Origin of the sequence: Actinomadura sp. 3N508 (assembly GCF_044326375.1) — a bacterium.
GTDB lineage: Bacteria > Actinomycetota > Actinomycetes > Streptosporangiales > Streptosporangiaceae > Spirillospora.
Genome location: NZ_JBIRAX010000006.1, coordinates 227728 through 282625, shown reverse-complemented (window position 1 = coordinate 282625; position 54898 = coordinate 227728). Strand labels below are relative to the sequence as shown.

53 protein-coding genes (2 of these 53 running past the window's edge) are annotated in these 54898 nt (G+C 73.5%); 25 read left to right on the top strand and 28 right to left on the bottom strand.

Annotated features, from left to right (window positions below; all coding sequences use genetic code 11):
• Nucleotides 1-1530, top strand: partial view of a phosphomethylpyrimidine synthase ThiC gene (thiC, locus tag ACH34S_RS23050; RefSeq protein WP_395954824.1) — the 3' portion only. The gene continues 201 nt to the left of window position 1, outside the view; the window shows 1530 of its 1731 coding nt (coding positions 202-1731); its start codon lies beyond the left edge, outside the window; its stop codon occupies nucleotides 1528-1530.
• A gap of 189 nt (nucleotides 1531-1719) precedes the next feature.
• A complete protein-coding gene (locus tag ACH34S_RS23045) occupies nucleotides 1720-2337 on the top strand; it encodes a TetR/AcrR family transcriptional regulator (protein WP_395954823.1) in 618 nt (205 codons plus the stop codon).
• Between the two features lie 20 nt (nucleotides 2338-2357).
• On the opposite strand, the gene ACH34S_RS23040 is transcribed toward ACH34S_RS23045, so the two are convergent.
• Complete coding sequence (locus ACH34S_RS23040) at nucleotides 2358-3194, bottom strand: metallophosphoesterase family protein (RefSeq protein ID WP_395954822.1); 837 nt, start codon at nucleotides 3192-3194, stop codon at nucleotides 2358-2360.
• A gap of 52 nt (nucleotides 3195-3246) precedes the next feature.
• Complete coding sequence (locus ACH34S_RS23035) at nucleotides 3247-3813, bottom strand: helix-turn-helix domain-containing protein (protein WP_395954821.1); 567 nt, start codon at nucleotides 3811-3813, stop codon at nucleotides 3247-3249.
• A gap of 79 nt (nucleotides 3814-3892) precedes the next feature.
• Between ACH34S_RS23035 and ACH34S_RS23030 the strand changes: the two genes are divergently transcribed.
• Complete coding sequence (locus ACH34S_RS23030; RefSeq protein WP_395954820.1) at nucleotides 3893-5308, top strand: alpha/beta hydrolase family protein; 1416 nt, start codon at nucleotides 3893-3895, stop codon at nucleotides 5306-5308.
• Nucleotides 5309-5368: 60 nt separating this feature from the next.
• Here ACH34S_RS23030 and ACH34S_RS23025 read toward each other — a convergent pair whose 3' ends face one another.
• A complete protein-coding gene (locus ACH34S_RS23025; protein ID WP_395954819.1) occupies nucleotides 5369-5872 on the bottom strand; it encodes a DUF1772 domain-containing protein in 504 nt (167 codons plus the stop codon).
• A gap of 31 nt (nucleotides 5873-5903) precedes the next feature.
• The gene (locus tag ACH34S_RS23020; RefSeq protein WP_395954818.1) at nucleotides 5904-6752 is read right to left on the bottom strand and encodes an NAD(P)H-binding protein; all 849 of its coding nucleotides are present in this window, start codon (nucleotides 6750-6752) and stop codon (nucleotides 5904-5906) included.
• A gap of 82 nt (nucleotides 6753-6834) precedes the next feature.
• Here ACH34S_RS23020 and ACH34S_RS23015 point away from each other — a divergent pair, with 82 nt between their 5' ends.
• Nucleotides 6835-7776, top strand: a complete 942-nt coding sequence (locus ACH34S_RS23015; RefSeq protein ID WP_395954817.1) for a cupin domain-containing protein — start codon at nucleotides 6835-6837, stop codon at nucleotides 7774-7776.
• Between the two features lie 12 nt (nucleotides 7777-7788).
• Here the strand turns inward: ACH34S_RS23015 and ACH34S_RS23010 are convergent, their stop codons facing one another.
• Together ACH34S_RS23010 and ACH34S_RS23005 are read right to left on the bottom strand one after the other, a co-directional pair.
• A complete protein-coding gene (locus ACH34S_RS23010; protein ID WP_395954816.1) occupies nucleotides 7789-8934 on the bottom strand; it encodes a carbohydrate kinase family protein in 1146 nt (381 codons plus the stop codon).
• 87 nt (nucleotides 8935-9021) lie between these two features.
• Nucleotides 9022-10353: a hypothetical protein gene (locus tag ACH34S_RS23005; protein ID WP_395954815.1), complete on the bottom strand. Its 1332-nt coding sequence runs from the start codon at nucleotides 10351-10353 to the stop codon at nucleotides 9022-9024.
• 126 nt (nucleotides 10354-10479) lie between these two features.
• On the opposite strand from ACH34S_RS23005, the gene ACH34S_RS23000 reads away from it, so the two are divergent.
• From ACH34S_RS23000 to ACH34S_RS22975, 6 genes are all read left to right on the top strand, one after another.
• A complete protein-coding gene (locus ACH34S_RS23000; RefSeq protein WP_395954813.1) occupies nucleotides 10480-11211 on the top strand; it encodes a GntR family transcriptional regulator in 732 nt (243 codons plus the stop codon).
• A gap of 121 nt (nucleotides 11212-11332) precedes the next feature.
• Nucleotides 11333-12760, top strand: a complete 1428-nt coding sequence (locus tag ACH34S_RS22995; protein WP_395954811.1) for a PTS ascorbate transporter subunit IIC — start codon at nucleotides 11333-11335, stop codon at nucleotides 12758-12760.
• A 29-nt stretch (nucleotides 12761-12789) separates the two neighbouring features.
• Nucleotides 12790-13092, top strand: a complete 303-nt coding sequence (locus ACH34S_RS22990; protein ID WP_395954810.1) for a PTS sugar transporter subunit IIB — start codon at nucleotides 12790-12792, stop codon at nucleotides 13090-13092.
• Nucleotides 13089-13526 carry a PTS sugar transporter subunit IIA gene (locus ACH34S_RS22985; RefSeq protein WP_395954809.1) on the top strand — a complete coding sequence of 146 codons (438 nt, stop codon included), beginning with the start codon at nucleotides 13089-13091 and terminating at the stop codon, nucleotides 13524-13526. The genes ACH34S_RS22990 and ACH34S_RS22985 overlap by 4 nt, the downstream gene beginning before the upstream one ends.
• Entirely contained in the window at nucleotides 13519-14283 is a 765-nt protein-coding gene (locus ACH34S_RS22980) for a sugar isomerase domain-containing protein (protein WP_395954808.1), read from the top strand. Before ACH34S_RS22985 ends, ACH34S_RS22980 begins: the two co-directional genes overlap by 8 nt.
• 32 nt (nucleotides 14284-14315) lie before the next feature.
• Entirely contained in the window at nucleotides 14316-14540 is a 225-nt protein-coding gene (locus ACH34S_RS22975; protein WP_395954807.1) for an EF-hand domain-containing protein, read from the top strand.
• 19 nt (nucleotides 14541-14559) lie between these two features.
• Here ACH34S_RS22975 and pgi read toward each other — a convergent pair whose 3' ends face one another.
• Nucleotides 14560-16194: a glucose-6-phosphate isomerase gene (gene pgi / locus ACH34S_RS22970; RefSeq protein WP_395954806.1), complete on the bottom strand. Its 1635-nt coding sequence runs from the start codon at nucleotides 16192-16194 to the stop codon at nucleotides 14560-14562.
• Nucleotides 16195-16339: 145 nt separating this feature from the next.
• A complete protein-coding gene (locus tag ACH34S_RS22965; protein WP_395954805.1) occupies nucleotides 16340-17629 on the bottom strand; it encodes an MFS transporter in 1290 nt (429 codons plus the stop codon).
• A gap of 233 nt (nucleotides 17630-17862) precedes the next feature.
• Between ACH34S_RS22965 and ACH34S_RS22960 the strand changes: the two genes are divergently transcribed.
• Nucleotides 17863-18906 (top strand): lactonase family protein, encoded by a 1044-nt coding sequence (locus tag ACH34S_RS22960; RefSeq protein ID WP_395954804.1) that lies wholly within the window; start codon nucleotides 17863-17865, stop codon nucleotides 18904-18906.
• A gap of 52 nt (nucleotides 18907-18958) precedes the next feature.
• Nucleotides 18959-20338 carry an NADP-dependent succinic semialdehyde dehydrogenase gene (locus tag ACH34S_RS22955; RefSeq protein WP_395954803.1) on the top strand — a complete coding sequence of 460 codons (1380 nt, stop codon included), beginning with the start codon at nucleotides 18959-18961 and terminating at the stop codon, nucleotides 20336-20338.
• 3 nt (nucleotides 20339-20341) lie between these two features.
• On the opposite strand, the gene ACH34S_RS22950 is transcribed toward ACH34S_RS22955, so the two are convergent.
• The 8 genes from ACH34S_RS22950 to ACH34S_RS22915 all read right to left on the bottom strand — a co-directional run bounded on the left by ACH34S_RS22950 (nucleotide 20342) and on the right by ACH34S_RS22915 (nucleotide 28179).
• The gene (locus tag ACH34S_RS22950) at nucleotides 20342-21742 is read right to left on the bottom strand and encodes an aldehyde dehydrogenase (NADP(+)) (RefSeq protein ID WP_395954802.1); all 1401 of its coding nucleotides are present in this window, start codon (nucleotides 21740-21742) and stop codon (nucleotides 20342-20344) included.
• Nucleotides 21742-22743: a proline racemase family protein gene (locus ACH34S_RS22945; RefSeq protein WP_395954801.1), complete on the bottom strand. Its 1002-nt coding sequence runs from the start codon at nucleotides 22741-22743 to the stop codon at nucleotides 21742-21744. Before ACH34S_RS22945 ends, ACH34S_RS22950 begins: the two co-directional genes overlap by 1 nt.
• Complete coding sequence (locus tag ACH34S_RS22940) at nucleotides 22743-23678, bottom strand: dihydrodipicolinate synthase family protein (protein ID WP_395954800.1); 936 nt, start codon at nucleotides 23676-23678, stop codon at nucleotides 22743-22745. Before ACH34S_RS22940 ends, ACH34S_RS22945 begins: the two co-directional genes overlap by 1 nt.
• A complete protein-coding gene (locus ACH34S_RS22935; RefSeq protein WP_395954799.1) occupies nucleotides 23675-25045 on the bottom strand; it encodes an NAD(P)/FAD-dependent oxidoreductase in 1371 nt (456 codons plus the stop codon). Before ACH34S_RS22935 ends, ACH34S_RS22940 begins: the two co-directional genes overlap by 4 nt.
• Nucleotides 25042-25308 (bottom strand): (2Fe-2S)-binding protein, encoded by a 267-nt coding sequence (locus ACH34S_RS22930; RefSeq protein ID WP_395954798.1) that lies wholly within the window; start codon nucleotides 25306-25308, stop codon nucleotides 25042-25044. Before ACH34S_RS22930 ends, ACH34S_RS22935 begins: the two co-directional genes overlap by 4 nt.
• On the bottom strand, nucleotides 25305-26465 hold the full coding sequence (locus tag ACH34S_RS22925; protein WP_395954797.1) for an NAD(P)/FAD-dependent oxidoreductase: 1161 nt from the start codon (nucleotides 26463-26465) through the stop codon (nucleotides 25305-25307). The genes ACH34S_RS22930 and ACH34S_RS22925 overlap by 4 nt, the downstream gene beginning before the upstream one ends.
• Nucleotides 26466-26529: 64 nt before the next feature.
• Nucleotides 26530-27138 carry a helix-turn-helix domain-containing protein gene (locus tag ACH34S_RS22920; protein ID WP_395954796.1) on the bottom strand — a complete coding sequence of 203 codons (609 nt, stop codon included), beginning with the start codon at nucleotides 27136-27138 and terminating at the stop codon, nucleotides 26530-26532.
• A 63-nt stretch (nucleotides 27139-27201) separates the two neighbouring features.
• Entirely contained in the window at nucleotides 27202-28179 is a 978-nt protein-coding gene (locus ACH34S_RS22915) for an ornithine cyclodeaminase family protein (protein WP_395954795.1), read from the bottom strand.
• 159 nt (nucleotides 28180-28338) lie between these two features.
• Here ACH34S_RS22915 and ACH34S_RS22910 point away from each other — a divergent pair, with 159 nt between their 5' ends.
• The 4 genes from ACH34S_RS22910 to ACH34S_RS22895 are packed head-to-tail and all read left to right on the top strand — an operon-like array spanning nucleotide 28339 to nucleotide 32946.
• Nucleotides 28339-29547: a branched-chain amino acid ABC transporter substrate-binding protein gene (locus ACH34S_RS22910; protein WP_395954794.1), complete on the top strand. Its 1209-nt coding sequence runs from the start codon at nucleotides 28339-28341 to the stop codon at nucleotides 29545-29547.
• Nucleotides 29544-30443, top strand: a complete 900-nt coding sequence (locus tag ACH34S_RS22905; RefSeq protein WP_395954793.1) for a branched-chain amino acid ABC transporter permease — start codon at nucleotides 29544-29546, stop codon at nucleotides 30441-30443. The genes ACH34S_RS22910 and ACH34S_RS22905 overlap by 4 nt, the downstream gene beginning before the upstream one ends.
• Nucleotides 30440-32215: an ATP-binding cassette domain-containing protein gene (locus ACH34S_RS22900; RefSeq protein ID WP_395954792.1), complete on the top strand. Its 1776-nt coding sequence runs from the start codon at nucleotides 30440-30442 to the stop codon at nucleotides 32213-32215. The genes ACH34S_RS22905 and ACH34S_RS22900 overlap by 4 nt, the downstream gene beginning before the upstream one ends.
• Entirely contained in the window at nucleotides 32212-32946 is a 735-nt protein-coding gene (locus tag ACH34S_RS22895) for an ABC transporter ATP-binding protein (RefSeq protein ID WP_395954791.1), read from the top strand. Before ACH34S_RS22900 ends, ACH34S_RS22895 begins: the two co-directional genes overlap by 4 nt.
• On the opposite strand, the gene ACH34S_RS22890 is transcribed toward ACH34S_RS22895, so the two are convergent.
• Nucleotides 32930-35056, bottom strand: coding sequence for a thiamine pyrophosphate-dependent enzyme (locus ACH34S_RS22890; protein ID WP_395954790.1), 2127 nt, complete (start codon nucleotides 35054-35056; stop codon nucleotides 32930-32932). The genes ACH34S_RS22895 and ACH34S_RS22890 overlap by 17 nt on opposite strands.
• 213 nt (nucleotides 35057-35269) lie before the next feature.
• On the opposite strand from ACH34S_RS22890, the gene ACH34S_RS22885 reads away from it, so the two are divergent.
• The 3 genes from ACH34S_RS22885 to ACH34S_RS22875 are packed head-to-tail and all read left to right on the top strand — an operon-like array spanning nucleotide 35270 to nucleotide 39115.
• The gene (locus ACH34S_RS22885; RefSeq protein WP_395954789.1) at nucleotides 35270-36808 is read left to right on the top strand and encodes an aldehyde dehydrogenase family protein; all 1539 of its coding nucleotides are present in this window, start codon (nucleotides 35270-35272) and stop codon (nucleotides 36806-36808) included.
• Nucleotides 36809-36828: 20 nt separating this feature from the next.
• The gene (locus ACH34S_RS22880; RefSeq protein ID WP_395954788.1) at nucleotides 36829-37974 is read left to right on the top strand and encodes an NAD(P)/FAD-dependent oxidoreductase; all 1146 of its coding nucleotides are present in this window, start codon (nucleotides 36829-36831) and stop codon (nucleotides 37972-37974) included.
• Nucleotides 37967-39115, top strand: coding sequence for a Glu/Leu/Phe/Val dehydrogenase (locus ACH34S_RS22875; RefSeq protein WP_395954787.1), 1149 nt, complete (start codon nucleotides 37967-37969; stop codon nucleotides 39113-39115). Before ACH34S_RS22880 ends, ACH34S_RS22875 begins: the two co-directional genes overlap by 8 nt.
• Here ACH34S_RS22875 and ACH34S_RS22870 read toward each other — a convergent pair.
• A complete protein-coding gene (locus tag ACH34S_RS22870) occupies nucleotides 39093-40019 on the bottom strand; it encodes a LysR family transcriptional regulator (protein WP_395954786.1) in 927 nt (308 codons plus the stop codon). The two genes, ACH34S_RS22875 and ACH34S_RS22870, sit on opposite strands and share 23 nt — an antisense overlap.
• Before the next feature lie 64 nt (nucleotides 40020-40083).
• Nucleotides 40084-42120: a phenylacetic acid degradation bifunctional protein PaaZ gene (gene paaZ / locus ACH34S_RS22865; protein WP_395955080.1), complete on the bottom strand. Its 2037-nt coding sequence runs from the start codon at nucleotides 42118-42120 to the stop codon at nucleotides 40084-40086.
• Between the two features lie 74 nt (nucleotides 42121-42194).
• Between paaZ and mgrA the strand changes: the two genes are divergently transcribed.
• The 3 genes from mgrA to ACH34S_RS22850 all read left to right on the top strand — a co-directional run bounded on the left by mgrA (nucleotide 42195) and on the right by ACH34S_RS22850 (nucleotide 43880).
• Complete coding sequence (gene mgrA, locus ACH34S_RS22860; RefSeq protein WP_395954785.1) at nucleotides 42195-43220, top strand: L-glyceraldehyde 3-phosphate reductase; 1026 nt, start codon at nucleotides 42195-42197, stop codon at nucleotides 43218-43220.
• Nucleotides 43221-43267: 47 nt separating this feature from the next.
• Nucleotides 43268-43537 (top strand): DUF6343 family protein, encoded by a 270-nt coding sequence (locus ACH34S_RS22855; protein WP_395954784.1) that lies wholly within the window; start codon nucleotides 43268-43270, stop codon nucleotides 43535-43537.
• A gap of 163 nt (nucleotides 43538-43700) precedes the next feature.
• A complete protein-coding gene (locus ACH34S_RS22850) occupies nucleotides 43701-43880 on the top strand; it encodes a hypothetical protein (RefSeq protein ID WP_395954783.1) in 180 nt (59 codons plus the stop codon).
• Between the two features lie 10 nt (nucleotides 43881-43890).
• On the opposite strand, the gene ACH34S_RS22845 is transcribed toward ACH34S_RS22850, so the two are convergent.
• From ACH34S_RS22845 to ACH34S_RS22835, 3 genes are all read right to left on the bottom strand, one after another.
• Entirely contained in the window at nucleotides 43891-44292 is a 402-nt protein-coding gene (locus ACH34S_RS22845) for a DUF2267 domain-containing protein (protein ID WP_395954782.1), read from the bottom strand.
• A gap of 260 nt (nucleotides 44293-44552) precedes the next feature.
• Nucleotides 44553-44915 (bottom strand): fluoride efflux transporter CrcB, encoded by a 363-nt coding sequence (gene crcB / locus ACH34S_RS22840; RefSeq protein ID WP_395954781.1) that lies wholly within the window; start codon nucleotides 44913-44915, stop codon nucleotides 44553-44555.
• Nucleotides 44912-45406 carry a fluoride efflux transporter FluC gene (locus tag ACH34S_RS22835; RefSeq protein WP_395954780.1) on the bottom strand — a complete coding sequence of 165 codons (495 nt, stop codon included), beginning with the start codon at nucleotides 45404-45406 and terminating at the stop codon, nucleotides 44912-44914. Before ACH34S_RS22835 ends, crcB begins: the two co-directional genes overlap by 4 nt.
• Nucleotides 45407-45557: 151 nt before the next feature.
• On the opposite strand from ACH34S_RS22835, the gene ACH34S_RS22830 reads away from it, so the two are divergent.
• Complete coding sequence (locus tag ACH34S_RS22830) at nucleotides 45558-46352, top strand: SigB/SigF/SigG family RNA polymerase sigma factor (protein WP_395954779.1); 795 nt, start codon at nucleotides 45558-45560, stop codon at nucleotides 46350-46352.
• Nucleotides 46353-46367: 15 nt separating this feature from the next.
• Here ACH34S_RS22830 and ACH34S_RS22825 read toward each other — a convergent pair whose 3' ends face one another.
• The 5 genes from ACH34S_RS22825 to ACH34S_RS22805 form a co-directional block, all read right to left on the bottom strand.
• Nucleotides 46368-47216, bottom strand: coding sequence for a serine protease (locus ACH34S_RS22825; RefSeq protein WP_395954778.1), 849 nt, complete (start codon nucleotides 47214-47216; stop codon nucleotides 46368-46370).
• Between the two features lie 67 nt (nucleotides 47217-47283).
• Complete coding sequence (gene glpK / locus ACH34S_RS22820; protein WP_395954777.1) at nucleotides 47284-48801, bottom strand: glycerol kinase GlpK; 1518 nt, start codon at nucleotides 48799-48801, stop codon at nucleotides 47284-47286.
• A 41-nt stretch (nucleotides 48802-48842) separates the two neighbouring features.
• Entirely contained in the window at nucleotides 48843-49691 is an 849-nt protein-coding gene (locus ACH34S_RS22815; RefSeq protein ID WP_395954776.1) for an MIP/aquaporin family protein, read from the bottom strand.
• Between the two features lie 178 nt (nucleotides 49692-49869).
• Nucleotides 49870-51552 carry a thiamine pyrophosphate-binding protein gene (locus ACH34S_RS22810; RefSeq protein WP_395954775.1) on the bottom strand — a complete coding sequence of 561 codons (1683 nt, stop codon included), beginning with the start codon at nucleotides 51550-51552 and terminating at the stop codon, nucleotides 49870-49872.
• On the bottom strand, nucleotides 51549-52322 hold the full coding sequence (locus tag ACH34S_RS22805; protein ID WP_395954774.1) for a cyclase family protein: 774 nt from the start codon (nucleotides 52320-52322) through the stop codon (nucleotides 51549-51551). The genes ACH34S_RS22810 and ACH34S_RS22805 overlap by 4 nt, the downstream gene beginning before the upstream one ends.
• 216 nt (nucleotides 52323-52538) lie before the next feature.
• Between ACH34S_RS22805 and ACH34S_RS22800 the strand changes: the two genes are divergently transcribed.
• Nucleotides 52539-53678: a serine hydrolase domain-containing protein gene (locus ACH34S_RS22800; RefSeq protein WP_395954773.1), complete on the top strand. Its 1140-nt coding sequence runs from the start codon at nucleotides 52539-52541 to the stop codon at nucleotides 53676-53678.
• Between the two features lie 12 nt (nucleotides 53679-53690).
• On the opposite strand, the gene ACH34S_RS22795 is transcribed toward ACH34S_RS22800, so the two are convergent.
• Nucleotides 53691-54134 (bottom strand): nuclear transport factor 2 family protein, encoded by a 444-nt coding sequence (locus ACH34S_RS22795; RefSeq protein WP_395954772.1) that lies wholly within the window; start codon nucleotides 54132-54134, stop codon nucleotides 53691-53693.
• 138 nt (nucleotides 54135-54272) lie between these two features.
• Between ACH34S_RS22795 and ACH34S_RS22790 the strand changes: the two genes are divergently transcribed.
• A protein-coding gene (locus ACH34S_RS22790; protein WP_395954771.1) for a siderophore-interacting protein crosses the window boundary here: on the top strand, nucleotides 54273-54898 show its 5' portion. Its footprint extends 220 nt past the window's final position; the window shows 626 of its 846 coding nt (coding positions 1-626); the start codon lies at nucleotides 54273-54275; its stop codon lies off the right edge, out of view.

Sequence of the window (54898 nt, the reverse complement as noted above, 5' to 3'; positions counted from 1 at the left end):
GGGCGCGGCGACACCGCCCCGTACGAGGGCCGGGCCGTCCGCCCCGAGGACGGCGGCCGCAGAGATGGGGCGCGGCCGCCGCGGGACGGATTCCCGCCGCGCCGGCCGCGCCGCGCGACCGGCGGCGCGGTGACGCAGCGCGCGTACGCGCGGCGCGGGGAGATCACGCCGGAGATGGAGTTCGCGGCGCTGCGCGAGGGGGTGGCGCCGGAGTTCGTCCGGGACGAGCTGGCCGCCGGGCGCGCCGTGCTGCCCGCCAACGTCAACCACCCCGAGATCGAGCCGATGGTCATCGGCCGGAACTTCCTGGTGAAGGTGAACGCGAACATCGGGAACTCGGCGGTGGCCTCGTCCATCGAGGACGAGGTCGAGAAGATGACGTGGGCGACCCGCTGGGGCGCCGACACGATCATGGACCTGTCGACGGGCCGGGACATCCACACCACCCGCGAGTGGATCCTGCGGAACTCGCCGGTGCCGGTCGGGACCGTCCCGCTGTACCAGGCGGTGGAGAAGGTCGGCGGCGACCCCGCCGAGCTGACCTTCGACGTCTTCCGCGACACGGTGATCGAGCAGGCCGAGCAGGGCGTGGACTACATGACCGTCCACGCCGGGGTGCTGCTGTCGTACGTGCCGCTGACGGCGCGGCGCAAGACCGGGATCGTGTCGCGCGGCGGGTCGATCATGGCGGCGTGGTGCCTGGCGCACCACGAGGAGAACTTCCTCTACACGCGGTTCCGGGAGCTGTGCGAGATCTTCGCCGCCTACGACATCACCTGGTCGCTCGGGGACGGCCTGCGCCCCGGCTCGATCGCCGACGCCAACGACGAGGCGCAGTTCGCCGAGCTGCGCACCCAGGGCGAGCTGACGAGGATCGCCGCGGAGTTCGGCAACCAGGTGATGAACGAGGGCCCCGGGCACGTCCCGATGCACAAGATCAAGGAGAACGTCGACCTGCAGCAGGAGTGGTGCGACGGGGCGCCGTTCTACACGCTCGGGCCGCTGACCACCGACATCGCGCCGGGCTACGACCACATCACCTCCGCGATCGGCGCGGCGATGATCGGCTGGTACGGCACCGCGATGCTCTGCTACGTCACGCCGAAGGAGCATCTCGGGCTGCCGGACCGCGACGACGTCAAGGCCGGCGTGATCGCCTACAAGATCGCCGCGCACGCCGCCGACCTGGCGAAGGGCCATCCGGGCGCGCAGGCGTGGGACGACGCGCTGTCGGACGCGCGGTTCGACTTCCGGTGGGAGGACCAGTTCAACCTGTCCCTCGACCCGGACACCGCGCGCGCCTACCACGACGCCACGCTCCCGGCCGCCCCGGCGAAGACGGCGCACTTCTGCTCGATGTGCGGGCCGCACTTCTGCTCGATGAAGATCACCCGGGACGTCCGCCGCTACGCCGACGAGCACGGCCTGGCCGAGGAGGACGCCCTCGCGGCGGGGATGCGCGAGAAGGCCGACGAGTTCCGCGCGGGCGGCGGGCGCGTCTACCTGCCCCTCTCCCCCGGCGGCGCCTGACGCGAGCTTCGGTGATTGCTGGTGAGGAGGCCCGCCGCGGACACGGCCGCGGCGGGCCTTCCCGCGTCCCGGCGAGGTCGCCGCCCCGCCGGCGGAGGTACGCGGCTACTATCAGGGGACCGTTCCAAAGCCGCGGATCCCCGGATCGCCGCCGGCCCGTTGACCCGCCGGGAAGGATCGACGACTCAGGTGACCAGCGACGACATGCCGAAGCCCGGCCAGGTCCGGGCGATCCGCGCCGACGTCCGCCGCAACCGCGCCCGGCTGCTCGCCGCCGCCGCGGAGATGTTCGAGCGGGACGGCGCCGGCGCCTCACTGGAGGGCGTCGCGCGGCTGGCGGGGGTCGGCATCGGGACGCTGTACCGCCACTTCCCGACCCGCCAGGACCTCCTGGAGGCGCTGCTCGCCGACGTCTACGACGGCCTGGCCGCGACGGGCCGCGAGCTGCTGGTCTCCCCCGCGCCCGGCGAGGCGCTGACGGCATGGCTGCGCGCGTTCATCGCGCGGATCACGGTGTTCCCCGGCATGGCGGCCTCGGCCGTGGTGTCGCTGCAGGACGAGCGGCCCGGACCGGCGGCCGCGTCCGGACCGGCCGTGGCGTGCCGCGCGATGCGCGACGCGGGCCAGGCGCTGTTCGCCCGCGCGCAGGACGCCGGCGACGTGCCCGCCGGCGCGGTGTTCACCGACGCGCTCCGGCTCGCGGGCGCTATCGCCGTGGTCACCGAGCGGGAACCGGCGGCGGCCGACCGGCTGCTGGCCCTCGCCGCCACCGGCCTGATCCCCGGCAAGGGCGCCCACGGCGGCTGAGCCCGCCGCGCCGTCGGCGGTCAGGTGGTCTCCGGCACGGGCAGGATCCGGCGGGGCCCCCGGGGCGCGTCGCCGCGCTTGCGCCATTCGCGCGGGTAGCCGACCGACACCTCGATGTGCGGGACGTCGCCGGTCCAGATCGTCCGGGGGATGTGGAGGTGGCCGTACACCACCGACACCGCGCCGAACCGGGTGTGCCAGTCTGCGGTCCGCTCCGTCCCGCACCACTGGGCGAACTCCGGGTACCACAGGACGCGGGTCGGCTCGCGGACGAGCGGCCAGTGGTTGACCAGCACCGTCCGCGTCCCGGGTTCGAGCGCCGCGAGGCGCTTCTCGGTGTAGGCGAGGCGCGCGTCGCACCAGGCGTCGCGCGTGGGGTGCGGGTCGGGGTGCAGGTAGACCTCGTCGGTGCACACGACGCCCGCCTCGTGCGCGATCCTCAGGGCCTCCTCCTTGGTGGACGCCCCCTCCGGCCGGAACGTGTAGTCGTACAGGAGGAACAGCGGCGCGATCGTCACGGGGCCGTCCTCGCCGTCCCACACGGGGTACGGGTCCTCGGGGGTCAGCACGCCGATGCTCCGGCACATGTCGACGAGCGCGCGGTAGCGGGCCTCGCCGCGCAGCCGCACCGGGTCGTTCTTGACGGTCCAGAGTTCGTGGTTGCCGGGCGTCCAGATGACGGTGGCGTAGCGTTCGCGCAGCGTTTTCAGCGTCCACTCGACGTCGGAGACGTACTCGGCGACGTCGCCCGCCACGATGAGCCAGTCGTCGCCGGACGCGGGCCGCAGCCCCTCGACGAACGCGCGGTTCTCGGGGAATCCGACGTGCAGGTCGCTGATGGCGTGGACGGCGCTCATCCAGAGATCGTAAGCCCGTGCCGCCGGGCCGCGTTCCGCGCGGGGTGCGGTGTCACTCCTCGTCGGCGGGGAGCGTGAAGAGCCGGACGTGCACCGGGCGGGCGCCGGGCGGCGCGTCCTCGCGGCTGTGGCCGTGCTCGTGCAGGAGCCGGATGTAGGCCTCGAAGAACTCCGCGAGGCCCTCCTCGGTCATGTGCGCGAAGCCGCGCGACAGCAGCGCCCAGGCGCGGTCGCGCGCGTACTCGGCGGGCAGCCGGGCGAACAGCTCCATGTCCTCGGCGTGCCCGACGCGCATCAGCTCCTCCAGGACGGCGCGGTCCTCGGGGGCGACCGTCTCCGGGGCGGGCAGCCGCAGGTCGCGCGGGGTGGCGGCGGGCCGCCACCAGCGCTCCCGCCCGGCGGAGCGCTCCGGGATCTCCTCGATGAACCCGTACTTCTCCAGCTGCCGCAGGTGGTAGCTGGTCGTGCCGGTGTTGGCGCCGAGCACCTCGCCGATCGTGGTGGACGTCGCCGGGCCGTGCGCGCGCAGCCGGTGCAGGATCCGGCGGCGCAGCGGATGGCTGAGCGCCTTGATCCGTCCCGGGTCGTCCAGGATCACGGGCTCGGTGTCGTCCTTCATGAGGAGCAGTCTAGTACTACAGACGGATCTTTGCAGAGAACTCTTTGCAGAGTTTTCTCTGCGGTCTACCGTGCTCGGCATGACGAGAGCAATCACGGTCGCGTTGACACTCCTCGCCGGCGTCCTGCTGGGCGCCGTCCCGGCCTCGGCGTCCGGCCCGATCCCGGCGCCGCCCGGCCTGACCTCCGCCGACGTGAGCTTCAACGGGTTCGGTGGCCTCACGCTGCACGGCACGGTGCTGGCGCCGGCGAAGGCCGCCCGGCCCGTGCCGGGCGTCGTGCTGGTCACCGGGTCCGGCGCGGGCGTGCCGCGCGAGCACCTGCTGACGGAGGCGACGGAGTTCGCGCGGCGGGGCCTCGCCGTCCTGATCTACGACAAGAGATCCGTGGGCTACAGCGATTTCCGCCGGTCCTATTCCGAGCTCGCGGACGACGCGCTCGCGGCGGTGGGCGCGCTGCGCGCCCGTCCCGGCGTCGATCCGGCGAAGGTCGGGCTGTGGGGGCTCAGCGAGGGCGGCTGGGTGGCGCCGCTCGCCGCGTCCCGGTCCGCGGACGTGGCGTTCGTGATCGTGGTCGGCGGCAACGCCATGACGCCGATGCGGCAGCAGGTCTGGAACGAGACGTCCGCGCTGCGCCGCGCGGGCGTGTCCGGGTCGCTGATCGAGCACGGCAAGCACAACTTCGCCCGGCTCGGCGCGGACGCGGGCCTGTTCGCCGAGGCGTTCTTCGACGCGCAGGGCGTCCTGGCCCGGGTCCGGCAGCCGCTGCTCGGCGTCTGGGGCGCACGCGACCTCCAGACCCCGCCCGAGGACAACCCGCCGCTGTTCGCGCGGGCGCTCCGCCGCGGCGGCAACCCCCGCTACACCTTCCGCTTCTTCGCCGACGCCGACCACGCCGCGCACGTCACCCCGGACGGCGGCGTCACCCGCGGCGAGGCGCTCGCCCCCGGCTACGCAGATCTCGTCGGCTCCTGGGTACGCGACGTGACGAGCGGGCGGCCGCCGGCCGCCGGCACCGCGACCCCGCCGAAGCAGGACTACGCGAGCGTGGAGATCTCACCGTCGCCATGGTGGGCGTCGTGGCAGATGCAGGTCGCGGCGTTCGCGCTGTTCGTCGTCGCGTTCACCGGCTATCCGCTGGTGGCCCTGGTGCGGCGGCTCCGCGGACGGACGGTGCGGCCGGTGAGCCGGTGGGCGCGGCTGCTCGCGACGGCCGGGCTGACCTCGGTGATCGGCCTGCTCGTCTACATCTTCTACCTCATGGCCGCCGGACGGTCGCCGGACCCGGGGCCGGTCCTGGCGGGCCGGCCGCTGCCGTGGCTGGTGCTGCAGGCGCTCGCCGTCGCGGCCGTCGGCGCGGGGATCGTGACGGCGGTGGCGTGGCGGCGGGCCGCCGCGACCGTCCCGGCGGGCGAGCGCGCCCGGCTGGGGCTGCTGGTCACGGCGGGCTTGGTGTTCGTCCCCTGGGCGGTCTACTGGGGGCTGCTCCTCCCCTGAACGAGAACGCGGCCCCGCTCCGGACGGAGCGCGGGCCGCGTTTCCTCGGCGCGATCGGTGTCAGCCGTTCCTGCCCCAGAGGTAGACGCCGAGGCTCATCGCGAGGACGCTCGCCCAGCTGAACAGGGCGCGGAGGGTGTTCCAGGCCGTCCAGCGGCGGGAGTGGGCCGACCAGATCTTCGCCGCCTCGGACTCGTCCTCCGGGACCGTGACCGCGTCCAGCGCGTTGTTCAGCGGGATGTTCACCGCGAAGCTCGGGACGAGCGCGCCGGCGAAGTACACCCCGCCGGCGACGAAGAACAGGACGGCCGCCGAGTCCTGGTCGAGCGTCAGCAGCAGCACCCCGGCAACGATCGCCAGCACCGGGACCAGCAGGAACATCGCGATGAACACCGGGTTCTGGATCTTCCTGTTCATGCCCTGCATGGCGTCGATCGCCGAAGCCGGGCGCACGGCGTTCAGGCCCGGCATCACGCCGGTGGAGAAGCCGAAGAACGTCCCGGCCATTCCGGCGGCCATGATGATGGAAAGGGTCACCGAGACGGCGGCCAGTGCGGATGTCATCGTCATGCTCCATTTCTTCTCAGCGGTGGGGTCAGGTGGACCAGATGCCGCTGGCCGCGGTGTCCCGGGCGTAGTCGGCGAAGTCCTTCGGCTCGCGGCCCAGCGCGCGCTTCACCCCGTCCGCGGGCTGCGAGTTGCGGCCGTCCAGGATGGTGCCGAACAGGTAGCTCAGGAACTCGACGAGGTCCTCGGGCAGGCCCTGCTGCCTGAGCACGGCGGTGTAGTCGTCCACGGGGACGGAGATGAACGCGACGTCGCGCCGGGCGGCCCGGCCGATCTCGGCGACGGCCTCGGCGAAGGTCAGCGCGCGCGGGCCCGACAGCACGTAGACCTCGCCCGCGTGCCCGGCCTCGGTGAGGGCCGCGACGGCGACGTCCGCGATGTCGTCGCAGTCCACGAACGGCTCCGGGACGTCACCGGCCGGGAGGACGACCTCGCCCTCGCGGACGGGGTCGAGCAGGTAGTCCTCGCTGAAGTTCTGCGCGAACCAGTTCGCCCGCAGGACCGTCCAGGCGAGGCCGGACTCCTGGACGATCCGCTCGCATTCCTCGGCCTCCTCCTCGCCCCGCCCCGACAGCAGGACCACGTGCCGGACGCCGGCGTCCACCGCCGCGGCCGTGAACGCGCGGACGGCGTCGACCGCGCCGGGCGCGGCGAGGTCGGGGTAGTACGACAGGTAGACCTTCTCGACGTCCCGCAGGACGGGGGCCCAGGTGGTCTCGTCCGTCCACTCGAAGGCCGGGGTCGCCGACCGCGAGCCCATGCGGACCGGGACCTCCAGCGCCTCCAGCCGCTCGACGACGCGGCGGCCCGTCTTGCCGGTCCCGCCGAGGACGAGGGTGAGGCCGTTCTCGCTGATGTTCTGCGCGTTGTTCGTCATGCCTTTAAGTCAACAGCCGGGCGGTCCCGGCCACCATCGTTGAGAAGCTCGCCCGCATACGCGAGCGTCTACGCTGAATCCCATGGACGCGCTCACCGACCTCCTCGACGGCCCGCGTGCCCGCGGAGCGTTCATGCTCCGCGCGTCGCTGAACCCGCCCTGGTCGATCCGGATCCAGGACGAGGCGCCGATCTCGCTGATGTCCATGGTGCGCGACGACGCGTGGCTGATCCCGGACGACGGCGACCCCCAGCGTGTCTCCCCCGGCGACATGGTGATCTTCCGGGGCCCCGACCCGTACACGGTGAGCGACGACCCGGTGACCAAGCCGCAGATCGTCATCCACCCGGGGCAGCACTGCACCACCCCCGACGGGACGCCCATGTCCGAGGCGATGGACCTCGGCGTCCGCGCCTGGGGCAACGCCCCCGACGGCTCGACGGTCATGCTGATAGGCGCGTACCAGATGCGCGGCGCGGTCACCCAGCGGCTGCTGTCCGCGCTGCCGCCGATCGCGATCGTGCGCGGCGACACGTGGCGGTCGCCGCTCATCGACGTGCTCGGCGAGGAGATCGGCAAGGACGAGCCCGGCCAGGACGTCGTCCTCGACCGGCTCCTCGACCTGCTGCTCATCGCGACGCTGCGCGCCTGGTTCTCCCGCCCGGACGCCGAGAAGCCCGGCTGGTACCGCGCGCACGGCGACGCGGTCGTGGGCCCGGCGTTGCGGCTCCTGCACGACGACCTGTCCCACCCGTGGACGGTCGCCGACCTGGCGGCCAAGGTCGGCGTTTCGCGTGCGGCGCTGGCGCAGCGGTTCGCGAAGCAGATCGGCGAGCCGCCCATGTCGTACCTGACCGGCGTCCGCCTCGCCCAGGCCGCCGACCTGCTGCGCGAGAGCGACGCGACGCTGGAGGCGGTGGCGCGCCAGGTCGGCTACGGCAACGCGTTCGCGCTGAGCACCGCCTTCAAACGCGAGCACGGCGTCAGCCCCCAGGAGTACCGCACCGGCCTCGCGACCGCCTGAAGCTCCCAGCTCCTACCGCGGTTTGCGGAGGGTGGGCTCGGCGCGGACGACCGTCTCCACCGTTTCGTCGGCGGCGGCCGGGATGAACGGGATGACGAACGCGTAGTCGGCCAGGACGGAGTCGGGGACGTCGCCTGACTCGCCGAACGCGGCGATCTCGCCCCAGCAGGGCGAGCCGAGCGAGCCGCTGCGGTGCCGTACCGACAGCCCGGCGCACAGGTTGGCGAACCGGAGCCGCTCGGCGAGGGAGAGCCCCGCGAGGGTGGCGAACACGAACCCGGCGGCGAACACGTCGCCCGCGCCGGTCGGGTCGAGCGCCTCGACCGGCAGGGCGCTGACCTCGGCCCGCTCCCCCGTCGCCGAGTCGACGGCGATGGCGCCGTCGCCGCCGCGCTTGACCACCACGACCCGGACGCGCCCGGCGAGGGCCTCGGCGGCGTCGGCGGGGGTGTCCGTGCGCGTGTAGGCCATGGCCTCGGCGGCGTTCGGGAGGAACACGTCCACGTGGTCGAGGCGGTCGAGGACCTCGGCGGACCAGGCGCCGGTCTGGTCCCAGCCGAGGTCGCCGAAGACGAGCGTGCCGCGCTCGCGCATCGCGGCGGCCCACGGCGGCAGCGGCCGGTCGACGTCGACGAAGCACGCCCGCGCCGAGGGCGGCGGCGCCTCCGGCGGGCCGCCGGGCGGAGCCGGGACGGGACGCGCGTAGGTCACCATGCTGCGGTCGGAGTCGTAGGCCATCGACACCGTGACCGGCGAGGACCAGCCCGGCACCCGCCGGGACAGGCCGAGGTCGACGCCCTCCTGCTCGGCGAGCGTCCGCCACAGGTAGGCGCCGAACATGTCGTCGCCGAACTCGGCGGCCAGCCCGACGCGCAGGCCGAGCCGGCTCATCGCGATGGCGATGTTGGCGACGCCGCCGGGCGCGGAGCCGAGCCCGTCGGTGACGATCTCGGTGCCGGGCGGCGGCAGCCCCGGCAGCCCGGTGAAGATCATGTCCATGAAGACCCGGCCGGACAGGAACACGTCCAGCGCCAGGGGCGCGCCGGACTCGCCGCCGTGCAGCCGCTCGCCCGCCGGCTCCCGCTCGGCGCAGGGGTCGGCGAGGGACGGCTCGGGCGGCACGCCCCGCCTGCCCGATATGCCTGGTCGGCTCGGCATGGTGGTGTGTGGAATCACGTCTTCCGCCGCATCACGGGCCCCCTCGCTTGGCGCGTTCCCACGGAACCTAGCCGACGCCGCCGACAATCACTCCGGGACGTAGAGGCGAATATCGTCCACCTCCGCCGTCCCCTCGTAGAAATTCATGTGCGGGTCGCCGATCATGAACCGGTCCGGGTAGGCGGACCCGGCGGGCCAGGTGTCGTGGTCGGTGAGCTCACCGCCCGGGCCCTTCCATGTCCAGTCGGCGTTGAACCGGCCGTCGTACTCCTCCGGCCGCTGGTTGTAGTGCCAGATGGGCTCGCCGTCCTGGACGAACGACCGCGTGTACCGGAACGTCGCACGGCCCACATGCGCGAACACTCCGGACATCTCCATCGTATAGGCGCCGCCGCGCCGCTCGATCGCGAAGGTGTAGGGGTGCTCCGGCAGCAGTTCGGGCCGCATGTCGGCGGCGGAGACGATCGCGCCGCCCTTCCTGAACCCGCACTCGCTCTGCATCAGGTACTCGGTGCCCGGCATGGCCGGGTAGCGGCGGTCGTCGGTCATGAACAGCGCGTTGACGCCGTTGCCGGTCCCGGCGGAGTACGGCTCGTACCGCTTGGTGACGGGGTTGCAGTACAGCAGGCCGGAGCCGGTGTACTTGTAGCGGTTGTAGCCGTCCATGGCGACCTTGCGGTGGCCGTGGACGAACACGTTGTTGTGCGGCGCCACCTGCCGGTAGTCCATGATCGACATGTAGTAGAAGCCGTTGGAGTCGGTGCGGACGTTCGCCCACTCGCACTCCGGCCTGGCGAAGTCCCCGCCGGACGCCCAGGGGAAGTTGGTCTTGCAGCCCTCCGGGGAGTAGCCGTTGATCCGGCCGTCCGGGTAGTCCCACGAGCCGCCGCGCTGCCCGCCGAAGTCGAGGCCGCGCAGCGTCATCTCGACCCGGTACTCGGCGGGCAGGTCGCGCGAGGAGCGGATGACGACGCCCGCCTGGTGGGCCGGCTCGTCCAGGTGGGCGACGCCGCCGCGGGAGGTGAGCGTCGGCGGCGCGTCGGGGCGGCCGTCGCCGTCGGCGTCGCGGGCGGCGAGCTCGGCGGTGAGCCAGCCGCGCTTCCCGAACGCGAACGACTTGCGGTAGGTCTTCATCTTCGCGAGCTGCCGCCGGAACGCCGGACCGCCCACGGTGTCGAAGTAGGCGCCGTCGTTGTCGTACATGTCGACGTTGTAGGGGCTGGACGGGCCGTCGCCGTCCGGTTTCCAGGGGGCCTTCCGATCGTCCAGGTGACGGTTGAACGGCTCGTCCGCCACCAGCCGCCACCCGTCGAGGGCGGACGGCCCGGACGGGGCCCCATGGGCCGGGGCCGCGCACAGGGCCGCGGGCAGGACCAGCGGGAGCGTGAGCGCCAGGGCGCCGCGTGCGAGATTCCTCATTCCGCGACGGTAGGACGCCCGCCGTGGCCATGACCATGGCAAAGATCGCCAGATTGGTATTGACCAGTAGCATTTCGGGACATACCGTGTGCCACGACAGGAACGGCATCGAGGGAGGTGAGCGGCGTGACATCCACCGGCGAGTCCCGGTCCGGGGGCACGAAACGGCAGACCGTGCGCCGCGAGCTGCTCGCGATGCTGGACGGCCTGGACGTCGGGGACGCCCTGCCGTCCGAGCGCCGGCTGGCCGCCGAACTCGGCGTGTCGCGGCCCACCCTGCGGCAGGCCATCGACGGGCTCGTCGCAGATGGCCTGCTCGACCGGCGGCACGGGAGCGGCACTTACGTGGCCGAACCCCGGATCGCGGTGTCGCTGACCATGACGTCGTTCACCGAGGACATGATCAGGCGCGGGATGAAACCCGGCGGCCGGGTTCTGTCGTTCCGCACGGAAGCCGCGGGGGCGCGGATCGGCAGGCGGCTGGCCCTGTCACCCATCGAAGAGGTATTTACCATTCGGCGGCTGCGGCTGGCCGACGGCGCCTCGATGGCCATCGAGACGCTGTACCTGCCGCGGTCCCTGCTGCCCGGCCTGCGCCGGCAGGACCTGGAGGGCCAGTCGTTCTACGACCTGCTGCGCGGCGGCGGGATCGTGATCGCCTCGGGCACCGAGACGATCGAGCCGACCGTCACCACCGCCGATGAGGCCGCCGAGCTGGGCGTCCCCGTGCACACGCCGGCGTTCCTGTTCGAGCGGATCACCAGGGACGAGGACGGGCGGCCGCTCGAATACGTCCGGTCCGTCTACCGCGGCGACCGGTACCGCCTGGAGCTCGATCTCAGACCACCGAACCACTAGATCCACCGAATCACTAGATCCACCGAACCACCGACCGCCGTTCCGGGCCTACGGCCGTCCAACCGCGCTGACGGGGGCGACAGCGCACCACCCCACCCCCGAGAAGTGAGGCGACTTCACCATGGACGTCATCAAGGACATCCTCACCTTCCTCGCCGACAACGTCTTCGGCCAGGTGCCGATCCTGATCGGCCTCATCACCCTGATCGGGCTGATCCTGCAGCGCAAACGGTTCGAGGACGTCTTCGCCGGCGCGCTGCGCGCCACGATCGGCGTGGTCATCCTGTTCATCGGCGTCGAGGTGTTCACCGGCGGGCTGACCAGCTTCCAGAACGTCCTCGCCAGCGCGATGGGCACCACCCCGCCGAAGGCCGACAAGACCCTGGCCGGCTTCCTCACCGACCAGGGCGGGACCGTCGCGCTGGTCATCACGGTCGCGTTCCTCGTCCACGTGCTGATCGTGCGGCTCTTCCCGGCGGCCCGGTACCTGTACCTGACCGGGCACCTGATGTTCTGGGTCAGCACGGTGACGGTCGCGTCGCTGGTGACGATCGCGCCGGGCGCCGACCAGCTCACGCTGGTGCTGTGCGGGGCCGGGTTCGTCGCCGCGTACTGGACCGTCCAGCCGCTGTGGATGCGGCCGCTGATGCGCCGCGTCATGCCGGACGACCGGTTCGGGTTCGCGCACACCAGCTCGCTCGCCTGCCTGATCACCGGGTACGCGGCGCGCCCGCTCGGCAGCCGCGAGAAGCACGACACCGAGAAGCTGAAGCTGCCCCGCCAGCTGTCGTTCTTCAAGGACGTCAACGTCAGCACCGCGCTGATCATCTCCGTGATCATGCTGATCGGGGTCGCGCTCGCCGACGACGGCGTGGTGAGCAAGGCCGCCGCGGAGCTGGACCCCAAGCTGTCCCCATGGGTGTGGGCGCTGCTGGTCGGCCTGCGGTTCGCGGGCGGCATCGCGATCCTGCTGTTCGGCGTGCGGATGTTCCTCGGCGAGATCGTCCCGGCGTTCAAGGGGTTCAGCGACAAGGTCATCCCGGGGACCCGGCCCGCCCTGGACGCGCCCACCGTGTTCCCCGTCGCGCCGACCGCCGTCATGGTCGGATTCGTGGCCTCCACCGGCGTGTTCCTGGTCTGCCTGGGCGTGTTCGCCGGGATCGGCTGGTTCACCCTCGCCCCGCCGATGATCATGCTGTTCTTCGTGGGCGGCGCGGCCGGGCTGTTCGGCAACGTGGTGGCGGGCTGGCGCGGCGCCGTCCTCGGCGGCGTGATCACCGGGCTGATCCTCGCGATCGGGCAGGCCGTCACCTGGGACCTGTTCGAGAAGACCGCGCCGGAGCTCGCCACCCTCGCCGACCCGGACTGGTACGCGATCGCGTGGCTGCTGAAGGCGGTCGACCCGGTCATCGGCGACGCCTCGGTCTGGGCCGTGCCCGCCGTCGCGCTCGCCGCGACGGTCGCGACGCTGCTGATCCTCGGCCGCGCCGAGAAGCGCCGCGAGGGCACCGGCCCGGCGTCCGACGACAAGGCCCCCGCGAAGGCCTGACCACCATCCGAAGGGGAAAAGGGACCGACATGGCAATCGACCGGCAACTGGAGATCCTCGCGGTCTGCGGCGTCGGCATGGGCTCCAGCCTCATGCTCAAGATGACCGCCGAGGACGCGCTCCGCTCGCTCGGCGTGGACGCCCGGGTGGAGAACACCGACGTGTCCACGGCGCGCGGGATGACGCCCGACGTGGTGATCGGCCAGGGCATGCACACCAGCGAGATCGCCGATCTCGCGCCCGTCGTCATCACGATCAGCGACTTCCTCGACAAGGAGGGCCTGGAGGCACAGCTCCGCGAGCACCTGACCGCGCAGGGCTGGCTTTCATGACGATCGTCACCGCGACCGACGCGATCACGGCGAACGACTGGCGGGAGGCCGTCCGGAAGGCGGCCTCAGCGCTGGTCGACGCGGGCGCGGCCGGGGACGGGTACCCGGACGCGTGCGTCCGGGTGGTCGAGGAGAACGGCCCGTACATCGTGCTGACGAAGGGGCTCGCGCTCGTCCACGCCCGCCCGGAGGACGGCGGGCTCGCGGTCGGCGTCGGCGTGACCCGGCTGGCGACGCCCGTCGAGTTCGGCCACCCCGACAACGATCCCGTCGACCTGCTCCTCGCGTTCTGCACGCCCGACCCGGACGCGCACGTCGGGACGCTGTCCGGCGTGGCCCGCGCCCTGTCGGGCGGGCTGGCCGGCCGGCTCCGCGCCGCGTCCGGCCAGGACGACCTCATCCGCACACTCAAGGAGGCCCTTCCCGATGACTGAGACCCGGCAGCAGCACCCCGACCGGGTGCGAACCCTTCTGGACGACCTCGACGCCGCCTCCGGCGAGGCGATCGGCGAAGCCGCCGGGCTGCTGCTGGACTCGGTCGAGGCGGACGGGATCGTGCACGTCGCCGGCGCGGGGCACTCGCTGGCGATGGTGCTGGAGACGTTCTACCGGGCGGGCGGCCTCGCCGCCGTCCGCCCGATGTGGGACCCGCGGGTCTTCCCGCTCACCGACGCCGTGCGGAGCACCAGCGCCGAGCGCGAGGCCGGCGTCGGCCGCGCCGTGGTCGAGGAGGTCGCGCCCGCCCCGCCCGACGTGGCGGTGGTGTTCTCCACCAGCGGCCGCAACCCGTACCCGGTCGAGATCGCCGAGGAGTGCGCCGCGCGGGGCGTCCCGGTGATCGCGGTGACCTCGGCGCGGGCGTCGCGGCGCGCGGCGGCGCGGGCGTCGACGACGCTCGCCGACCACGCCTCGATCGTGCTCGACACCCGCGTCCCGCCCGGCGACGCCGTGCACCCGGCGGCGGCGCCGCGCACGGCGGCGGTGTCCACGATCCTCGCCGCCTACACGTGGTCGCGGGTCCTGGCCGCCCTGGACGACCTGGCGGCGGCGCGCGGCGCGGCCCCGCTCCGCTGGACGAGCGCGAACGTCCCCGGCAGCGACGAGCTGAACGTCGCGCTGCTCGAGCGGTACCGGCACCGCGTCCCCGAGCTGACCGGGAACGGGCCGTCCGGCCCCCGCCCTGTGGGATGATGCGGGGCGGGCGGACCGGAGCGAGGAGCGAGATGACGACCACACCGGCCGGGGACGACCTGCACACCGTCTTCACGCGCGCGGACCTCGGCGGCGACCAGAGGCTCGACCTGATGGAGTTCACCCTCGTCCTGGAGGACCTCGGCCTGTCCTGGACGCGCTCCGAGACGCAGGACAGGTTCGAGAAGGCCGACAGCAACCTCGACGGGTTCATCTCCTACGAGGAGTTCCGCGCCGTCATGGAGGCCCAGGGCTAGGGTCCCTGGGCTCCCGCGCCTAGACTCGGCGGCCCCGCAGCGCGCGGTAGGTGCGGACGAGCGCGGCCGTGGACGCGTCCGGCGTCTCCCGCGGCGGTTCCTCCGCGGTGAGCGCGGGCGCGAGGTCCATCGCCATGACCTTGCCGAGCTCGACGCCCCACTGGTCGAAGGAGTCGATCCCCCAGACCGTCCCCTCGACGAACACGATGTGCTCGTAGAGGGCGACGAGCGAGCCGAGCGTCTTCGGGGTGAGCTTCGGCGCCAGGATCGTGCTCGTCGGCCGGTTGCCCGGCATGACCTTGTGCGGGACGACCGCGGCGGGCGTCCCCTCGGCGGCGATCTCCTCGGCGGTCTTGCCGAACGCGAGCGTCGAGGTCTGCGCGAGCATGTTCGCCATCAGCAGGTCGTGCATGCCCGCGCGGTCCTCGAACGGCTCGGCGAAGCCGATGAAGTCGGCGGGGACGAGCCGGGTGCCCTGGTGCAGGAGCTGGTAGAAGGCGTGCTGCCCGTTGGTGCCGGGCTCGCCCCAGAAGATCTCGCCGGTCTGCGCGACGACGGGCGCGCCGTCCGCCCGCACCGACTTGCCGTTCGACTCCATCGTGAGCTGCTGCAGGTAGGCGGGGAACCGGGCGAGGCGCTGGCTGTAGGGCAGGACGGCCCGGGTCTGCGCGCCGAAGAAGTCGGTGTACCAGACGCCGAGCAGGCCCATCAGGACGGGCATGTTCGCCTCGAACGGCGCGCTGCGGAAGTGCTCGTCGATCTCCCGGAACCCGGCGAGCATCTCCCGGAACGCCTCCCCGCCGATCGCGATCATCAGCGCGAGGCCGATGGCGCCGTCGAAGGAGTAGCGGCCGCCGACCCAGTCCCAGAAGCCGAACATGTTGGCGGTGTCGATGCCGAACTCGGCGACCCGCCCGGCGTTGGTGGACACGGCGACGAAGTGCCGGGCCACGGCCTTGTCGTCGCCGCCGAGCCCGTCGACGAGCCACTGGCGGGCGACCTTGGCGTTGGTGAGGGTCTCCAGCGTCCCGAACGTCTTGGACGCGACGACGAACAGCGTCCGCTCGGGGTCGAGGCCGGCGAGCTTCCCGACGATGTCGGCCGGGTCGATGTTCGACACGAACCGGCAGGAGATGCCCGCGCCGGCGAAGTCGTGGAGGGCCTCGTAGGCCATGGCGGGCCCGAGGTCGGAGCCGCCGATGCCGATGTTGACGACGGTGGTGATGGGCTTGCCGGTGAAGCCCGTCCATTCGCCGGAGCGGACGCGTCCGGCGAAGTCGGCCATCCTGTCGAGGACGGCGTGCACGTCGGCGGCGACGTCCTGCCCGTCCACCGTGAGGGCCTCGCCGGGCGGGAGCCGCAGCGCCGTGTGGAGGACGGCGCGGTCCTCGCTGACGTTGATGTGCTCGCCGGAGAACATCGCGTCGATCCGCCCGCGCAGCCCGGCCCGCTCGGCGAGGGCGACCAGCAGCCGCATCGTCTCGGCGGTGGCGCGGTGCTTGGAGTAGTCCAGGTGGAGGTCCCCCGCCGTCACGGTCATGCGGCCGACGCGCCCCGGATCGTCGGCGAAGAGCTCGCGCAGGTGCCGCCCGGCGAGCGCCGCCTGGTGCTCGGCCAGCGCGGACCACTCGGGCGACTCGGTGATATCTGCCATTGCCTCTCTCATCTCCTCGGCGGGTGAGGCGCGCCGACGTCCCCCGCGGCGCCGCCCCGTCCCCAACCGGCGATCATAGGTCGACCGCGCGTGACCGTAGCAGCACCGCCCCCTCCCCCGCAGCGAAGCGGCGCGACCCCCGAGGTCAGCCGGGCTCGGCGGCCAGCACGGGGACCGGCTGCGCGGCGGCGGGGGCGGGCTGCGCCGCGGCGCGGGCGGCAGCGGCGGCGCGGGCCCGGCGCACCCGGGCCAGGCCGTAGGCGGCGGCGACGGCCGCGGCGAGGCTGACCGCTCCGGCGGAGACCAGCGCCGTGCGCGGGCCGAGGGTGTCGCACAGCACGCCCAGCGCCGGGCCGCCGACCGCGCCGGACGCGGCGCCGACCATGCCCTGCGCGGCGATGACGCGGCCGCGCAGGTGGCCGGGGCTGTCCAGCTGCGAGCGGGTGCTGACGGTGGTGTCCAGGACGACCGCGGACGCGGCGATCGGCAGCATCGCGGCGCCGAACAGCAGCAGGTTCGGCGCGACGCCGCTGAGCATCTGCACGGCGCCGCACAGCGTCGCCGTGATCAGCAGCAGCCGGAGCGGGAGGCGGGCGCGGGAGGCCGCGTAGACGCCGCCGAGGACGGTCCCGACGGCGAACGCCACCGACAGCGCGCCGTACCCGCCGGCGCCTGCGTCCAGCGGGCCCTGGCTCATCGCCGCCATGGTGACCTGGTAGTTGCGGCCGAGGCTGCCCAGCACGAACGCCAGCCCGAACATGATCAGGAGCCTGGGCGAGCCGAGGACGTACCGGAACCCGGCCGTGACCCCCCGCTCCCCCGGCTCGGCCGGCGGCAGCGCGTGCAGCTCCCTTGGGCGCATCAGCGCGACGGCGACCAGGACGCCGAGGAAGCTCACCGAGTTCGTCGCGAACGCGCCGGGGACGCCGGCGATGGGGATCACGACCCCGGCGAGGCTCATCCCGAGGATCCGCCCGCCGGAGCTGAGCACCGAGCCGAGGGCCAGCCCGTTGGACAGGTCCTCAGGCCCGACGACCTCGGCGCCGAACCGGCCGAGGGCGGGGGAGGTCATGGCCGTGACGACGCCGGACACCAGCGCGATCGCGTACAGCCCCGCGGTGCCGGACGGGTCGCCCGCCGCGATGACGGCGAGGACCCCGGACAGCAGCGCCTGCACCGCCTGCCCGGCCGCGACGACGTACCGGGCGGGCAGCCGGTCGGCGATCACGCCGCCCCACGGGCCGAGCAGCATTGTCGGCAGGGCCTGCAGGACCAGGCCGAGCCCGACGCTGGTCGCCGAGCCCGTGATGGACAGGATGAGCCAGTTCATCGCGAGGACCTGCATCCACGTCCCGGTGATCGAGACGAGGTCCGCGACGGCCCACAGCCGGTAGTTGTGATGGCGCAGCGAGCGCAGCATCACCGGGAAAGCCAAGGTCTTCTACCCCCAAAGGTCGTACAAAGCGAATTGAACGCCGGGGCTCCTTGGCGCGTTCCAAACCGGAGAAGTGTATGAGCTTTGTCACGTTTGCGCTGGTCATAGGCCAGGTGACCTGGCACTGCGCGAATCCGGCCGTGGGGCCGGGGCTAGGCTCGCCCTCGGCCGCCCCCGCTCCGGGGCGGACCGATCACTGCTGCGACGGACCGCTGCGGCGGAGGGAGTCCGGGTTGAGCGAGCGGGCGTTCTGGGTCGGCACGTACACCGGCGCGGCCGGGAACGGCGCCGGGATCTACCGGGTGACGCGGCGGGGCGACGGCGTCCTGGAGGGGCCGGAGCTCGTCGCGGAGACGGTGAGCCCGTCGTATCTGGCCGTGCATCCGCGCTTGGACGTCCTCTACGCGGTGCGTGAGGAGGACGAGGGCGGCATCGTGGCGTTCGACGCGTCCGGCGGAGGCGCGTTCGGCGCGTCCGGCGGGCGGCTCCGGGAGATCGGGGCGCGGGCGGCGGGGGCGCTGCCGTGCCATCTGACGGTGACGCCCGACGGCGGGCGGCTGATCGTCGCCGACTACGGGTCCGGGACGGTCAGGGCCGTCCCGCTGGGTCCGGACGGCGGGTTCACCGGTGAGATCGACGTGGCGGAGGGGCATGGCAGCGGGCCGGTGGCCGGCCGGCAGGAGGGCCCGCACGCGCACGCGAGCGTGATCGCCCCCGACGGGACGATCCTGACGACCGACCTCGGCGCCGACCTGATCCGGGCCTTCCGGATCGAGGACGGCGCGCTGGCGCTCACCGGGGAGACGCCGCTGCCGGCCGGGTCCGGGCCGCGGCACCTGGTCGTCCATCCGGGCGGGCAGGTGCATGTGGTGGCGGAGCTGTCGGCGTCCATGCTGGTGCTGCGCCCGGTCGACGGATATGTGCGCCTGGAGGTCGTGGCGGAGTCGCCCGCGACGGCCGGGCCCGTGGCCGGCGAGGCCCTGTGCGCCGCGATCAAGCTCGGCGACGGCGGCCGGTTCGTCTACACCTCCACGCGGGGGAACGCCGTGGTGACCGCGCACCGGGTGCTGGAGGGCGGCGCGGCGCTCCAGCCGGTCGCGGACGTCCCGTCCGGCGGCGGCTGGCCCCGCGACCTGCACGTGGACGGCGCGTGGATGCACGTCGCCAACGAGCACGGCGACTCGATCACGACGTTCCGGATCGGCGCGGACGGCGTCCCCGAGCCGGTGGGGGCGCCGCTGACCGTGCCGTCCCCGGTGTGCGTGATCCCCGCCTGAGCGGCGTCCGGGCGGGTGTTTCCGGCCCGGTCCCCCGGGCACGTCCCGGGCCATGACGACGATCGCCACGACCAATCCCGCCACGGGCGAGGTCGAGAAGACCTTCGACGCGCTGACCGACGAGGAGGTCGACCGGCGCGTCGCGCGGGCGGCGGGCACGTTCGCCTCCTACCGGACGACCGACATCGCGCAGCGCGCCGGATGGATGAACGCGGCGGCCGACATCCTCGACCGGGAGTCCGCGCAGATCGCCGCGATGATGACCACCGAGATGGGCAAGACCCTGAAGGCCGCCGGGGCCGAGGTGCAGAAGTGCGCGAAGGCGTGCCGGTACTACGCCGCGCACGCCGAGGAGTTCCTCGCCGACCGGCGCCCCTCAGACGCGGGCGCGGTGGGCGCGCGGGACGCCTACGTCCGCTACCAGCCGCTCGGTCCGGTGCTGGCGGTGATGCCGTGGAACTTCCCGCTCTGGCAGGTGATCAGGTTCGCGGCGCCGGGGCTGATGGCGGGCAACGTGGGGCTGCTGAAGCATTCGTCGAACGTCCCGCAGACGGCCCTGTTCCTGGAGGACCTGTTCCGCCGGGCCGGGTTCCCTGAGGGCGCGTTCCAGACGCTGCTCATCGGGTCGTCCAAGGTCGAGCGGGTGCTGCGCGACCCGCGGGTGAAGGCCGCGACGCTGACGGGCAGCGAACCGGCGGGGCGGTCCGTCGCGTCGATCGCGGGGAGCGAGATCAAGCCGTCGGTGCTGGAGCTCGGCGGCAGCGACCCGTTCGTGGTGATGCCGTCCGCCGACATCGAGGCGGCGGCGCGGACGGCGGCGGAGTCGCGATGCCTCAACAACGGGCAGAGCTGCATCTCCGCGAAGCGGTTCATCGTCGACATCGGCTGCGCGGACGAGTTCGAGCGGCTGTTCGTGGAGAACATGCGCGCCAAGCGGGTCGGCGACCCGATGGACGACGCCACCGACATCGGCCCGCTCGTCAACGAGGGAGGGCGCGCGGAGGCGGAGGACCAGGTCGCCGACGCGGTCGCCAAGGGCGCGACGGTGCTGTGCGGCGGCGAGCGCCCGGACGGCCCCGGCTGGTTCTACCCGCCGACCGTGATCTCCGGTGTGACGCCGGACATGCGGATGTACCACGAGGAGGTGTTCGCGCCGGTCGCGTCGGTGTTCCGCGTCCGCGGGGTGTCGGAGGCGGTGGAGATCGCGAACGCGACGGGCTTCGGGCTCGGCTCGAACGCCTGGACTCGCGACGACGCCGAGCGCGAGCGGTTCGTCCGGGAGCTGGACGCCGGGCAGGTGTTCGTCAACGGCATGGTGACGTCGTATCCGGAGTTGCCGTTCGGCGGGACGAAACGCTCCGGCTACGGGCGGGAGCTGTCGGCCGAGGGCATGCACGCGTTCTGCAACGCCAAGACGGTGTGGGTCGGCTGACCTTCATCGGACGTTCTGCGGGATCTTCCACGGGTTGTCGTCCCGGAGCGGCGGCGGGAGGAGGTCCTGCGGCCAGCCCTGGTAGGCGACCGGGCGCAGGAACCGGTCGATCGCGGCCGTCCCGACCGAGGTGGCGGACGGCGCGGTCGTCGCGGGGAACGGGCCGCCGTGCTGCATCGCGTGGGTCACGGACACGCCGGTGGGCCACTGGTTCCACAGCACGCGGCCGCTGCGTCCGGCGAGCACGGCGGTCAGCGGTGCGAGGTCGCCGGTCTCGCCGGGTTCGGCGTGCAGGGACGCGGTGAGCTGCCCGGGCAGGCTGGTCAGGACGTCCGCGACGTCGGCGAGGCGCTCGTAGGTGACGATCAGGCCCAGCGGGCCGAAGCATTCCTCGGCGGCGGCGTCGATGTCGGCCTTGAAGGCGTCCAGGTCCATGGCGAGCAGGCGGGGCGCGGTGGAGGTGCCGTCGTCCGGCCAGACGATGCGGCGGACGCCGGGGCGGGCGGCGAGCGCGTCGGCCGCGGTCAGGTAGCCGGACTCGATGCGGTCGTTCAGCATCGGCGCGGCGCCGATCTCGCGGAGCCGCCGGGCCGCCGGGCCGAGGAGGGCGGCGGGGGCGAACAGGAGGCCGGGGTTGGTACAGAATTGCCCCGCGCCCATCGTGAGGGACGCCGCATACCCCTCCACGATCTCCTCGCCGCGCGCCCGCGCGGCGCGGGGCGTCACCACGGACGGGTTGACGCTGCCCATCTCCCCATAGAACGGGATCGGCACGGGGCGTCCGGCGGCGATCTTCGCCAGCGCCAGGCCGCCCTTCTGGGAGCCGGTGAACGCGGCAGCGGCGATGCCGGGGTGCCGGAGCGCCTCGACGCCCGCCTCCTCCCCCTCGATGAGGCCGAACACGCCGTCCGGGAGCCCGGCGGAGGCGATCGCCTCGGCGGTCCGGCGGGACAGGCGCGGGTGGCCGGGGTGGGCCTTGACGACGACGGGACAGCCCGCCGCCCACGCCGACGCGGTGTCGCCGCCCGCGACGCCGAACGCGAACGGGAAGTTGCTCGCCGCGAACACGAGCACGGGCCCGACCGCCGTCCGGTAGCGGCGCAGGTCGGGGCGGGGGCCGGTGGGCCAGGCGGGGTCGGCGGCGTCGATGCGGGCGTCGTGGAACGCGCCCTCCCTGACCTGCTCGGCGAACAGCGTGAGCTGGAACGTCGTGCGTGTCAGCTCCCCGTTCAGCCTGGCCGCGCCGAGACGCGTCTCCTCGTCGGCGAGGGCGGTCAGCTCGGCGCGGGCGCCCTCCAGCGCGGCGGCGACGGCCGTCAGGGCGCCGGCGCGGGTCTCCGGCGGGGCGCCGGCCCACTCGGGCGCGGCGGACACGGCGGCGGTGATGGCGTCGTTGGGTGACATCAGAAGGAGAAGCCTTCGGGGAAGGGGTCGGTGGGGTCGAGCAGGTAGTTCGCGGTGCCGGTGATCCACGCGCGCCCGGAGATCTCCGGGACGACGGCGGGCAGCCCGCCCACCTCGGTGGCGCCGACGAGCCGTCCGTTGAAGCGGGTGCCGATGAACGACTCGTTGACGAAGCCGGTGTTCAGGGGCAGCTCGCCGCGTCCGTGCAGTTGCGCCATGCGGGCGCAGGTGCCGGTGCCGCACGGCGACCGGTCGAACCAGCCGGGGTGGATCGCCATCGCGTTGCGGGAGTGCGCGGCGTCCGACCCCGGAGCCAGGAACTGGACGTGCTTGCAGCCGGAGACGCCCGGGTCCTCGGGGTGTTCGGGCGGATTGGTCTCGTTGATCGCGGCCATGATGGCGAGCCCGGCGCGGAGGATGTCGTCCTTGCGGGACCGGTCGAACGGCAGCCCGAGGGCGTCCAGCTCGGTGATCGCGTAGAAGTTGCCGCCGTAGGCCATGTCGTAGCGGACCTCGCCCAGGCCGGGGACGTCCACGGCGGCGTCGCGTTCGAGGAGGAAGGACGGCACCATCCGCAGCGTGACGTTCTCGGCCCGGCCCTCGCGCACCGCGACCCTGGCCTCGACGAGCCCGGCGGGCGCGTCCAGGCGGACGATCGTCTCCGGCTCGGTCACCTCGACCATCCCGGTCTCGACCAGCACGGTCGCGAGCGCGATCGTGCCGTGCCCGCACATCGGCAGGAACCCCGACACCTCGATGTAGACGACGCCCCAGTCGGCGTCGGGACGGGTGGGCTGCTGGAGGATCGCGCCGCTCATCGCCGAGTGGCCGCGCGGCTCGTCCATCAGGAAGCGGCGCAGGCCGTCGAGGTGCTCGATCGCGTGGCGGCGCTTGGCAGCCATGGTGTCGCCGGGGATCGGCGCGACGCCGCCGGTGACGATGCGGGCGGGGTTGCCCTCGGCGTAGGAGTCGACGGCGCTGATCGTCCGGATCGAGCGCATCAGGCCGCCCTCCGCCGTTCGAGGGCCGTGACGGCGCGGTCCATGTCGGCGGTGACGGCGGCGCGGTGCTCGGCGGTGAGCGGGCCGCGCGGCGGGCGGCACGGGCCGCCGTAGCGGCCGACCCGGTCCATGCCGAGCTTGATGGCCTGGACGAACTCGGTCCGCGAGTCCCAGCGGAACGCGGCGACGAGCGGCTCGTAGAGGGCGCGGGCCTCGTCCAGCCGCCCGGCGGTGGCGAGCTCGAACAGCAGCGCGGACTCGGCGGGGAACACGTTCGGGAAGCCCGCGAACCAGCCGGTCGCGCCCATCAGCAGCGATTCGAGGACGACGTCGTCCGCGCCCGCCACGACCTCCAGCCCCGGCGCCTTCTCCCTGATCTCCAGGACGCGGCGGACGTCGCCGGAGAACTCCTTCACCGCGACGACGCCGTCGATCTGCGCGATCTCGGCGAGGAGGCCGGGCGTGAGGTCGACCTTGGTGTCGATCGGGTTGTTGTAGACCATGACGGGCAGCCCGACGGACGCGACGGCCTCGAAGTGCGCGACGACCTCGCCGGGGCTGGCCCGGTACATGGTCGGGGGCAGGCACAGGACGCCGTCGGCGCCGTCCTCGGCGGCGAGTTCCGCCCAATGCCGCGCCTGGTGGGAGCCCGGCGCGTGCACGCCGACGACGACCACGCCGCCGTTGCCGCCGCCGACCGTGTCGATGGCGGTGCGGGCGACGCGGCGGCGCTCCTCGCCGGTCAGCGACGAGTACTCGCCGAGCGAGCCGTTCGGGCCGACGCCGCGGCAGCCGTTGCCGGTCAGCCAGGCGCAGTGCTCGGCGTAGGCGTCGTAGTCGACGGCGAGCCCGGCGGGCGCGGTGGCGTCCTCGCGGTAGGGCAGCGCCGTGGCCACGATGACGCCGCCGAGGCTCGTGGTCCTGGTGTCGCTCATATGGCGTTCCCCTTCCTGTCGGTGCTCTCGATCGGGGGTCGTGCCAGCTCGCCCAGCCGGATGGGCTGCGCGACGGGCCGGTTGTGGGGGCTGCCGCCGGTCCGCGTCAGCTCGGCGATCGTGGGGCCGCAGATGCGGGCCTGGCAGGGGCCGAGGCCCGCGCGGGTCGCGAGCTTGATCGCGTGGGCGGAGTTGCGGGCAGGGTCGCCGGACGCGTCGAGCAGGGCGCCGTAGGTGGTCTCCTCGCAGCGGCACACGACGGTGCCGGGGCGGAGCCAGCCGGGCCAGGCGGCGCCGATGGGGTGGGCGGCGGCGAGGCGCGCGGCGTATGCGCGGGCCTGGTCGCGGCGGCGGCGCGTGCGGACCGCGGCGGGGGCGTCGGGTGCGCCTCCCCCGGCGATCCATCCGGCGAGGAGCCCTTCGGTGCGGGCGGCCTGCGCGCCCGCGATGCCGGTGATCTCTCCGGCCGCGCTGACGCCGGGGACGGTGGTGCGCTGGTCGGCGTCCACGTCGACGAACGCGCCGTCGCGGAGGGCGCAGCCTGCGGCGACGGGGAGTTCGAGCTGCGGGGTGAAGCCGTGGGAGACGCACAGCGCGTCCACCGGGACGGTGCGCTCGGTGCCCGGCACGACCGACCAGTCTGGACGGAGGCGCGCCGTGACCGCCTCTTCCACACGTCCGTCGCCCCGGGCCTCGGTCACGGCGCGGCCCGTCCGGTAGGGGACGCGGTGGCGGGCCAGCAGCGCCGCGTACCCGGCGAGTTCCGCGGCCCTGGCGGTGTGCGCCGCGAGTTCCCAGGGTCGCCGCGTCCAGCCGCGCGCCAGGGCCGTCGCGGCTCCGGCCTCCAGCACCGCCCGGACGGACGAGCCGGCCGCCAGCAGCGACGCGGCGACCGGCAGCAGGAACGGCCCGGAACCGGCGATCAGGACGGAGTCGCCGACGGCCAGCCCCTCCCCCTTCGCCAGCGCCTGCGCGGCGCCCGCCGTGTAGACGCCGGGCAGGTCCCAGCCGGGGAAGGGCAGGACGCGGTCGTGGGCGCCGGGCGCGAGGACGAGCGCGTCCGGGGCGAGAACGAGGCGTTCCCGGTCGTCCTCGTCGGCCTCGCCGCGCAGCACGTGAACCCGCGGCACGCCCTCGTCGCCGGGGCGTTCGATCGACCAGACGGTGCTCTCCGGCCACCAGTCGCAGCGCGGGTGCCGCAGCACGGGAGCCGCGACGGCGTAGGCGTCGGACGGCACCCGGTGGTACTGGCCGCCGGGCCTGCCGGCGGAGTCGATCAGCGTCACCGCCGCCCCGGCGCGCAGGGCGCCCGCCGCCGCGCCGAGGCCCGCCGGTCCGGCGCCGATGACGGCCACGTGCCGGGTCATCGCTCGTCCCCTGCCGCCCTGGATTGGGTGGTGATCGTGTCGCCGTCGCGGGCGCGGCGGCGGCAGGCCCGCACGTCGCGGACGCCGTTGACCGTGACCAGGCAGTCGAAGCACACGCCGATGCCGCAGAACACGCCGCGCGGGGAGCCGGACGGGCCCGTCCGCCAGGTGCGGCGGCCGGACGCGAGCAGGACGGCCGCGATCGTCCGGCCTTCGGCGCCGGTGACGGGCTCGCCGTCCACCGTGATCCGCACCGGGCTCATGCGACCTCCTTCTCCGGCCGGACGGCGGGCCGGTCGACGCGGAACGGGGTCGCGTCGACGTCCGGCTCGCGGCCGAGCATGAGGTCGCGCAGGACGGCGGCGGTCCCGGCCGCCAGCCCGATCCCGGCGCCCTCGTGCCCGGTGGCGTGCCAGAGTCCGGGCAGGTCGGGGTCGGGGCCGATCACGGGCAGGTGGTCGGTGACGTAGGGCCGGAACCCGCCGTAGGCGCGCATCACGGGCACTCCGGCGAGCGACGGGAACAGCCGCAGCGCCTTGCCCGCGATCACCGCGAGCACGCCCGGCCGGAGCCGGTCGTCGAACCCGACGCGCCGCCGTGACGAGCCGAGCAGGATCGTCCCGGCGCGGGTGGACTCCACGACGGCGGACGCCTGCAACTCCCCCGCGCCGCTCCCGACCGCGCCCACGTAGTCGGCGTCGTAGACCTTGTGGAAGACGGTCGGCGGCATCGGCGTCGTGACGAGCACCTCGCCGCGCCGGGGCCGAACGTCCAGCCGGACGCCGAGCCGCGCGGCGACCTCGCCCGACCACGGCCCGGCGGCGTTGACGACCGCGTCGCCCTCCACCAGGCCGGTCGCGGTGCGGACGCCGGTGATCCGGCCGCCGCGAGTGACGGCCCCGGTGACCTCGCGGCCGGTCTCCAGCACGGCCCCGGAGCGGACGGCGCCGGCGAGCAGCGCGGTCGCGGCGCCGACCGGCTGGACCTGCGCGTCCTGCGGGTAGTGGACGGCGGCGGCGATGTCCTTGGTGGCGTGCGGTTCGGCCTCGGCGAACGCGGCGGCGTCCAGTTCCCCGGCGGCGACTCCGGCGTCGCGCTGGGCTGCGGCGAACGCGCGGAGCGCGGCGGCTCCCTCCCCGGTCGTCGCGACGACGATGCCGCCCTTGGGCTCCCATTCCGCTCCCCCGCCGTCCGGGAGCGCGTCGAGGATCTGCGGCCACAGCCGGAGGGACAGCTTCGCGAGGTCGAGTTCCGGGCCGGGTTCCTTGTCGGAGACGAGGACGTTGCCCTCGCCGTGCGCGGTCGTCGCGGCGGCGGGGCGGGCGCGGTCGACGACGGTGACCGCGCAGCCCGCCAGGGCCAGCTCGCGGGCGCAGGCCGCGCCGGCGATCCCGGCGCCGACCACCACGACCCGCGTCATCCACCCTCCAGGAAACGTTCGCTAAACCGAACGGTTCGAGGCTAGGTCGGGCGCCCGCGCGATGTCAACGCCTCACCAGGTGCGGCGGCTCCGAGGGCGCGGTGTGAAGCCGCTGGTCGGCGCCGTACTGCAGCAGGAGGACCGACCGGACGTCCCCGCCGAGCGCCGTGTAGGCGTGCGGCAGCCGGGCGTCGAAACCGACGTAGTCGCCGGGCCCGAGCTCGACGTCGCGGCCGTCCACCCGGACACCGAGCCGCCCCGCCTGGACGATCGTGTGCTCCGTCCCGCCATGGCCGGCCGAGTCCTGCGCGCACCCGGCCCTGACCACCTGGTCGTACACCTCGAAGATCGCGTCGCCGGACTCGATGCCGCGCAGCGGGCGCAGGTCGACGCCCTCCCCGCGCAGCACCTCGACGTCGGCGGCGCGCACCACGGTCGGCCCGGACGGCTCCCGGTGGTCCAGCAGGTCGGAGATGGCGACCTCCAGCGCGCGCGACAGGCTGAACACCGTCTCGATCGTGGGGTTCCCGGCCCCGGCCTCCAGCTGCGACAGCGTCGCCTTGCCGATCTTCGACCGGCGGGACAGCTCGGACAGCGACAGGCCGCGCTCCAGCCGCGCGCGGCGCAGGTTGCCGGCCAGCACGTCCCGCACCGTCTCCCCTGACGCGCCCACGCCCAGCCCTCTCGTCCGGCCATCTCCGTTCGGATTACCGAACGAAGTGTACCGGGGCGCGGGTCAGAGCTCGACGCGCCGCCCCGCGCCGGACGCCCGCGCCCGCTCGACGATGACGGAGGCCGCCGCCGTGTCCTGCACGCCGACGCCGACGCTGTTGTAGAAGACGATGTCGCCGTCCGCCTCCCGCCCGGCGGCGAGGCCCGCGACGATCGGCCCGAGAGGCCGTACCTGCTCCGGGCTGAGGTGCCCCGCCCGGATCGCCGCCACGACCGGACCGGCGTGCTCCAGCGCGGTCGGCACGTCGTCCACCACGATCAGGGCCGCGCGGGTGAGGACCTCGTCGTCCACCTCGGCCCGGTCCGGGGCGAAGGAGCCGACGCTCAGCACCGTGCAGCCGGGGTCGAGCCATGCGCCGAGCACGACCGGTTCCGCGCTGGTCGTGGCCGTGACGACGATCTGCGCCCCCTCGACGGCCGCGCGCACCGACGCCGCCGTCTCCACCGGCATCTCCAGCTCGTCCGCCAGCCGGGCGGCGATGTCGCACGTCTCCGGATGGCGGCACGCCATCGCCACCTGCCCGATCGGCCGGACCTCCGCCATCGCCCGGACGTGCGCGCGGCCCTGGACGCCGCAGCCGATCACCGCGAGCCGGGACGCGTCCGGTACGGCCAGGTGATCGGCGGCGACCGCGCTCGCCGCCGAGGTCCGCAGCGTCGTCACCGACTCGCCCTCGATGATCGCGATGGGCCGTCCGTCCACCGGGTCCTGGACGGTCACCAGCGCCGCGACGGTCGGCAGCCCGCGCGCCTCGTTGCCCGGGTTGACGCTGCCGAACTTCGACACCGCGCCGGTGCCGGGCAGGCGGGACACGTAGCAGAACGCGATGCCGCCGTCCGGGCCGTCCAGGAGCAGCCGGGGCGCGAGCCGCGCCTCCCGGCGGCCGAGCGCGCCGAACGCGGCCCGCTGCGAGGCGATCGCCGCCGGAAGGTCGAAGATCGCGCGCACGTCGGCGGCGGAAAGCAGCAGGACATCGGCCATCATCCGATCCTCGCGAGCCCGTTCCCGCGCTGTCGAGGCCGAAAGGGCAAGCGGTTCTTATCGATCACTACATGAGATCGCATGCTTGCCCGTCTCGACGGCCGTCCCACGAGGTTTCAGGCTTTCAGCATCCCGCCCTTGAGCGACGGAGAGGCGCCGATGACTCGATCGACTTCCCGGAACCGCCGACGCGGGTTCCGCCTCCTCACCGCGACCGGCGCCGGGCTGCTGCTGGCCCCGCTCGCCGTGTCCTGCGGGTCCGGCGACGGCTCCGGCGGGTCGGGCGCCATCAAGATCGGCGTCCCGGCGCCGCTGAGCGGGGACTCCGCCTCCGCCGGGCAGGACATCCTCGCCGCCGCGAAGGTCGCCGCCGACGAGATCAACAAGGCGGGCGGGGTGGACGGCCGCGACGTCCAGATCGTCGAGGCCGACGACCAGTGCAGCGCCCAGCAGGGCGCGCAGGCCGCGCAGAAGCTCCTCAACAGCGGGGTCGTGGCGGTCGCCGGCGGGTACTGCTCCAGCGCCGCGGTGCCCGCGATCCCGATCTTCGGGCGGCGGAGCGTGCCGTTCGTGATGGACGCGTCCACGAACCCGTCCCTCACCGACACCGGCAAGGGCAAGGTGTTCCGCACCTGCGGCCGCGACGACAACCAGGGCCTGGTGGCCGCGAAGTTCATGACCGGGCAGCTCGGCGCGAAGCGCATCGCGCTCCTGCACGACAACACCACCTACGCCAAGGGCCTCGCGGACGCGACCGCGAACTCGGCGAAGCAGGCGGGCGCCCAGGTCGTGTACCAGGACGCGCTGCAGCCCGGCCAGTCCGACTACAGCCCCGTCCTGACCAAGGTGGCCTCGACGAGACCGGACGTCCTGTACTTCACGGGCTACTTCGCCGAGGCGGGCCTGCTCATGAAACAGCGCAAGCAGCTCGGGCTGAAGTTCGCGCTGATGGGCGGCGACGCGACGACCGACTCCACCGTGCTGAAGACGGCGGGCCCGGCGGCCGGCGGCTACATCGCCACCACCGCACCGCTCGCCAAGGACCTGCCCGCCGCCGCCAAGTTCGTCAACGCCTACAAGACCGCGCACAACGCCGACCCGGGGCCGTTCTCGGTGTACGAGTACGACGCGGTGAAGGTCATCGCGAAGGCGATCGAGGACGCCGGATCCACCAAGGGCAAGGACATCATCGACGCCCTGCACAAGATGAAGGACTTCCCCGGCATCACCGGCCCGATCACCTTCGACGACAAGGGCGACCGGACCGACCCGCTGTACATCACCGTCCAGGTCCAGAGCGGCGCGTTCACCGCCTACAAGAAACTCGACAAGTCCGGCGGTACCTGGGTGGACGCCAAGACCTCATGAGCGAATTCGTCCAGTACCTCGTCAACGGGCTGACGATCGGGGCGTTCCTCGCGCTGATCGCGCTGGGCTACTCGATGATCTACGGCGTCGTCCGGCTGATCAACTTCGCGCACGGCGACGTGTTCATGATCGGCGCGTTCGCCGGGTTCGGGACGCTGACCACGCTCGGCATGACCGGCGGGATGGCGCTGCCCGCCATCGTCGCCGCCGTCCTGGTCGGCGCGCTGGCGACCGGCGTCGTCGGCACCGGGATCGCGAAGGCGGCCTACGTCCCGCTGCTGGCCTCGCCGCGGCTGGCGCTGCTGATCGCCGCGATCGGGGTGTCGCTGGCGCTGCAGGAGGGCGTGAAGGTCCTCACCGACGCGCGGTTCAAGTCGTACCCGAACACGCTGGACGGCGGGCAGATGTTCAGCGGGTCCGTGCACGTGACGTGGGGGCAGCTCGTGCTGGTCGTGCTGTCGGTGGCGCTGATGGCCGGGCTGTGGCTGTTCGTGACCCGCACCGTGACGGGGACGGCGATGCGCGCCCTCGCGATGGACCGGGACGCCGCCCGGCTGCAGGGCATCGACGTCGAGCGGCTCATCCTCGTGACGTTCTTCATCGGCTCGCTGCTCGCGGGCGCGGCCGGGGTGATGTACGGGCTGTACTACGTGCAGATCAGCTTCGGGATGGGGTTCCTGATCGGGCTGCGCGCGTTCACCGCCGCCGTGCTCGGCGGGATCGGGAACCTGCCGGGGACGATGGTCGCGGGCGTGGCCATCGGGCTCGTCCAGTCGTTCTCGGCCGGGTACGTCTCGTCCCGCTGGACCGACGTGATCATCTTCGGGCTGCTGATCGGGGTGCTGGCGCTGAGACCCACCGGCCTGTTCGGCGAACGCGTCGTGGAGCGCGCATGAAGGGGCGCCTGGCAGCGCGCCTGCCGGATCTCGGGCGCTGGGAGACACCGGCCCGCTACGGAGGCTGGCCGCTGCTGATCGTGGTCGCGCTCGTCGCGGGCCAGACGATGGACGACTACGGCCTGACGGTCGGCGCGACGATCCTGATCTACGCGATCCTCGGCCTCGGCATCAACATCGTCGTCGGGTACGCGGGGCTGCTGGACCTCGGTTTCGCGGCGTTCTTCGCGATCGGCGCGTACACGGCGGGCCTGCTGATGGTGGAGCTGGAGTGGAACTTCTGGCTCACGCTGCCGGTCGCGGTGGCCGCCGCCGCGGTCGCCGGGGTCGTGATCGGGTATCCGACGCTGCGGCTGCGCAGCGACTACCTCGCCATCGTCACGCTCGGCTTCGGGGAGATCATCCGGATCACGGTGATCAACATGGAGATCACCGGCGGGCCGAACGGGCTCACCGGGATCCCGCCGGTGACGCTCGCCGGCCGCGAGATCGTCATGCCGAAGGACTTCTACCACCTGTCGCTGGCGTTCTTCGTCGTCGTGCTGGCGCTGACCGCGCTGCTCGCCCGGTCCCGGCTCGCGTACGCGTGGCGGGCGATCAGGTCGGACGACACCGCGGCCGAGGCGGTCGGCGTCCCGGCGCGGCGGGTGAAGCTGCTCGCGTACGTGCTCGGCGCGATGACGGGCGCGGTGGCGGGGCCGCTGAACGCGGCGCAGCTCGGCACCGTCGACCCGTCCAGCTTCACGTTCCTGACCTCGCTGATGATCCTGCTCGTGGTGATCATCGGCGGGATGGGCAGCCGGCCCGGCGTGGTGATCGGCGCCGTGGTGATCATCGCGCTGCCGGAGGTGCTGCGGAGCGTCCAGGAGTACCGGGGGCTGTTCTTCGCGCTCCTGCTGATCGCGATCGTCCTTGTGCGGCCGCAGGGCGTGTGGCCGTACCGCCCCCGCCGCTTCCACCTGCCCGCGACCGCCGGGCCCGCGCCCGCGCTGCCGTCCGCGACGGGCACGCTGCTGGAGGTCGGCGGCCTGTCGCGCAGCTTCGGCGGCGTCACGGCCGTGGAAGGGCTCGGGCTCCGCGCGGACGCCGGGCAGGTCGTCAGCGTGATCGGCCCGAACGGCGCGGGCAAGACCACCGCGTTCAACTGCATCACCGGGATGATCCCGCCGTCCGCCGGGACCGTCGTGCTCGCCGGGCGGAACGTCCGCGGCAAGGCCCCGCACCGGGTCGCCGCCGCCGGGCTCGCCCGCACGTTCCAGAGCATCCGGCTGTTCGACGAGATGACCGTCGCGGAGAACGTCCTGATCGGCCGGTTCGCCCGCGACCGCGGGCTGCTGCGGCCCCTGTCCCGCGACGACGCCGACACCGTCCGCCGCTGCCTCGACTTCGTCGGCCTGCTCGACGCGGCCGACCGCCCGGCGGGCGGCCTCGCCTACGGCGACCGGCGCCGCCTGGAGATCGCGCGGGCGCTCGCCGGGGACCCGCGCGTCCTGCTGCTGGACGAGCCCGCCGCGGGCGCCAACCCGACCGAGAAGCGGGCGCTGATGGAGCTGATCGCCCGGATCAGCGCGCTCGGCGCCGCGGTCGTGCTGATCGAGCACGACGTCGCGCTCGTCATGTCGATCTCCGACCGGGTGACCGTGCTGGAGTACGGCCGGACGATCGCCGAGGGCCCGCCCGCCGAGATCCAGGAGGACCAGCGGGTCATCGCCGCCTACCTCGGCGTCCCCGACGACCCGGAGACCGACCTCGTCACGGAGGTGCTCCGATGACGCTCCTCAAGGTGAGCGACCTGCACAGCCGCTACGGGCAGGTCGAGGCGCTGGCCGGGATCTCCTTCGAGGTCGGCGACGGCGAGATCGTCGCGCTGCTCGGCAGCAACGGCGCGGGCAAGACCACCACGCTCCGCACGATCACCGGGCTGCACCGGGCCAGGTCCGGGCGCGTCGAGTTCGACGGCCGCGGCATCGCCCGCCTGGACGCGCACAAGGTCGTCGCGGCCGGGCTCGGGCACGTCCCGGAGGGCAGGCGCGTGTTCCCGGCGCTGAACGTCGCCGAGAACCTGCTGCTCGGCGGCTACCTCCGCCGCCGCGACAAGAGCGCCGTCGCGGCCCGCCGCGAGGAGGTGTACGCGATGTTCCCCCGGCTCGGGGAGCGGCGCGGGCAGCTCGCCGGGCTGCTGTCGGGCGGCGAGCAGCAGATGCTCGCGATCGGCCGCGCGCTGATGCTGCGCCCCCGCCTCCTCGCCCTGGACGAGCCGACGATGGGCCTCGCCCCGCAGATGGCGCAGCAGGTCATGCGCGTGATCCGGGAGATCCGCGAGCAGGGCACGACGATCCTGATCGTGGAGCAGAACGCCCACCAGACGCTCCGCCTCGCAGACCGCGCGTACGTGCTGGAGACGGGCCGCATCGTCCTGTCCGGCCCGGCCTCCGACCTGGCGCAGGACGACCGCGTCAAGGCCGCCTACCTGGGCGGCGACCCCGTCATCGAGACCCGGTGACCAGGCGTTCGGCCGCCGCCTCGATCGCGTCCTGAGACAGCAGGACGTGGTGGGCGGCGTCGCCCAGGGGGATGAAGCTGTCCTCGCTGGTGACCCGCGCCGTCCGGCCCTGGAATCCCGCGTCGGCGAGCGCGGCGAGGACGGCCTCGGACACGCCTCCGCTGCGGCGCGTCTCGTCCGCGACCAGGACGTTGCCGGTCGCGCGGGCCTCGCGGAGCAGGTCGGCGGCCGGCAGCGGCGCGAGCCAGCGCAGGTCGAGGACGCGGCAGCGGACGCCGCTCGCCTCCAGGCGGCGGGCGGCGCGCAGGCTCATCCGCAGGCCGTTGGCGAAGGTCACGATGGTGAGGTCGCGGCCGTCCCCGTAGGTGCGGGCCCGGCCGATCGGAACGTTCCCGCCGGACGGGGCGAGCCAGCCGTCGTCGCCGTCCTCGTGCAGGTCGCGGGCGTGGTAGAGGGCGATCGGCTCCAGGAACACGCAGACGCGCCCGTCGGCCTCGGCGGCGTCCACGCAGGCGCGCAGCATCCCGGCGGCGTCGTCGGGGCGGGCCGGTGAGGCGATGACGAGGCCCGGGATGTCGCGCAGCGCGGCGACGGCGTTGTCGTTGTGGAAGTGTCCGCCGAACCCCTTCTGGTAGGCGTAGCCGGGGACGCGGACGACCATCGGGTTCCGGTACCGGCCCGAGGAGAAGAACCCCATCGTCGCCGCCTCGCCGCGGATCTGGTCGGCGGCGTTGTGCAGGTAGGCGAGGTACTGGATCTCCGGGACCGGCAGCATCCCGGCCAGGCCGAACCCGAGCGCGAGGCCGAGGATCGACTGCTCGTCCAGGATCGTGTCGAACACCCGCGCCGCCCCGGCCCGCTTCAGCAGGCCGCGCGTGACGCCGTAGACGCCGCCCTTGCGGGCCACGTCCTCGCCGAAGACGACCAGGCCCGGGTACTCGCCGAGGAGATCGGTGAGCGTCCGGTTGATCGCCTGCGCGAGCGTCACCGGTTCCCCGTCCGGCGGGGCAGCGTCCCGGGTGGGCGCGGCGGGCCGGAGGGGCGCCATGACCTCGGCGGCGGACGCGAGGCGCCGCGCCCCCGCGGCCTTCGCGGCGAGCGCCATCACCTCGTCGCGCTTCGCCTCGTAGCGGTCGACGATCTCGCCGGGCGTCGCGACGCCGGTGCCGACGAGCAGGCGGGCCGTCTGCAGGAGGGGGTCGCGGTCGAGGTCGGCGTCCAGTTCGGCGGGTGTCCGGTACGACGATTCGACGTCCGACCCCGCGTGGCCCATCAGCCGGACGGTCCGCAGGTGCAGGAACGCGGGACGGCGGCGCTCGCGCACCCAGTCGGCGGCCCGCGAGGCGACGGCGTGCGCGTCCGCGAGGTCGCAGCCGTCGGCGTGGAAGTAGGCGAGCCCCGGGCGCGACCCGTAGGCGGCGTGGATCCAGCCCGGCGGGGTCCGGACGCTGATCCCGATGCCGTTGTCCTCGCAGACGAACAGGAGCGGCAGCGGCAGGCCCTGGAAGCCGGTGTTGACGGCGGCGTTGATGGCGCCCGTCGCCGTGGAGTGGTTGGCGGACGCGTCCCCGAAGCTGCACACGGCCACGGCGTCGCGCGGCCAGGGCGTCTCCACGCCGAGCCGGGCGGCGCGCTCGATCGCGAAGGCCAGGCCGAGCGCGCGCGGAAGGTGCGACGCGATCGTGGACGTCTGCGGGATGACGTGCAGGCGGTGGCTGCCGAACACCTTGTGCCGTCCGCCCGCGATGGGTTCCTCGGCGGCGGCGACCAGACCGAGGAGCACGTCGCGGAGCGGTTCCCCGCCGGGCACCTGGCGCGCCCGCTCCAGGAAGAACGCTCCCGACCGGTAGTGCAGCAGCGCCGGGTCGTCCGGGCGGAGCGCGGCGGCGACGGCGGCGTTCCCCTCATGGCCGGACGACCCGATCGTGTAGAAGCCGCTGCCCTCGGACCGCAGCCAGCGGGCGGCGAGGTCGAGGTGGCGGCTGCCGAGCTGGGCGTCGAACAGTTCCAGGAGCCGCTCCCCGCCCGGCGGCCTGGGCGGGACGGGCACGGCCGGGGGCCTGAGGGCGGCGGCCTTCTCCAGGAAGTGGACGTCGGCGGGCTCGGGCATGCGGTCTCCTGCGTGCATCGTGTCGCGGTTCGAGCATGGGACGCCGCCCCTGCCGGGGTCGACGCCGCAAGCCCACGAACAGGTTGGCGGTTGGCCAAGGAACGCTTAACGGCGACCCCCGGCAAGAGCCTCAGCGAGGCTTGGCCTCGCGGTAAGGAAGCCGCGCTCTACCCGATCTTGGCGCAAGGGGCCGGTCCTGTTCACGCTGGACTCGTGCTCTCCTCCATCATCGGCGGCACCCGGATCCCGGCCGGGCCGCGCCCGTACCGTTCCACCGACCCGTCCCGCACGGCCGACGTGGTCGCCGAGGTGTCCCTCGCGGACGCGGGCGACCTCGTCCGCGCCTGCGCCGCCGCCCGCACGGCGCAGGACGCCTGGCGGGACGTGCCGCCGCCCGTCCGCGGGCAGGTGATCGCCGCGATCGGGCGGCTCGTCGAGGCCAACAAGGAGGCCCTCGCCCGCGTCGTCACCCGCGAGATCGGCAAGCCGTCCGCGGAGGCGCTCGGCGAGGTCCAGGAGATCGCCGACACCTGCGCGTTCTTTCTCGGCGAGGGACGGCGCCTGTACGGGCAGACGGTGCCGTCGGAGATGCCGGACAAGCAGCTGTTCACCTTCCGCGACCCGGTCGGCGTCGTGACGGTGATCACGGCGGGGAACTTCCCGGTGGCGGTGCCGTCCTGGTACATCGTCCCGGCGCTGCTGTGCGGGAACGCGGTGGTGTGGAAGCCCGCCGAGTACGCGGCGGCGTGCGCCGAGGCTTTCTACCGGCTGTTCGCGCACGCGGGCGTGCCGGAGGGCGTCCTCAACGTCGTCTACGCGGACGGCCAGGAGACCTATCAGGGGCTGGAGCGGGCCCTCGGCCAGGGACTGGTCGACAAGGTCGGCTTCACCGGGTCCACCGAGGTCGGATCGCGGATCGGCGCGCTGTGCGGGCGGCACCTCCAGTCGCCGTGCCTGGAGCTCGGCGGCAAGAACCCGATGGTCGTCACCGAGGACGCCGACCTGCCGCTCGCCGTCGAGGGCGCGCTGTTCTCCGGGTTCGGGACGGCCGGGCAGCGGTGCACGTCGCTGGGCACGGCGATCGTCCACGAGTCGGTGCACGGCGAGTTCGTCCGGCTGCTGGACGAGGCGACGCGCGCCGCCGTGGTCGGGGACCCGGCGGGCGACGTCCTGTACGGGCCGCTGATCGGCGAGCGGTTCGCGGACGGGTTCGAGAAGGTGCTCGGCTGGATCGGCCCGCACCACACCGTGCACGGCTCGTCCGCGACCGGCCGGATCACGGCGGCGGCGCCCCGCGACGGCTTCACCGGCGACGCCGAGGCCGGGCTCTACTACCACCCGGTGATCGTGGACGGCGTCGGCCCCGACGACGAGCTGTTCATGAACGAGACGTTCGGCCCGATCATCGGCGTCACGCCGTACCGGACGCTGGACGAGGCAATCTCCCTCGCCAACGCGCCCGGCTACGGCCTGTCCGCGTCGATCTACACGACCGACCCGGCGAAGGTGTTCGCGTTCCGGCGGCGGATCTCCGCGGGCATGGTCAGCGTGAACAACTCGACGTCGGGCGCGGAGGCGCACCTGCCGTTCGGCGGCAACGGCCGGTCCGGGAACGGCAGCCGCCAGTCGGGCATGTGGGTGCTGGACCAGTTCACCCGCTGGCAGTCGATGAACTGGGATTACTCCGGGCGGCTTCAGAAGGCGCAGATGGACGTCCTGGAGATCAGCCCCGACCTCGGCTTCCGGCTGTAGGCGGGGCGGTGGAGACCTCCGTGCACGACAGGGCGGACGTCGTCGTCATCGGCGGCGGCGTGATGGGCACGAGCATCGCGTTCCATCTCGTGGAGGCCGGGGTGCGGCGCGTGGTGCTGGTGGAGCGCGACGAGCTGGGGTCCGGGTCGACGTGCAAGGCGGCGGGCGGTGTGCGGGCGCAGTTCTCCGACGAGGTCAACATCCGGCTCGGCGCCCGCAGCCTGGCGGCGTTCGCGCGGTTCGGCGAGCGTCCCGGGCAGGAGATCGACCTCCATCGGGTCGGCTACCTGTTCCTGCTGTCGCGGCCCGAGGACGTGGCGGCGTTCGAACGGAGCGTGGCGCTGCAGAACGAGCTGGGCGTGCCGAGCCGGATGATCCCGGCGGCGGAGGCGCGGCGCCTGTCCCCCATGATCGAGACGGACGGGCTGCTGGCCGCGGCGTTCTCCCCCGACGACGGGCACTGCACACCGGAGTCGGTCGTCCTCGGCTACGCGACCGGCGCCCGCCGCCACGGCGCGACGATCGTGACGCACACCGAGGTCACCGGCATCGACACCGGCGGCGGCGAGATCAAGGCCGTCGAGACGAACCGGGGCCGGATCGCCACACCGGCTGTCGTCTGCGCGGCCGGGGCCTGGTCGGCGGCGGTCGGCCGGATGGCGGGCGTCGAGCTGCCGGTGGAGCCGCTGCGCCGGCAGATCGTGTTCACCGAGCCGATCCCGGACCTGCCGCGCCCCGTCCCGATGACGATCGACTTCACGACCTCGTTCTACTTCCACGGCGAGGGCGAGGGCCTGATGCTCGGGATGTCCGACCCCGAGGAGCGGCCCGGGTTCCGGCTCGAACTCTCGGACGCCTGGCTGCCCCGCCTCACCGAGGCGATCGGGTCCCGCGCGCCCCGGCTGCTCGACGTCGGGCTGACCGGCGGATGGGCGGGCCTGTACGAGGTGACGCCCGACCACAACGCGCTCATCGGGGAGGACGCGGCCGTGTCCCGGTTCCTGTACGCGACGGGCTTCTCCGGTCACGGGTTCCTGCAGGGCCCGGCGGTCGGCGAGGTCGTCCGCGACCTGTACCTCGGCCGCGAGCCGTTCGCCGACGTGTCCCCGTTCGGTGCGGCCCGCTTCGCCGGGGACGGCCCGCGCCCGGAGCTGAACCGTGTCTGACGTGCTCACGCTGATGGACGAGTGGGGCCCCGAGCGGGTCGTGTGCGTGTCCGACTCCCGCACCGGGATGCGCGGCGTCCTGGTCATCGACAACACCGCCCGCGGGATGGGCAAGGGCGGCATGCGGATGAGCGCGTCGCTGACGGTCGCGGAGGTGGCGCGGCTGGCGCGGGTCATGACCTACAAGTGGGCGGGCGTCGACCTGTTCTTCGGCGGCGCGAAGGCCGGGATCATGGCCGACCCGGGCGCGCCGGACCGGGAGGCGATCCTGCGGGCGTTCGTCCGGGCGCTGTCGCAGGAGATCCCGCGCCAGTACGTCGCGGGCCTGGACATGGGGCTGACGGAGCGGGACGCGGCGATCGTCCAGGACGAGCTGGCCGACCGGGGCGCGGCGGTCGGGACCCCGCACGTCCTCGGCGGGATGCCGTACGACGAGCTGGGCGTGACCGGCTTCGGCGTCGCGGAGGCCGCCGACGCCGCCGCCCGGCACGCCGGGACGTCGCTGCGCGGCGCGCGGGTGGTGGTGCAGGGGTTCGGCGCGGTCGGGCACGCGGCGGCCCGGCGCCTCGCGGAGCTGGGCGCGACGGTCGTGGCGGTCTCGACCGCGCACGGCGCGCTGCACGACCCGGACGGCCTGGACGTCGCGCGGCTCCTGGAATTGCGGGCGGAGGCGGGCGACGCGGTCGTGAAGGAGTACGGCGGCGGCGGGCGGGTCCTGGAGGTGGGCGCGGAGCTGCTCGTCCCGGCGGACGTCCTCGTCCCGGCGGCGCTGCAGGACGTCATCGACGCGGACATCGCCGCGAACGTCCGGGCGCGCATCGTGGTGGAGGGCGCGAACCTGCCGACCGGACCGGCGGCGCAGCGGGTCCTCGCCGCGCGCGGCGTCACGGTCGTGCCGGACTTCGTGGCGAACGCGGGCGGGGTCGTCGCGGCGGGCTTCGCGATGGACGCCCGCTACTCCGCGTTCCGCCCCGAACCGGGCGCGGTGTTCGCGGCGGTGTCGGCGAAGATGCGGGAGAACACCGAGACGGTCCTCGCGGCGGCCCGCGCGCAGGGCACGACCACGCACGAGGCGGCGCTCGCGCTGGCGCAGCGGCGGGTGCGGGAGGCGATGGAGCTCAAGGGCCGGTTGCGTCGCTGATCTCCGCCTCGACCCCGCGCGCGACCTCGGTGAGCCCGCGCATCGCGTCCTTGACCAGCGGGTTGGTGTTGGTGGTGCGGCGCAGGACGGTGACGTGCCGCTGCGGCGTGCGGCGGCTGAGCCGCATCATCCGCAGGCCCGGCACGGGCACGCAGCCGAGCGCCGGGACGAGCGCGATCCCGAGCCCGCAGCCGACGAGCCCGCACACGACCGCGTAGTCGTTGCTGCGGAACGCGATGTTCGGCGTGAACCCGGCGGTGCTGCACAGCCGCAGCAGCGCCTGCGACCCGGAGCTCTCCGGGCGGCTCGCGATCCACGTCTCCGACCGCAGCTCCCGGAGCCGGACGGTGCGGCCGCCCGCCAGCGGATGCTCCTCCGGCACGCACAGCACGAGGTTCTCGTCCATGACCGGCGTCTCCACGATCTGGTCGGGCCAGGTGCGCGGGAACAGGTCGTAGCGGTAGACGAGCTGGAGGTCGAGGTCGCCGTCGAGGAGCTCGGGGAGCAGCTCGTCCGGCTCGCCCTCCGACAGCTTGATCTCGATGCCGGGCCGGACCCGGGCCAGCTCCGCCAGCACCCGCGGCAGGATGCGGGCGCTGGCGGTCGGGAAGCTGCCGAGCTGCAGCGCGCCGCGCTCGCCGCTGGCGACCGTCCGCAGCTCGCGCTCCAGCGTGTCGAGCGCCGACAGCACGTCGTTGCCCTTGCTGACCATCAGGAACGCGGCGCTGGTCGGCCGGACGCTGCGGGCGCGGCGCTCGAACAGCACCAGCCCGCAGGCGCGTTCCAGCGCGGCGATCTGCTGGGAGACGGCGGAGGCGGTGTATCCGAGGTTGCGGGCGGCGTCCGCGAAGGAGCCGGTGCGGACGACCTCGCGCACCGTCTGGATGTGCAGGGGACTGATCATGCGATGGCGCACCCCGTTCCACTGGCGGGCGGCGCCTCCCCCGCGGACGCCTTCTGGACCATGATTAATCGTGCTTGGGCCGCTTGGCCACCAGCGTCAGCACGTCGTACTTGGCGACCGAGGCGCCGTCCTGGTTCGTGACGTCGGTGTCCCAGCGGACCTCGCCGTAGTCGGCGTCCTCGCGCGGCGTGATCTGCTTGGCGGTCAGCGTGACCGACAGCTCGTCGCCCGGCGTGACCGGCGTGAGGAACCGCAGGTTCTCCAGCCCGTAGTTCGCGAGGACGGGCCCGGGCGCGGGATCGACGAACAGCCCGGCGGCGAACGACACGATGAGGTAGCCGTGCGCGACGCGTCCGGGGAAGAACGGGTTGGCGCGGGCGGCGTCCTCGTCCATGTGGGCGTAGAAGGTGTCGCCGGTGAACCCGGCGAAGTGCTCCACGTCGTCGAGGGTGACGGTGCGGGGGCCTCCGGCGGCGGTGTCGCCGACGCGCAGGTCCTCCAGGTGCTTGCGGAACGGGTGCTCGTCGGTGATCGTCCGGTCGGTGCCGGGTACCCATCGCCCGGTGATCGCGGTGAGCATCGCGGGCCCGGCCTGGACGGCGGTGCGCCGCATGTGGTGCACGACCCCGCGGATCCCGCCCATCTCCTCGCCGCCCCCGGCGCGTCCGGGCCCGCCGTGGACGAGCGCGGGCAGCGGCGATCCGTGCCCGGTCGACTCGGCGGCGTCTTCGCCGTTCAGGACGAGGAGGCGGCCGTGCCAGGGCGCGGTGCCGAGGACGACACCCCGGGCGAAATCGGCGTCGGCCGTGACGATCGACCCGGCGAGGCTGCCGCGCCCGCGGACGGCCAGCTCCACCGCCTGCGCGGCGGTGCCGTCGTAGGGCAGCAGCGTGCTGACCGGCCCGAACGCCTCGACCTCGTGCGGCTCGGCGCGTCCGGGGTCGTCGGCGCGCAGCAGGATCGGCGACATGAACGCGCCGCGCTCGGCGTCCGCGCCGACCACGTCGACGTGGGCGGGGTCGCCGAAGACGGTCTGGCCCGCGTCCAGCAGCGCCTTCAGGGAGCGCCGTACCTCCTCGCGCTGGTCGAGCCCGGCGAGGGCGCCCATCCGCACGTCCGGGTCGGCGGGGTGCCCGACCGTGACCCTGGACAGCCGCTCCCGCGCGGCCTCGGCGACGTCGCCGATCAGCGCGGCGGGCACCAGCGCCCGGCGGATCGCGGTGCATTTCTGGCCCGCCTTGACGGTCATCTCCGCGACGAGCTGCTTGACGAACAGGTCGAACTCCCGCGAGCCGGGCACGGCGTCAGGCCCGAGGATGGAGCAGTTCAGCGAGTCGGCCTCGGCGTTGAACCGGACGGCGTTGCCGACGATCGCGGGATGCGTGCGCAGCAGCCGGGCCGTGGACGCCGACCCGGTGAACGCGACGATGTCCTGCTCGGTGAGATGGTCGAGCAGGTCGCGCGGGTCGCCGCAGACCATCTGGACGGTGCCCTCGGGCAGGATGCCGGACTCCACGATCAGCTCGACCAGCCGCGCGGTCAGGTACGCGGTCTGGCTCGCGGGTTTGATCAGGCTCGGCACCCCGGCGAGGAAAGCGGGCGCGAGCTTCTCCAGCGGCCCCCACACCGGGAAGTTGAACGCGTTGATCTGCACCGCGACCCCATGCGACGGCGTGCACAGGTGCTGCCCGACGAACGTGCCGCCCTTGCCGAGCGGCTCGACGTTCCCCTCCACCAGCACCGTGTCGTTCGGCAGCTCCCGCTTGCCCTTGCTGGAGTAGCCGAACAGGACGCCGATGCCGCCGTCAACGTCGAACTTCGAGTCGCCCAAGGTCGCGCCGGTGCGGGCCGACAGGGCGTACAGCTCGTCGCGGTGCTCCCGCAGACGCGAGGCGAGCGCCTTCAGCAAGGCCGCTCTCTGGTGGAACGTCAGCTCGCGCAGCACCGGGCCGCCGGCAGCGCGCCCGTATTCGAGCGCGGCGCCCATATCGATCCCCGCCGAGGAGATGCGGGCGACCACCTCCCCCGTGACGGCGTCGCGCAGCGGCGCGCCCTCTTCGTCCGGAGAATGCCAGGATCCCGACACATAGCTGCGCAGCATCACCACTGGGGACCTCCTCGTCCGTCATATCTCTGAGTCTTCTTGCCACCCTCGGCGCTGAAATACTCGTCGGCATGACCTACGCGGCGGACAGCGGACGATACGAGCGGATCCCCTACCGGCGGTGCGGGCGCAGCGGGCTGCGGCTCCCGGCGATCTCGCTGGGGCTGTGGCACAACTTCGGCGACGACCGCCCGCTGGAGGTCCAGCGGGCGATCCTGCGGAGGGCGTTCGACCTCGGTGTCACGCATTTCGACCTCGCCAACAACTACGGCCCGCCCTACGGCTCCGCCGAGTCCAACTTCGGCCGGATCCTGCGGGACGACTTCACGCCGTACCGGGACGAGTTGATCATCTCAACGAAGGCCGGATACGACATGTGGCCCGGCCCGTACGGCGAGTGGGGGTCGCGCAAGTACCTCCTCGCCAGCCTCGACCAGTCGCTGCGCCGGATGGGCGTCGACTACGTCGACATCTTCTACAGCCACCGTTTCGACCCCGACACGCCGCTTGAAGAGACCATGGGGGCGCTGGACCAGGCCGTCCGGTCCGGAAAGGCGCTTTATGCGGGCATCTCGTCCTACTCGGCCGAGCGCACCGCCGAGGCGGCGGCGATCCTGCGGGACATGGGCACGCCGCTGCTGATCCACCAGCCGTCCTACTCCATGCTCAACCGCTGGATCGAGGGCGGGCTCCTCGACACGCTCGCGCAGGAGGGCGCGGGCTGCATCGCGTTCTCGCCGCTGGCGCAGGGGATGCTGACCGGGAAGTACCTCGACGGCGTCCCGGAGGGGTCGCGGGCCAGCAGGGGGACGTCGTTCTCGGCGGACCTGCTGACCGAGGAGAACGTCCGGCACGTCCGGACGCTGAACGAGATCGCCCGGGGCCGCGGGCAGACGCTGGCGCAGCTCGCGCTGGCCTGGTCGCTGCGGGACGCCCGCGTCACCTCGGCGCTGATCGGCGCGAGCAGCGTCGCGCAGCTGGAGGAGAACCTCGCCGCGCTCGACCGGCTCGACCTCACCTCCGACGAGCTCGCCGCCATCGACCGCGACGCGGTGGAGGCGGGGATCAACATCTGGGCGGCCTCCAGCGCCCACTGATCGCCGGGCGGGCGCATCGACCCGCCCTCACCGGGCACGACCAGCGCATGAACGCAGACGGACCCGGTTCGCGCGGCCCCTACCGGCACCGGCAGCCGGCGGGGAAGGAGCCCCTGGACGCCCGCAGCCCGCTGCGGCTGCGGGCGATCCTGTCCGGGGTGGCGCTGGTCGGGACGGCGGCGGCCGCGATCGTGTTCGCCGTGGCCGGGCAGCGCGGCGACGACGACGGCGCGTGGGTCGCGGCGGCGTTGTGCGCGGTCGTCGCCGTCATCGCCGCGATCGACCTGATCGTGATCGCCCGCCGGGCCCGGTCCTGACCGCACCCGCCGGCGTCAGTGCCGGTGGCCGGGCACAGCGGCCTCGGGATGCGCGAGCAGCCACGCGATCCGCTCGCGGCTCTCCTCGTCGGACGGCGTGTAGACGATCAGGCGGGCGTCCGGCACAGGGGCGCGGCTCGGCGCCCTCGCCGGGCACCGGCGCATGTACCAGGCCGGGCTCGCGGCGTTCACCGTCGCGTCCCTGGCGTGCGGGCTGGCGCCGGACACCTGGACGCTGGTGGCCTTCCGCTTCCTGCAGGGGGCCGCGGCGGCGCTGCTGGGCACGCGGCGGGCCTCGTCCTGGCCCTGGACCGCGCCCCCGGCGACCGGTGAGCCTTCGTGAACCCGCGCGGTCAGCCGTTGCTGCCGGACGCCACCAGGTCCCTGAGATCCGCGGGGAGGCTGCCGGCCACCTTGTGCGCGACGCCGCCGTGGGTGGCCTCGTCGGTCACCTCCAGCACGACCCGCGTCAGGAACGCGGCGTGCGGGTCGTCGGCGCCGGCCCGGGCCCCGACCCGCTCGATGAAGTCGTGCCTGCCGAACCGCTCGCCGCTTCCGGCGCCGCCGTAGATCTCCGTCCGGCGCAGGTGCTCGCCGATCTCGTGCGGCAGCTGCGCCGCGAGGTTGTCGGCGAGCCCCTCCGGGATCCGCTCGCCGAGCGTCTCCAGCACCGCGCGGGTCGCCCGCTCCGCCTCGCCGTGGCCGGAGAGGCGGCCGCGGTTCTGGACCTGGCCGATGAACTCTTCGTGGCGCATGGCGGACGCTCCTTCCTCATGAATGCCCCGTGTGAAGTGCAGAGAATGCCCGATATATCCGGGTGCTAACCGGGTGCGCCGCCGATGGCGGGCCCGTGGCCAGGCCCGACGGCGCGTTCCATGTCCCCGCGCCGTGACAGTCGAGGCACCCACCGGTTTACCGAAACGGCCGGATGGGCACAGTCACGTCGCGGCCCACTCGTCGGCTCGGAGCCATGTGCTCTGGGCTGCGAGCCTGGGCCGCACCACGTTTCAGCGGGTCAGACGGTGACCGCCTGGGCCACGAGCAGGCCGCAGAAGGCCGCGCCGAGCCCCGCGACGACACTTCCCGCCGCGTTGAGGACGGCGTAGAACCGCGCCCCGTCCTCGACCAGCCGGACGGTCTCGTACCCGAACGTTGAGTACGTGCTGAGAGCGCCGCAGAAACCCGTCCCGGCGAAGGCCATGGCACCGCCGTCGGCCGGGAGCGCCGCCAGGAACCCCAGGATGAACGACCCGGTGACGTTGACGGTGAGCGTCCCCCACGGGAACTCGGAGTCGTGCCGGGCCTGGACGGCGCGGTCGGTCAGGTAGCGCAGCGGTGCGCCCAGCGCGGCGCCCAGCGCGATCAGCAGGACCGTCACTCGCCGTCCTCCCCCCTCGGCCGCCGGGCCGCCGCCCGGCCGAGCGCCCGCGCGAGCCGCATTCCGGCGACGACGGCGGCCAGTGCCGCGACCAGTGTCAGCGCGAGATAGGCGAGCCCGGCCCGCGGCGCGCCGTGCTCGACCGCCTGCTGGATGTCGACGGCGTAGGTGGAGAACGTGGTGAACCCGCCGAGGATCCCGACGCCGAGGAACGGGCGGAGGAGCCGGTGCGCCCGCCACGTCTCGGTGATCAGCACCATCAGCACGCCGATCAGCAGGCAGCCCGACACGTTGATCCAGAACACCGCCCAGGGGAAGTCACCGGCGCCGTACGGGAACGCGGTGGTCAGCCCGTAGCGGGCCAGGGCCCCGAGGACGCCGCCCGCCGACACCGCCGCCAGCGTCTCCCACGGGGCGCGCCGCAGCTCCTGCCGCTGCTCCGGGACATGCAGATCGACGTCGGGGTCGACGGGACGATCGCGCGCGGTCATGGGCATGCTCCCGGCCAATAGGGCGACCCGAAAGTCTACCGGCGCCATCGCCGCGAGCACCGGGGGCCTGTGTCATGGGCCGATCGTCGGGTAGAGGGAGTGGACCGAGCGGCCGGCCCCCCGCCTCCGCTCAGGGAGGGAGAAGACACGCATGACGCTCGCGCAGTCCACCACCGCCGCCCGGGTCGACGACGAACAGGCCGAGACGCTGCTCGCGGAGATGAACCGGCTCGCCGAGGACGATCCCCGGCGGGAGCGGCTCAGGGCGCGCATCGTCGACATGCACGCGGGGCTCGTCCGCGGGGTGGCGCGCCGGTACGCCAACCGCGGGGAGCCGCTCGACGACCTGCAGCAGGTCGCCTACCTGGGGCTGGTCAAGGCCATCAACCGGTTCGACCCGGGGATCGGCGACCGCTTCGTCACCTACGCCTACCCGGTGGTGACCGGGGAGGTGAAGCGGCACTTCCGCGACAAGACGTGGGGCGTGCGGGTGTCGCGCCGGATCCAGGAGCTGCGGCCGGTGCTGCAGCGCACCGTCCAGGAGTTCACCCGCGAGCGCGGCCGTTCCCCGACGACCGCGGAGATCGCCGCGCTGATGGAGATCACCGAGGAGGAGACCGTCGAGGTCATCGTCGCCTGCGACGCCTACCGCCCGCTGTCGCTGGAGGCGCCGGCGGACGGGTCGCCGGCCGGCGACAACGGCACGGTCGGCGAGTACCTCGGTTCCGATGACCCGGCCCTCGACGCGTTCATCGACGGCCACGCCCTCGCCCCGCTGATCGACGACCTTCCCGAGCGGGAGCGGACGATCCTGCTGCTGCGGTTCTTCGGCAACAAGACGCAGACGCAGATCGCCGAGCAGATCGGGCTGTCGCAGATGCACGTCTCGCGGCTGCTCCGCGCCACGCTGGACAGGCTCCGCGCCGGGCTGCTCGCCGACCGGTGACACGGCCGGTGCCGCTCACGGGCGGGGCAGGGCGCATGCGCCGCCCAGCACGACGTCGTTGCCCTTGCCGAGGCAGCGGGCGAGCAGGTAGGTCTGCTGGCCGTAGTGCGAGCCGCGCCGGACGGTGACCTCGCCGTCGCGGCCGACCTCGCACGGGTTGTCGAGCGTGCAGCGCTCGCCGTCGTCGTTGCCGGTGTTGTTGACCCCGACGACCTGGCCCGTCCGGACGTCGACGACCGGCGAGCCGGACGTGCCGTGGGTCGTCTCGCATTCGGGCGTGTAGCGCAGGGAGTCCTTCCACGTCCAGCCGTTCTCGCGGAGCCGGTGCACGGTCGCGTCGATCTTGCAGCCGTAGATCTTCCGCCAGTAGCCCGACACGACCTTGATCCCGGTGCCGTCGCCGGGCTTGGCCGTCGACAGGCGCAGCGCGGTGGTGCCGTGGCGCTTCTTGAGGGCGGCGTAGGTGGCGTCCAGCCGGTAGATCGTCACGTCCGTGTCGGTCATGGTGGCGTACTCGATCTTGGTGGCGCGGAGGGTGCCGAGGTCCTTCTGGCCCGTCCGGTCCAGGAGCGTGAACGTCCGCGACGACCGCTTGTCCACGATCACCTCGCCGGCCTTCGGCATCCCCGACTCCAGGCAGTGGCCGTTGGTCATGACCAGCGCCGCGTCGGTGTCGCGGGACCGCGGCCCGCGCACCAGGGACCCCGAGCAGTTGCTCAGCGCGACGATCCCGGTGAAGTCGATCGCCTTCTGCGCGGCCCGGTGCCGGTCGGCGGCCTGCACGGGAGCGGCGGCGGTGAGCGTCCCGGCCGAGCCGACGGCGATGGCGCCGGCCATGGCGATGGTGGCGAAGCGTGCGGTCATGCGGATCCCCCGGTCAGTCGAGTGGAGCTCGTCCGTTGAATGGTGGTGGGTGGGGGCTGGAGGACGGTTAGTCGACGTCGACCCAGCCGTAGGTGCGTTCGACGGCCTTCTTCCAGCCGGCGTAGCCCTCGCGGCGCTGGTCGTCGTCCCAGGTCGGCTCCCAGCGGCGGTCCTCGTTCCAGTTGCGGCGCAGTTCGTCGGTGGTGCTCCAGAACCCGACGGCCAGGCCCGCGGCGTAGGCGGCGCCGAGCGCGGTGGTCTCGGCGACGACGGGCCGGGAGACCGGGACGCCGAGGATGTCGGCCTGGAGCTGCATGCACAGCTCGTTGGCGGTCACGCCGCCGTCGACCTTGAGCACGTCCAGCGCGACGCCGGAGTCGGCGCGCATCGCCTCGACCACGTCGCGGGACTGGTAGCAGATCGACTCCAGGGTGGCGCGGGCCAGGTGCGCGTTGGTGTTGAAGCGGGACAGGCCGACGATCGCGCCGCGGGCGTCCGAGCGCCAGTAGGGGGCGAACAGGCCGGAGAAGGCGGGCACGAAGTACACGCCGCCGTTGTCGTCGACCTGCCGGGCGAGGGATTCGCTCTGCGCGGCGCCGGAGATGATGCCGAGCTGGTCGCGCAGCCACTGCACCGCCGACCCGGTCACCGCGATCGAGCCCTCCAGCGCGTACACCGGCGCGTCGCCGCCGAACTTGTAGCAGACGGTGGTGAGCATCCCGGCCTTGGACCTGACGAGTTCCTCACCGGTGTTGAGCAGCAGGAAGTTGCCGGTGCCGTAGGTGTTCTTGGCCTCGCCGGGCGCGAAGCACACCTGCCCGACGGTCGCGGCCTGCTGGTCGCCGAGGATGCCGGTCAGGGGGACCTCGCCGCCGAGCGGGCCGTCCGCGCGGGTCGTCCCGTAGGGCTCCGGGGCGGAGGACGGCTTGATCTGCGGCAGCATCTGCCGCGGGATGCCGAAGAACGAGAGGAGTTCGTCGTCCCAGTCGAGGGTCTCCAGGTCCATCAGCATGGTGCGGCTGGCGTTGGTGGGGTCGGTGACGTGGACGCCGCCGTCCCTCCCGCCGGTGAGGTTCCACAGCACCCACGTGTCGACGTTCCCGAAGATCGCGTCGCCGTTCTCGGCGGCCTCGCGGACGCCGTCGACGTTCTCCAGGATCCACTGGATCTTCCCGCCGGAGAAGTAGGTGGCGGGCGGCAGCCCGGCCTTGCGGCGGATGACGTCGCCCTTGCCGTCCCGCTCCAGGGCGGTGGCGATGCGGTCGGTGCGGGTGTCCTGCCAGACGATCGCGTTGTAGTAGGGGCGGCCGGTCCGCCGGTTCCACACCACCGTCGTCTCGCGCTGGTTGGTGATACCGAACGCGGCCAGGTCGGCGTACGTCAGGTGCGCCTTGTTCAGGGTCGTCTGGATGGCGGCGCGGGTGCGTTCCCAGATCTCGGTGGGGTTGTGCTCGACCCACGCGGCCTGGGGCAGGATCTGCTCGTGTTCGAGCTGGTGGCGGGCCACCTCGTTGCCGCCGTGGTCGAAGATCATGAAGCGGGTGCTGGTGGTGCCCTGGTCGAGCGCTCCGACGAAGTCGGGCATGCCCTCTCCCCTTTCTGCGTGTGGCGCGGGATCCCGGCGGGTCAGGTGACGTCGTACTCCGGCTCGGGCCTGGTGGGCGGGGTCTCCTCCCCCTCGCCGGGGATGTTGCGTCCGATGAGCAGGATGTACAGGCCGGCGCCGATCACCGCGCCGATCAGCGGCGCCACGAGCGGCACCCAGAAGTACAGGTGCCCGTACTGATCTCGCCACGCGTCCGACCCGTAGCCGGTGAGCCACTGGACGAGCCGGGGGCCGAGGTCGCGGGCCGGGTTGATCGCGTACCCGGCGGCGGAGCCGAACGCCATCCCGATCGCCACGACGATGAGCCCGATGATGAGCGGCGCCAGGTTCGCCAGCGGCGGCGCGTTGCGCAGGTCGGTGAGGGCGAGGACGAGGAACAGCAGGATCGCGGTCCCGATCACCTGGTCGCGGAACGCGCCCCAGGTGCCGATCGGCAGCGTCCCGTTGCCGGGCATGGTGGAGAAGACGATGTGCGTCTTCTCCGTCAGGCCGGGGTCGAACTTCTGCAGGATCTCGCTGTAGTTCCACCGGACGATCAGCGCCGCCGTGAACGCCCCGAGCAGCTGCGCGAACCAGAACGGGAGCACCTTCCGCCACGGGAAGCCCTTGAAGACCGCGAGGGCGAAGGTGACGGCCGGGTTGATGTGCCCGCCGCTGATGCGCGCCGCGACGTAGACGCCGAGCGTCACGCCGATGCCCCAGGCCCAGGCGATGCTGTCGTGGCCGCCGAGGCTCTGCGGGTCGCCGAGCCCGCTGCCCGCCACCACCTGCGCGACCACGCCCACGCCGAAGAGGATCAGGATCATCGTGCCGGCGAACTCCGCGGCCATCTCCGCGGCGAGTTCGGGAACCTTCGGCCGTCGCGTCATCTCTCCTCCTCCGGGACGGGTGACGGCGTGCACGCTCGCCGCGACGGTACGTACGCGGGAGGAAGCCGGTCAACCGTCCGGTGCCGACGAATGTCGGCATTCGGCACCCACCGCACAGCACACCCCCAGATCACGACCGTGCCGGAGATCGTTCCCAAGAGTCGGCGGGCAAACACGGTCAGTGGCCGCGGAACGCCTCTTCCAGCCACCAGGCGGGCGAGCCGCGCGTGATCTTCGCGTCCACGACCATCGGGCGGTCGCGGGGGCCCGCGAGCCAGGTCTCCACGGCGGCGAGGTCCGCGGGGCGCCGGACGGTCACCGCGGCGCAGCCGAACCCGCGCCCGATCGCGGCCAGGTCGGCGGGCGGGAACACGACCGTGTCCAGCGGATGCCCGCCGGGCCCGAAATGGTGCAGCTCGGCGCCGTAGGCCTCGTCGTCGTAGACGACCACGAGCAGCCCGAGCCCCAGCCGGACGGCGGTCTCCAGCTCGCCGATCGACATCAGCGCGCCGCCGTCGCCGAGCGCGGCGACGGTGAGCCGGTCGGGGCGGGCGACGGCGGCGCCGATGGCGGTCGCGAGGCCGAGCCCGACGGACTGGAACGCCTGGGTGAACACGAGCCCGTCGGCGTCGGGGACGTCGAGGAACATCGCCGGGTAGCCCATGAAGTTGCCGGAGTCGACGGCGACGGTCCGCTCGCTCGGGAGCATCCGGTCGAGGGCGATGGACAGGGTCCGCGGGTCGATGCGGGGGCCGTTCGCGTCCTCGTCGAGGGGGTGCTCCTCGTAGGGGACGTCCTGCCAGCGCCCTTCGCGGGCGAGCCGCTCCGCGACCTCGGGCGTGCGGTAGCCGGACGCGGTGTGGCCGCGCTCCGCCAGCTCGGCGCCGACCGCGCGGGCGGTCTCCGCCGCGTCGCCGATGAGGCCGAGGTCGACGGGGCGGTGCGCGCCGAGAGCGCGGGCGTCGACGTCGACCTGCGCGACCGTGGCGTCCCTGGCGACGAGCGCGCCGTGCCGGGTGGTCCACATGTTCAGCGCGCAGCCCCAGGCGACGATGAGGTCGGCGCCCGCGATCAGCTCGGCGGCGGCCGGGGTGGCGAACCCGCCGCTGACGTCCAGGTCGAAGGGTTCGCCGCCGAACAGGCCGCGGGCGACGGCGGAGGTCGCGGTGAGCGCGCCGCAGCGGGCGGCGAGCTCCGCGAGCGGCTCGGCCGCGCCGGACAGCCGCGCGCCGCGCCCGGCGATGAACACCGGCCGCCGCGCGGCCTGCAGCACGTCGGCGAGCCGGGCGATCGCCGCCGCGGGCGGCACGGGCAGCGGCGGCACCTGCGCGCCGCGCCGGGCGGTGGCGGCGGGCCGGTGCGCGGGGCCGGGGTGCTCGGCGGCCTGGATGTCCAGCGGCAGCCCGAGCAGGACGGTGCGGCGCTCGGCGACGGCGGTGCGGCAGGCGCGGGTCACGTCCGCGAGCGCGGTCCGCGGGGAGTGGACCCGCTCGGGGACGGCGCCGACCGCCGCCGCGAGGGCCGCCTGGTCGACGCGGAAGTTGGAGCGGACCGCCGCCGCGGCGACCTCGCCCGCGACGACCACCAGCGGGGTGCGACTCTTGGCGGCCTCGGCGATGCCGGTGACGGCGTTGGTCAGGCCCGGCCCCTGGTGCACCGACACCACCCCGAGCCCGCCGCCGACCCGCGCGTAGGCGTCGGCCATCGTGGCGGCGCCGCCCTCGTGCCGGGCCGCGACGAACCGGGCCCCGTTCGCGATCATCGCGTTGGTGACGTGGAAGTTGCCGCTGCCGACGACGCCGAAGACCGTGCGGGCACCGAGCCGCGCGAGGGCCTCGCCCACGGCCTCCGCGACGTTCACCGCTCGACCAGCGCGAGCACGCGTGCGGGGCTGCCCGAGCCGCCGACGATCGGCAGCGGCGACGCCAGCAGCACCGCGCCGCGGGCGGGCAGCCGGTCGAGGTTGCGCAGCTGGGTGAGCCCGTACTTCCCGGCGCCGAGGAAGTAGGAGTGGCACGGGAACGGCGGGTCGAACGCGTGCGCGCCGCCCGCGTCGGTGCCGACGGTCTCCACGCCGAGGCCGATGACGGGCGTCTCCTCGGCGAGCCACCGGGCGCACTCGGGCGAGATGCCGGGCGTGTGCGAGCCGCCGCCGTCGGCGTTGAGGAAGGTGTCCTGGTCGCCGGAGCGGGCGTCCCAGCCGGTGCGGTACAGGAGCCAGCCGCCGGCGGGCAGCGGGCCGTTCTCCTGCTCCCAGGCCCGGACGTGCTCGATCTCCAGCAGGAAGTCGGGGTCGGCGGACGCGTGCGCGGACGCGTCCAGCACGACGGCGGGGCCGAGCAGGCGCCGGGGCGGGACCTGCGCGACGTCCTCGCCGTCGCGGCCGGTGGCCCAGTGCACGGGCGCGTCGAAATGGGTGCCGACGTGCTCGCCCGTCTCTATGTCGTTCCAGTACCAGGCGGGGCCGCGGTCGTCGTACCGGCTGATCTCCTTGAGCCGGAACGGCACCGTGTTGGCGAACGGCTCCGGCAGCTGCAGGATCGGGGTGCGCTCCGACAGCGGAGCCGTCAGGTCGACGATCTCCACCGAGCCGTCCTGGACGGCGGTGAGCAACTGGGCGAGAACCGACATCGTTCCTCCGTGCGACGCAGGTGGCGAGGGGCGCGCGGGCGACACGAACGTATCGCAGAAGAACCTGTTCGGAGGGTCACCCGGCGCAGGGTGTCCGCCCTTCGTCTGCCCACACGCAGGGGAACGGATTTGTCACCACACGCTATAGACGCGCCGGGCCCGGTCGATCACCATCGGGGCTGAAGCCGTCCGCTCCGCGCCCCCCACGGAGGTCCGATGCGCCGCAGGCCCTGGACGCTCGCTCTCACCGCCGCCGCCGTCACCGCCGCCCTCGCCGCTCCCCCGGCGTCCGCCGCCCCGCCCGCACCGCCGCCGCCCGCGCCGCCGTCCGCCGCCGTCACGGAACGGTCGGCCGGATTCGACGCGCTGCTCCCCTCGTCCCGGCCGGTCGGGCTGCGCGAGGCGCACCGGCCGCTGGCGGTCACCTACACCTACGAGGGACGGACGCACACGCTCGACGACTACCTCCTCCGGACGGGCACGCAGGGCTTCGTCGTCCTGGACGGCCACGACATCGTCTTCGAGCGCTACGTCGCCGCGACCCGCGACACCCTGTTCCAGTCGTGGTCGGTGGCGAAGTCGTTCACGTCGGCGGCGGTCGGCATCGCGCTCGGCGAAGGGTTCATCGGCTCGATCGACGACCCGGTGACCAGGTACCTCCCGGAGCTGGAGGGTTCCGGGTACGACGGCGTCTCGCTGCGGGACCTGCTGCGCATGTCGTCGGGCATCGCGTGGGAGGAGACGGTCGACGTCCCGCCCGTGCACGTCGCCGCGAGCCTCGGGTACCCGCTGACCGCGATGGCGAGGCAGCGCAAGCGCGGCTGGGAGCCGGGCACGAGATTCGAGTACACGAGCATGAACTCGTTCGTTCTCGGGTGGGTCGTCGCGCGGGCCACCGGCGTCCCGTACCACGACTACGTGCAGCGGAAGATCTGGGAGCCGGCCGGGATGGCGTCCAAGGCCCTCCTCGGCAACGACTCCAACGGCAACAGCATGGCGTACTGCTGCTACTACGCCACCGACCGCGACTTCGCGCGGTTCGGGCTGCTGTACCTGAACGGCGGCACGGCGAACGGGCGGCGGGTCGTCCCGGCCTCATGGGTGACGGAGTCGACGCGCCCGTCCGCGCCGTTCAACCAGGGCTACGGGCTGCACTGGTGGCTGGGCGCGGACGGCGCGTTCTCCGCCGACGGCCTCGGCGGCCAGCGCATCTGGGTCTCGCCCCGGCACGGCGTCGTGATCGTCAAGTCGACCCTGGCGACCGTCGCCGGCGGGGACGAGACGGACGCCGCGTTCGCGGCGGTCGCCGCCGAGGTCGCGCGGACCCGGGCGGCCCGCCTGACCTCGGCGCACTGACGCCCCTCGCCGTCAGTTCCCTTCCAGCCAGGGGTATCGGGCGGTGTCGGCGCCCGCGTAGTCGGGGTCGAGGTAGATGAACACGCGCTGGATCTTCCAGTCGCGGATCTCGAACACGTCGCACCAGCGTCCGGCGCCCCATTCGGGGACGCCGGCGCGCCACGGGCCGTCCCGGTGCTCGCCGTGGCTGGTGCCCTCGCACACCAGCGTGTCGGTCCCGGTGAAGATCCAGTTGAACGTGGCGTAGTGGTGCCGGATCGAGGTGATCGTGGCGCCGACGTCGCCGAACAGCCGCGCGATCTCGTCCTTGCCCGTGGCCAGGCCCCATTTCGGGAAGTAGACCTGCGCGTCGTCGGCGAACAGGTCGAGCAGGGGCGCGCCGTCCGAGGTCACGCCGCCGTTGTCGAACCCCTTGAGATACTCCAGCGCCACCGACTTGCGCTGCTCGTCCGTCATCGTGTGCCTGCTGAGCGCCAACCGCCTCACCCGTCCGCGTCGCCGTGCCCGTTCACCCGACCGTAGCCCGGTGGAACAATACGGGCGAACCGGTGGTTAGGCTTGCCTAAGTGGTGAACGGGCGCATCGGAGGGCTGCATGGCGACGGAACCGGCACGCAAGGGACGCAGGCTGACCAAGGGGACGGTGCTGCGCACCGAGCGGCTCACCCCGCACATGATCCGGGTGGTCATCGGCGGTGAGGGGCTCGCCGGGTTCGGCGCGGGAGAGTTCACCGACCACTACGTGAAGCTGCTCTTCATGCAGCCGGGCGTCACCTACCCCGAGCCGCTGGACATGGAGAAGGTCCGCGCGGAGATGCCGCGGGAGCAGTGGCCGTCCCTGCGGACCTACACCGTCCGGGCGTGGGACGCCGAGGCGCTCGAGCTCACGCTCGACTTCGTCTACCACGGTGACGAGGGGCTCGCGGGGCCATGGGCGGCGGGCGCTCGTCCCGGCGATGAGATCTACTTCCAGGGGCCGGGCGGCGCCTACGCGCCCCGCGCGGACGCGGGCTGGCATCTGCTGGTCGGCGACGAGAGCGCGCTGCCCGCGATCGCCGCCTCGCTCGAACGCATCCCGAGCGGCGCGCCCGCCCGCGTGTTCGTCGAGGTCGCCGGGCCCGAGGAGGAGCAGGACCTGCCGACGCCGGGCGACGCGGACGTCGTCTGGCTGCACCGGGGCGGCGCCCAGGTCGGGGACCTGCTGATCGAGGCCGTCCAGAA

What these genes read in the sequence shown, in the direction of transcription:
- ACH34S_RS23040 (WP_395954822.1), bottom strand. Translation starts at nt 3,194, where the DNA reads ATGAGCGCCGTCCACGCCATCAGCGACCTGCACGTCGGATTCCCCGAG.
- ACH34S_RS23035 (WP_395954821.1), bottom strand. Translation starts at nt 3,813, where the DNA reads ATGAAGGACGACACCGAGCCCGTGATCCTGGACGACCCGGGACGGATC.
- ACH34S_RS23030 (WP_395954820.1), top strand. Translation starts at nt 3,893, where the DNA reads ATGACGAGAGCAATCACGGTCGCGTTGACACTCCTCGCCGGCGTCCTG.
- ACH34S_RS23025 (WP_395954819.1), bottom strand. Translation starts at nt 5,872, where the DNA reads ATGACATCCGCACTGGCCGCCGTCTCGGTGACCCTTTCCATCATCATG.
- ACH34S_RS23020 (WP_395954818.1), bottom strand. Translation starts at nt 6,752, where the DNA reads ATGACGAACAACGCGCAGAACATCAGCGAGAACGGCCTCACCCTCGTC.
- ACH34S_RS23015 (WP_395954817.1), top strand. Translation starts at nt 6,835, where the DNA reads ATGGACGCGCTCACCGACCTCCTCGACGGCCCGCGTGCCCGCGGAGCG.
- ACH34S_RS23010 (WP_395954816.1), bottom strand. Translation starts at nt 8,934, where the DNA reads ATGCCGAGCCGACCAGGCATATCGGGCAGGCGGGGCGTGCCGCCCGAG.
- ACH34S_RS23005 (WP_395954815.1), bottom strand. Translation starts at nt 10,353, where the DNA reads ATGAGGAATCTCGCACGCGGCGCCCTGGCGCTCACGCTCCCGCTGGTC.
- ACH34S_RS22995 (WP_395954811.1), top strand. Translation starts at nt 11,333, where the DNA reads ATGGACGTCATCAAGGACATCCTCACCTTCCTCGCCGACAACGTCTTC.
- ACH34S_RS22990 (WP_395954810.1), top strand. Translation starts at nt 12,790, where the DNA reads ATGGCAATCGACCGGCAACTGGAGATCCTCGCGGTCTGCGGCGTCGGC.
- ACH34S_RS22985 (WP_395954809.1), top strand. Translation starts at nt 13,089, where the DNA reads ATGACGATCGTCACCGCGACCGACGCGATCACGGCGAACGACTGGCGG.
- ACH34S_RS22980 (WP_395954808.1), top strand. Translation starts at nt 13,519, where the DNA reads ATGACTGAGACCCGGCAGCAGCACCCCGACCGGGTGCGAACCCTTCTG.
- ACH34S_RS22975 (WP_395954807.1), top strand. Translation starts at nt 14,316, where the DNA reads ATGACGACCACACCGGCCGGGGACGACCTGCACACCGTCTTCACGCGC.
- pgi (WP_395954806.1), bottom strand. Translation starts at nt 16,194, where the DNA reads ATGGCAGATATCACCGAGTCGCCCGAGTGGTCCGCGCTGGCCGAGCAC.
- ACH34S_RS22955 (WP_395954803.1), top strand. Translation starts at nt 18,959, where the DNA reads ATGACGACGATCGCCACGACCAATCCCGCCACGGGCGAGGTCGAGAAG.
- ACH34S_RS22950 (WP_395954802.1), bottom strand. Translation starts at nt 21,742, where the DNA reads ATGTCACCCAACGACGCCATCACCGCCGCCGTGTCCGCCGCGCCCGAG.
- ACH34S_RS22945 (WP_395954801.1), bottom strand. Translation starts at nt 22,743, where the DNA reads ATGCGCTCGATCCGGACGATCAGCGCCGTCGACTCCTACGCCGAGGGC.
- ACH34S_RS22940 (WP_395954800.1), bottom strand. Translation starts at nt 23,678, where the DNA reads ATGAGCGACACCAGGACCACGAGCCTCGGCGGCGTCATCGTGGCCACG.
- ACH34S_RS22935 (WP_395954799.1), bottom strand. Translation starts at nt 25,045, where the DNA reads ATGACCCGGCACGTGGCCGTCATCGGCGCCGGACCGGCGGGCCTCGGC.
- ACH34S_RS22930 (WP_395954798.1), bottom strand. Translation starts at nt 25,308, where the DNA reads ATGAGCCCGGTGCGGATCACGGTGGACGGCGAGCCCGTCACCGGCGCC.
- ACH34S_RS22925 (WP_395954797.1), bottom strand. Translation starts at nt 26,465, where the DNA reads ATGACGCGGGTCGTGGTGGTCGGCGCCGGGATCGCCGGCGCGGCCTGC.
- ACH34S_RS22915 (WP_395954795.1), bottom strand. Translation starts at nt 28,179, where the DNA reads ATGGCCGATGTCCTGCTGCTTTCCGCCGCCGACGTGCGCGCGATCTTC.
- ACH34S_RS22910 (WP_395954794.1), top strand. Translation starts at nt 28,339, where the DNA reads ATGACTCGATCGACTTCCCGGAACCGCCGACGCGGGTTCCGCCTCCTC.
- ACH34S_RS22905 (WP_395954793.1), top strand. Translation starts at nt 29,544, where the DNA reads ATGAGCGAATTCGTCCAGTACCTCGTCAACGGGCTGACGATCGGGGCG.
- ACH34S_RS22900 (WP_395954792.1), top strand. Translation starts at nt 30,440, where the DNA reads ATGAAGGGGCGCCTGGCAGCGCGCCTGCCGGATCTCGGGCGCTGGGAG.
- ACH34S_RS22895 (WP_395954791.1), top strand. Translation starts at nt 32,212, where the DNA reads ATGACGCTCCTCAAGGTGAGCGACCTGCACAGCCGCTACGGGCAGGTC.
- ACH34S_RS22890 (WP_395954790.1), bottom strand. Translation starts at nt 35,056, where the DNA reads ATGCCCGAGCCCGCCGACGTCCACTTCCTGGAGAAGGCCGCCGCCCTC.
- ACH34S_RS22870 (WP_395954786.1), bottom strand. Translation starts at nt 40,019, where the DNA reads ATGATCAGTCCCCTGCACATCCAGACGGTGCGCGAGGTCGTCCGCACC.
- paaZ (WP_395955080.1), bottom strand. Translation starts at nt 42,120, where the DNA reads ATGCTGCGCAGCTATGTGTCGGGATCCTGGCATTCTCCGGACGAAGAG.
- mgrA (WP_395954785.1), top strand. Translation starts at nt 42,195, where the DNA reads ATGACCTACGCGGCGGACAGCGGACGATACGAGCGGATCCCCTACCGG.
- ACH34S_RS22855 (WP_395954784.1), top strand. Translation starts at nt 43,268, where the DNA reads ATGAACGCAGACGGACCCGGTTCGCGCGGCCCCTACCGGCACCGGCAG.
- ACH34S_RS22850 (WP_395954783.1), top strand. Translation starts at nt 43,701, where the DNA reads ATGTACCAGGCCGGGCTCGCGGCGTTCACCGTCGCGTCCCTGGCGTGC.
- ACH34S_RS22845 (WP_395954782.1), bottom strand. Translation starts at nt 44,292, where the DNA reads ATGCGCCACGAAGAGTTCATCGGCCAGGTCCAGAACCGCGGCCGCCTC.
- ACH34S_RS22835 (WP_395954780.1), bottom strand. Translation starts at nt 45,406, where the DNA reads ATGACCGCGCGCGATCGTCCCGTCGACCCCGACGTCGATCTGCATGTC.
- ACH34S_RS22830 (WP_395954779.1), top strand. Translation starts at nt 45,558, where the DNA reads ATGACGCTCGCGCAGTCCACCACCGCCGCCCGGGTCGACGACGAACAG.
- ACH34S_RS22825 (WP_395954778.1), bottom strand. Translation starts at nt 47,216, where the DNA reads ATGACCGCACGCTTCGCCACCATCGCCATGGCCGGCGCCATCGCCGTC.
- glpK (WP_395954777.1), bottom strand. Translation starts at nt 48,801, where the DNA reads ATGCCCGACTTCGTCGGAGCGCTCGACCAGGGCACCACCAGCACCCGC.
- ACH34S_RS22815 (WP_395954776.1), bottom strand. Translation starts at nt 49,691, where the DNA reads ATGACGCGACGGCCGAAGGTTCCCGAACTCGCCGCGGAGATGGCCGCG.
- ACH34S_RS22805 (WP_395954774.1), bottom strand. Translation starts at nt 52,322, where the DNA reads ATGTCGGTTCTCGCCCAGTTGCTCACCGCCGTCCAGGACGGCTCGGTG.
- ACH34S_RS22800 (WP_395954773.1), top strand. Translation starts at nt 52,539, where the DNA reads ATGCGCCGCAGGCCCTGGACGCTCGCTCTCACCGCCGCCGCCGTCACC.
- ACH34S_RS22795 (WP_395954772.1), bottom strand. Translation starts at nt 54,134, where the DNA reads ATGACGGACGAGCAGCGCAAGTCGGTGGCGCTGGAGTATCTCAAGGGG.